Source organism: Streptomyces marinisediminis (assembly GCF_026262575.1).
Lineage (GTDB): Bacteria > Actinomycetota > Actinomycetes > Streptomycetales > Streptomycetaceae > Streptomyces > Streptomyces marinisediminis.
In genome coordinates, this window is the sequence record NZ_JAPKFL010000017.1 from 57672 (window position 1) to 113692 (window position 56021).

The window sequence follows — 56021 nt, forward strand, 5'->3', positions numbered from 1 at the left end:
GCGCGGGCAGCCCGAGCGCAACCTGCTGCTGCCCGGCGGGCGCGAGGTGCTGGTCTCCGCCACGTACGCCCGCGTCCACCCCGGCGGGCCCCTGCGGCGGCTGGTCGTGACGCTGCGCGGCACCGAGGCCCGGCGCCGCAGCGAGCGCCGCCACGCCGAGCTGATCGCCGTCGTCGCGCACGAGCTGCGCTCCCCGCTGACGTCGGTGAAGGGCTTCACCAAGACCCTGCTGGACAAGTGGGAGCGCTTCACCGACGACCAGAAGCGGCTGATGCTGGAGACCGTGGACGCCGACGCGGGCCGCATCAACCGGCTCATCGCCGAGCTGCTGGACATCTCCCGCATCGACTCCGGGCGCCTGGAGCTGCGCAAGGAGCCCGTGGACCTGCCCTCGGCCGTCTCCCGGCACATCGACGCCCACCTGTGCGCGGGCGAGCCCGCCGAGCGCTTCCGCTACCGGGTCGGGGAGCCGCTGCCCCCGCTGTGGGCCGACGCCGACAAGATCGACCAGGTGCTGGGCAACCTGCTGGAAAACGCCGTGCGCCACGGCGACGGCACCGTCACCATCGAGGTGAGCGCCGCCGAGCCCACCCGGGCCGTCCCCGAAGGAGTCACCGTCACCGTGAGCGACGAGGGTCCCGGCATCCCCGAGGAGTCGATGAGCCGCGTCTTCACCCGCTTCTGGCGGGGCAGCCGGCGCGGCGGGACGGGGCTGGGCCTGTACATCGCCAAGGGGATCGTCGAGGCGCACGGCGGGACGATCACGGTGGGCCGCTCCCCGGCGGGCGGCGCCGAGTTCCGGTTTACCCTGCCCGTGGGAGTCCCGGCCGTCCTGGCGTGACGCGCGCACCGCGCCACCGCCGCGACCGGCCGTGGAAGATCACCACGGGCTGCTCCGCGTCCCTGCCACGACGCCGCGCCCCGTAGACTCGTGGCCTGGCACTCCCGCGCCGCCCCCGGGCGTCGCCGGTGCCAGCCGCCCAGGAGCCCGCGGGCCCAGCGCACAGGCGTCAGCCAATCGGAAGTACGGGAAGAGATGTCGGCACCCAACAAGTCGTACGACCCGGTCGAGGTCGAGGCACTGAAACCGGAAGCGATCGAGCGCGCGCGGGACACGGCACTGGCCGCGATCGCCGCGGCCGACGGCCTCGACGCGCTGCGCGAGGTCAAGGCCGCCCACGCCGGCGACCGCTCCCCGCTGGCGCTGGCCAACCGCGAGATCGGCGCCCTGCCCCCGCACGCCAAGGCGGACGCGGGCAAGCGCGTGGGCGCCGCGCGCGGCGCGGTGAACAAGGCGCTCGCGGCGCGTCAGGAGGAGCTGGAGGCCGAGCGCGACGAGCGCGTTCTGGTCGAGGAGGCCGTGGACGTCACGCTGCCCTACGACCGCGTCCCCGCGGGCGCCCGGCACCCGCTGACGACCCTGATGGAGCGCATCGAGGACGTCTTCGTCGCGATGGGGTACGAGGTCGCCGAGGGCCCCGAGGTGGAGACGGAGTGGTTCAACTTCGACGCCCTCAACATCGGCCCCGACCACCCGGCGCGCTCCACCCAGGACACCTTCTTCGTCGCGGAACCCCGCGCCGCCGCTCCCGGCGGGCAGGGCGGGCGGAAGGGCGAGCCGGCCCCCGGCTCCGGCCTGGTGCTGCGCACCCACACCTCCCCGGTGCAGGCGCGCGCGCTGCTGGACCGCGAGCCGCCGGTCTACGTCGTCTGCCCGGGCCGGGTCTTCCGCTCCGACGAGCTGGACGCCACCCACACCCCGGTCTTCCACCAGGTGGAGCTCCTCGCCGTCGACGAGGGCCTGACGATGGCCGACCTCAAGGGCACGCTCGACCACATGGTGCGCGAGCTGTTCGGTGCGGACATGCGCACCCGCCTGCGGCCGAGCTACTTCCCGTTCACCGAGCCGTCCGCCGAGATGGACATGGTCTGCTACGTCTGCCGGGGCGCCTCCGTGGGCGACGCGGCCCGGCCCTGCCGCACCTGCTCCTCCGAGGGCTGGATCGAGCTGGGCGGCTGCGGCATGGTCAACCCGCGGGTGCTGACCGCCTGCGGCGTCGACCCGGACAAGTACAGCGGGTTCGCCTTCGGGTTCGGCATCGAGCGGATGCTGATGTTCCGCCACAACGTCGAGGACATGCGAGACATGGTCGAGGGTGACGTGCGCTTCACCCGGCCCTTCGGAACGGAGATCTGATGCGCGCCCCGCTTTCCTGGCTGCGGGAGTACGTCGACCTGCCCGCCGGTGAGACCGGCCGGGACGTCGCCGCCAAGCTGATCGCGGCCGGGCTGGAGGTCGAGACCGTCGACCAGCTCGGCGCCGGCCTCAGCGGCCCGCTCGTCGTCGGCAAGGTCCTCGCCATCGAGGAGCTGACCGAGTTCAAGAAGCCCATCCGCTACTGCCAGGTCGACGTCGGCCAGGCCAACGGCACCGGCGAGCCGCAGAACATCGTCTGCGGCGCGCGCAACTTCGCCGTCGGTGACAAGGTCGTCGTCGTCCTGCCCGGCGCGGTCCTCCCGGGGAACTTCGCGATCTCCGCCCGCCGCACCTACGGCAAGCTGTCCGAGGGCATGATCTGCTCGGCCGCCGAGCTGGGCATGGGCGAGGACCACGACGGCATCATCGTGCTGCCGCCCGAGTACGAGCCCGGCACCGACGCCGTCGAGCTGCTCCAGCTCGTCGACGAGGTGCTGGACATCGCCGTCACCCCCGACCGCGGCTACTGCCTGTCCCTGCGCGGCGTCGCCCGCGAGGCGGCCACCGCCTACGGGCTGCCGCTGCGCGACCCGGCGCTGCTGGACGTCACCGCCCCGGGGGAGTACGGGCCCGCCGTCGAGGTCGCCGACCGGGAGGGCTGCGACCGGTTCGTGGCCCGCGCGGTCACCGGCGTCCGCCCCGAGGCGCGCTCGCCGATCTGGCTCCAGCGGCGCCTGCAGAAAGCCGGGATGCGGCCGATCTCGCTCGCGGTGGACGTCACCAACTACGTGATGCTGGAACTCGGGCAGCCGCTGCACGCCTACGACCGGGCCCGCGTCGAGGGGGCCATCGGCGTGCGCCGGGCCGCGCCGGGGGAGAAGATCGTCACCCTGGACGGCGTCACCCGCGTGCTGGACGCCGAGGACCTGGTCATCGCCGACGACGCCGGGCCGATCGGCCTGGCCGGGGTGATGGGCGGTGCCAGCACCGAGATCGCGGACGCCGAGGCGGCCGCACCCGGGTCCGGCGCGGCCGAGGGCACCCGCGAGGTGGTCATCGAGGCGGCCCACTTCGACCCGGTCGCCATCGCCCGCACCGCGCGGCGGCACCGGCTCAGCTCCGAGGCCTCCCGCCGCTTCGAGCGCGGCGTCGACCCGGAGGCCGCCGCGGCGGCCGCGCAGCGCGCCGTGGACCTGCTGGTGCTGCTGGCGGGCGCCACCGCCGAGGCCGGGGTCACCGAGGTGCGCGGGCGGACCGCGCCGCGCACCGTCACGCTCCCCGCCGACCACCCCGACCGGGTCGCGGGCGTCTCCTACGGCCGGGAGACCGTCGTGCGCCGCCTTCAGCAGATCGGCTGCGACGTCACCGGGACCGACGAGCTGACCGTCACCGTGCCGAGCTGGCGGCCCGACCTGACCGACCCCAACGACCTCGCCGAAGAGGTCGTCCGGCTGGAGGGCTACGAGAACCTGCCCGCCACCCTGCCCCGGCCGCCCGCCGGGCGGGGCCTGACCGACCGGCAGCGGCTGCACCGCCGGGTGGGCCGCGCGCTGGCCGGAGCGGGGTTCGTCGAGGCGCCGAACTACCCGTTCGTCGGGGACGCGGTGTGGGACCGGCTGGGGCTGCCGGCCGACGACGCGCGCCGCCGCACGGCCCGGCTGCTCAACCCGCTCTCGGACGAGGAGCCCGCCCTGCGCACCACGCTGCTGCCCGGGCTGCTCGCCGCGCTGCGGCGCAACGACGGGCGCGGCAGCCAGGGCCCGCAGGGCGGCGTCGCCCTGTTCGAGACCGGCCTGGTCTTCCGGCCCACCGGGCGGGAGCGGCCCGCCGAGCGGCTCGGCGTCGACGCCCGGCCGGACGAGGCGGCGCTGGCCGCACAGGACGCCGCGCTGCCCGGGCAGCCGCGCCGCGTCGCCGCCGTGCTGGCGGGCGCGCGCGAGCAGGCCGGCTGGTGGGGCGCCGCCCGCCCGGCCCAGTGGGCGGACGCCGTCGAGGCGGCGCGCGTCGTCGCCCGCGAGGCGGGTGTGCGCCTGGAGGCCGCCGGCGACCAGTACGCGCCCTGGCACCCGGGGCGGTGCGCGGCGCTGTACGCGGACGTCGACGGCGAGCGCACGCTCGTCGGTCACGCCGGCGAGCTGCACCCGCGCGTGACCAAGGCGCTCCAGGTGCCGCCGCGCACCTGCGCGATGGAGCTGGAGCTGGACGTGCTGGAGCGCGCGGCCGGGGGCGCCGTCCAGGCGCCGCGCGTGTCGACGTTCCCGGTGGCCACGCAGGACGTCGCCCTGGTGGTGGACGCCGCCGTCCCGGCCGCCGACGTGGAGGCGGCGCTGCGCGAGGGCGCGGGGGACCTGTTGGAGTCGCTGCGGCTGTTCGACGTCTTCACCGGTGAGCAGCTCGGCGCGGGCCGCAAGTCGCTGGCCTACGCCCTGCGGTTCCGGGCTGCCGAGCGGACGCTGACCGCTGAGGAGGCCACGGCCGCGCGGGAGGCCGCGGTGGCCGCCGCCGTCTCCCGCACGGGCGCGGAGCTGCGCGGCTGACGCGAAACGGCGGCGCGGCGGACACGAGCGAAGGGGCGGCTCCCCACCGGGAGCCGCCCCTTGGCGTGCGTGCCGCGCGCGGGCGCCCTCGGGGAAGGCGCGCGGCGCGCGGGCCGTCAGTCGTACGGGTAGAACCCCGCGCCCGTCTTGCGGCCCAGGCGCCCGGCGTCGACCATCCGCTGGAGCAGCGGGGGCGAGGCGTACAGCGGCTCCTTGAACTCCTCGTACATCGAGTGGGCGACCGAGGCCACGGTGTCCAGCCCGATCAGGTCGGCGAGCTTGAGCGGGCCCATCGGGTGGGCGCACCCCATCTCCATGCCGTTGTCGATGTCCTCGCGGCTGGCCGTGCCGGACTCGAACATCCGGATCGCCGACAGCAGGTAGGGGATGAGCAGGGCGTTCACCACGAAGCCCGACCGGTCCTGGGCGCGGATCGCGTGCTTGCCCAGCACCTTGCCCACCACGTCCTCGGCCCGGGCGACGGTGGCCTCGCTCGTCGTCAGCGCCGGGATCAGCTCCACGAGCTGCTGGACGGGCGCGGGGTTGAAGAAGTGGATGCCGAGGACCTGGTCGGGGCGCGAGGTGGCCACCGCCAGCTTCACCAGCGGGATCGAGGAGGTGTTGGAGGCCAAAATCGCGTCCTGCCGGGTGACGACCTGGTCGAGCACCTGGAAGATCTCCGTCTTGACCTGCTCGTTCTCCACCACGGCCTCGATCACCAGGTCGCGGTCGGCGAACTCGCCGAGGTCCGTGGTGAAGGTGAGCCGCTCCAGGGTGGCGTCCCGCTCGGCCTCGGTGATCTTCCCGCGCCCCGCGGCCCGGTCCAGCGAGTTCACCAGCCGGGTGCGGCCGAGCTCCAGGGCCTCGCCGGTGGTCTCGGCGACCGTCACCTCCAGCCCGGCCCGCGCGCACACCTCGGCGATCCCGGCGCCCATCTGGCCGCAGCCGACCACTCCGACGCGTTCGATGTCGGTCACATCGTGCCTTTCGCTGTTCTCGTCCCGGTCCGCGGCGCGCGGCCGCGTGGGTGGAGGCCGCGGCGCCTGTGCGGTCCGACGTTACCGCCGTCGGCCACGGGAGTGAGGCCCGGGTGCCCGCTTCGCCGCACTCGGGTCGGATTCCGTGTTCGTCCCGCCCCGGGCGGGCCTGCCGGTGCATCCTGGGACGGATCACCCGCTGTGTGGCGGTGGTCACTCCTCGGCGACTTCAGGGGGCACGATGGGACGGCTGACACGACGGGCGTTCGCGGCGGTGGCGGCCGGCGCGCTCTCCGGGGCGCTGAGCACCTCCGGCGCGGCCTCGGGGGCGCCGGGCGGGGGCGCCCCGCGCCCCGGGGTGCGCGGCATGTGGATCGCCACGGTGGAGACGATCGACTGGCCGCGCACCCGGGGCGTCGCTCCCGAGGCGCAGCGGCGGGAGCTGGACGCCCTGCTGGACACGGCCGTCGAGCGGCGGCTGAACACGGTGTTCTTCCAGGTGCGGCCCACCGCCGACGCGCTGTGGCCCTCGCCCCACGAGCCGTGGTCGGCCTGGTTGACCGGCGTCCAGGGCCGCGACCCGGGCTGGGACCCGCTGGGCCACGCCGTGCGCGCGGCCCACGCCCGCGGCCTGGCCCTGCACGCCTGGTTCAACCCCTACCGGGTGGCCAACCACGGCGACGCCTCCCGGCTCGTGGCCGACCACCCGGCCCGTACGCACCCCGGGTGGCTCGTGCCCTACGGCGGAAAGCTGTACTACAACCCCGGCCTGCCCGCGGTCCGGCGGTTCGTGCAGGACGCCATGTTCGACGCCGTCGAGCGCTACGCCGTCGACGGCGTCCACTGGGACGACTACTTCTACCCCTACCCGGTGGCCGGGCAGGCGTTCGACGACGACGCCGCGTACGCCGAGCACGGCGGCGACTTCGCCGACCGCGGCGACTGGCGGCGGCACAACGTCGACCTCCTGGTCCGGGAGGCGAAGGCGCGGCTGCGGCGCGTGCGCCCGGCGGCGCGGTTCGGGGTAAGCCCGTTCGGCGTCTGGCGCAACGCCGCCACCGACCCGGCCGGCTCCGACACCCGCGCCGGCGTCCAGACCTACGACGACCTCTACGCCGACACCCGGCGCTGGGTGCGCGAGGGCTGGGTCGACTACATCGCTCCGCAGGTGTACTGGCACATCGGCTTCGCCGCGGCCGACTACGCGACGCTGGTGCCCTGGTGGGACGCGGTGTGCCGGGGCACGGGCGTGGACCTCTACGTGGGCGAGGCGCTGTACAAGGCGGGCGACCCCGCCCAGCCCGCCGCCTGGCAGGACCCGGCCGAACTCTCCCGCCACCTCGCGTTCGCCGCCGACCACCCGCGCGTCGAGGGCCACGTCTTCTACTCCGCCCGGCACGTGGCCGCCGACCCGATCGGCGCGATGAGCCGCGTCGTGCGCGACCACTACCGCTGACGGGCTCCGGGGCGGGCCGCGCCCTCAGCCCTCCCGCGGGGGGCGCACGACGGAGTCCGGCCCGGGGGAGACGACCGCCTCGTGGCCGTCCTCGAACCGGACCCGGTAGGGCGGTTCGCCGCGTGCGCCCAGCACCTCCACGATCCGGGCGGTGCGGTCGTGCTGCCCCACCACCCGGCCGTGCACCAGCAGTTCGTCACCCTTTTCCGCGTGCATGACTCACCTTTCGCCCGGTTCGTCCCTCAGTGTCGCTGAACGTCCAGTCTAGGCGCGATGCCCGCGCCCAGCGCGGTGTGCGGCGGACCGCTGGGTGACGACGATGCACGCCAGCACGGCCACCGCCGCGACGGGGGCCAGCGGGCCGGGTTCCTCGCCCAGCAGCAGCACCGCCCACACCAGCGTCAGCAGGGGCTGGGCGAGCTGGAACTGGCTCGCCCGCCCCACGCCGATGACCCCCATGCCCCGGTACCACACGATGAGCCCGAGCCACTGCGAGCCCACCACGAGCCAGGTGAGGCCGACCGCGGCGTGCCAGGTGAGCCGCGCGGGCTCCAGGGCCAGGGCCAGCGCCGCGCCCGGGACGGCCAGTGGCAGGCACAGCACCAGCGCCCAGCCGATGACGTGCGAGCCGGGCAGCTCCCGCGCCAGCCGCCCGCCCTCCGCGTACCCGGCGGCGCAGACGACGAGCGCGGCGAACAGGTAGCCGTCGGCTCCGGTGAGTCCGCCGCCCCCGTCCCGCAGGGCGAAGCCGACCGCCACCGCGGCCCCGGCCACCGCCGCCGTCCAGAACGGCCAGCGGTACCGCGCCCGCTGCCGCCAGGCGCCGTAGGCGGCCGTCGTCAGCGGCAGCAGGCCGACGACGACCGCGGCGTGCGCGGTGGTGGTGGTGCGCAGCGCCAGCGTGGTCAGCAGGGGGAACCCGACGACGACGCCGACGGCCACCACGGCCAGCCCCGGCCAGTGGCGGCGCGCGGGCAGCGGGGCCCGCCACGCCAGCAGGCAGGCCAGGGCGAGCGCCCCGGCCAGCGCGGTCCTGCTCGCGGTGACCAGCCACGGGCCCAGCCCCTCAAGCGCCCAGGCGGTGGCGGGGAAGGTCAGGGAGAACGCCGTCACGCCCAGGACGGCCAGGCCGCTGCCGCGGAGGGCGCCCGAGGGGCGCCGCGGCCTCGACGGCGGTGCGGTGCGGGGGACCGCTATCGCCGCGGTGTCGGTAGCGCTACCGTGTACTTTCATGGTCCACAGTAGCAGTGTCGCGGAAGTCGCAGGGAGTCTGCGCAAGGAGCTGGATCGCTACCCGGTGGGGGAGCGCCTGCCGTCGAGTCGGGCCCTGGTGGAGCGCTTCCGGGTCAGTCCGGTCACCGTCAGCCGCGCCCTGGCCGCCCTGGCCGCCGAGGGCCTGGTGGTCACCCGCCCCGGGGCCGGGGCCTTCCGGGCCGCGCCCCCGGCGTCCGGCCCGGCCGGAGCGCGGGGTGACACCTCCTGGCAGGAGGTGTCGCTGAGCGCCGAACCCGCCGCGGACCAGGTGCCCCGGACCGTCGACGCCACCGGGCTCCTGGCCACGCTCAGCCCGCCCGGGCCCGGGGTCATCGCCCTGCACGGCGGCTACCTGCCCGCCGCCCTGCGCCCCGACCGGGCCCTGGCCGCCGCGCTCGCCCGCGCCGGACGGCGCCCCGGCGCCTGGCGGCTCCCGCCCCTGGAGGGCATGCCGGAGCTGCGCACCTGGTTCGCCCGCGAGATCAGCGGCCCCGGCGGCACGCGCACGGGCGCCGACGTGCTGATCACCGGAGGCGGGCAGAGCGCCATCACCACCGCCCTGCGCGCCCTCGCCCCGCCCGGGGCGCCCGTGCTGGTGGAGTCGCCCACCTACCCGGGCCTGCTGGCCGTCGCCCGGGCCTCCGGGCTGCGCCCCGTGCCCGTGCCGGGCGACGCCGACGGGGTGCGCCCCGACCTGCTGGCCGACGCGTTCCACGCCAGCGGCGCCCGGGTGTTCGTGTGCCAGCCGCTGTTCCAGAACCCCACCGGGTCCGTCCTGGGCGGGCAGCGACGGGCCGCCGTGCTCGCCGCGGCCCGGGAGGCCGGCGCCTTCGTCGTCGAGGACGACTACGCCCGGCACCTGGCGCACGAGGACTGCGGCCCGCTACCGCCCGCGCTCGCCGCCGAGGACCCCGACGGGGTCGTCGTCCACCTGCGGTCGCTGACCAAGGCCGCCTCGCCCAGCCTGCGGGTGGGCGCCGTCGCCGCGCGGGGGCCGGTGCTGGAACGGCTGCGCGCCATCCAGATCGTCGACAACTTCTTCGTGCCGCGCCCGCTCCAGGAGGCCGCGCTCGAACTCGTCGGAGCCCCCGCCTGGCCGCGCCACCTACGCGCGATCGGCGCCGAGCTGCGCGCCCGCCGCACCGCCGCCCTGGCGGCCCTGGCCGAGTGGCTGCCGCACCTGGTGCCCGCGCACGTCCCGCGCGGGGGATTCCAGCTCTGGCTGCGGCTGCCGGCCGGCAGCGACGAGACGGCCGTCACGGCCGCCGCGCTCCGGGCCGGGGTCGCCGTCGCGCCCGGGCGCCCGTACTTCGCCGCCGAGCCGCCCGCCCCGTACCTGCGGCTCTCCCTGGCCGCCCCGGCGAGCGTCGCCGAGCTGACCGAGGGCATCGAGCGACTGCGCGAGGCCTGCCCGCCCCCGCCGCGGTGACCGCTTGCCGCCGCGGCCCCGGGGGTGCCACGCTGCACCGCATGCTCGACGGCTACGAGATATCCAGCGACCCCGCCCGCCTGGACACCGCGCTGGTGCACCGCTGGCTGTCCCGCGACACCTACTGGGCACTGGGCCGCAGCAGGGAGCAGCAGGAGCGGGCCATCGCCGGGTCGCTGAACTTCGGCGTCTACGCCGTCGCCGACGGGGCGCAGGTGGCCTACGCCCGCGTCATCACCGACCGCGCCACCTTCGCCTGGCTCTGCGACGTCTATGTGGCGCCGCCGGTGCGCGGGAGCGGGCTGGGCACCCGCCTGGTCGAAGCCGTCTGCGCGGAGCTGGGCCCCGACGGGCCGCGCCGCGTCATGCTCGCCACGCACGACGCGCACGGCGTCTACGCCAAGGTCGGCTTCACACCGCTGGACGCCCCCGAGCACTACATGGCGCGCGTCGCCCCTGACCCGCGGGGGTGCCCGGCGGTGGCGGACGGCCGCGGGCGCGACCCTACGACCGCGCACCGCCCACCGCGCGCCGCCCACCGCGCGCTGGTCCGGCGCCGCCCGGAGCGCTTCCCGGCTCGACGCCCGGCTCGACGACGAGACGACGGCCGGTCCCCGGTCCGACGGCGACCGGGTGCGCGACGGCACCGGCCGCCGTGCGCGCCGCCCGCCGCCCCGCCCACCCGGCGACCTCACCGGCCGCGTCGGGCACCGGCGCTCGTCGACGGGCCGGCGTTCCGGGGCGCGGCGGCGGTCTTCAACCGCGCCCTTCCGGGTACCCGCACGGGCATGAGTGCACAGGAGGAACCGCCGCTGACGCCCGACCTGCCCCCGCAGACCGAGGCACCCGATCTGGAGGAGGCGCAGCGGCTGGCGGCGGAGCAGGAGCGCCGCGAGGCCGAGGACTACGAGTCCGAGGGCGAACCGGGCGAACCCACAGACTGAACCGACCGACCACCGTGCCCCTGGGGCGGCGACCGCCGCCCCAGGGGCACGACCCGCTCCGGGCACCTGCCCGCCCGCCCCCGGGCCGCGTCCGCCGCGCGATGTCCGTGGCCTGGCCGCGCCCTGGCCCCTGGGCGCGTTCCGCGTCCGTGCCGGCGCCGCGCCGCGTGCGTGGTGAGTCCGCGCCGCGTCCGTGCGGCCTGGACCGCCTCCCCGCCGCCGTGCCCGCACGGCGTCCGGGCCGCCCGGCTCCGCCTCGCTAGGGCGACGACGCCGACGTGCCCTCCGCGCGGCGCGTCCACGCCGTTCCCGCGCCGCCTCCCGCAGCGCACCGCCGGGGCCGGCGGAAAACGGCGTTGCATAAAACTGTGTTGCTTCGTATAGTCATGCCATCGAGGAGGAGGAGCGATGGCGGTAAGCGTGGCGGTGGCCGGGGCCAGTGGGTATGCGGGCGGGGAGGTGCTCCGGCTGCTGCTCGGCCATCCCGAGGTGCGCGTGGGGGCGCTGACGGCGAACTCCAACGCCGGGCGCCCGCTGGGGGAGGTGCAGCCGCAGCTCGCGCCGCTGGCCGACCGGGTGCTGGAGCCGACCGGTGTCGAGGCGCTGGCCGGGCACGACGTGGTCTTCCTCGCGCTCCCGCACGGGCAGTCCGCCGCCGTGGCCGCGGAGCTGGGGGACGACGTGCTCGTGGTGGACTGCGGCGCCGACTTCCGCCTGGCCGACGCCGAGGCGTGGGCCCGATTCTACGCCACCCCGCACGCCGGCACCTGGCCCTACGGCCTGCCCGAGCTGCCCGGGGCCCGGGACGCGCTGCGGGGGTCCCGGCGCGTCGCGGTCCCCGGGTGTTACCCGACGGCCGTCTCGCTCGCGCTGTTCCCCGCCTACGCGGCCGGACTCGCCGAGCCGGAGGCTGTGATCGTCGCCGCCACCGGCACCTCGGGCGCGGGCCGGGCGCTCAAGCCGCACCTGCTGGGCAGCGAGGTGCTGGGCTCGATGAGCCCCTACGGCGTCGGCGGCGTGCACCGGCACACCCCGGAGATGGCGCAGAACCTCAGCGCGGTGGCCGAGGAGCCGGTCACCGTCTCCTTCACGCCCACCCTCGCCCCCATGTCCCGCGGCATCCTCGCCACCTGTTCGGCGAAGGTCCGGCCCCCGGGGGACGCCCGGGCGCTGCGCGAGGCGTACGGCAAGGCGTTCGCCGACGAGCCGTTCGTCCGCCTGCTGCCGCCCGGGCAGTGGCCCGCCACCGCCCACGTGCACGGTGCCAACACCGCGCACGTGCAGGTGGCGCTGGACGAGGACGCGGGGCGTGTCGTCGCCGTCAGCGCCATCGACAACCTCACCAAGGGCACCGCGGGCGGCGCGGTGCAGAGCATGAACATCGCCCTCGGGCTCCCCGAGGAGCTGGGGCTGCCCACCACCGGAGTGGCGCCGTGAGGCGCGCACCCGCGCGGGACGCGGCGCGGACGACGACGGCCGCGCCACGGGGCGCGGGCGCAGGAGCGAACGGAGACAGGCAGTGAGCGTGACGGCGGCGAAGGGGTTCACGGCGGCGGGTGTCGCGGCCGGGATCAAGGACGGCGGTGCGCCGGACCTGGCCCTGGTGGTCAACACCGGGCCGTGCCAGGCGGCCGCGGGGGTCTTCACCCGCAACCGGATCAAGGCGGCGCCCGTGCTGTGGTCGCAGCAGGTCCTCTCCGGGGGGCGGGTTTCCGCGGTCGTGCTCAACTCCGGCGGCGCCAACGCCTGCACCGGCCCGCTGGGCTTCCAGGACACCCACGCCACCGCGGAGCGGGCCGCCGAGGTGCTGGGGCACAGCGCGGCGGAGGTGGCCGTGGCCTCGACCGGGCTGATCGGCGTGCGGCTGCCCATGGACAGGCTGCTGCCCGGCATCGACCAGGCGGCCGGCGCGCTGTGCGCGCACGGCGGCGAGAAGGCCGCGATCGCCATCAGGACGACCGACACCGTGCACAAGACGGCGGTCGCCGAGGGCTCCGGGTACGTCGTCGGCGGCATGGCCAAGGGCGCGGGCATGCTCGCGCCGTCGCTGGCCACCATGCTGGTGGTGCTCACCACCGACGCCGACGTGCCCGCCGGGCAGCTCGACGCCGTGCTGCGCGAGGCCACCCGCACGACCTTCGAGCGGGTGGACTCCGACGGCTGCCTGTCGACCAACGACACCGTGCTGCTCCTGGCCTCGGGCGCCTCCGGCCGCACTCCGGACGCCGGGGAGTTCGCCGAGACCGTCCACGCCGTCTGCGCCGACCTGGCCCGCCAGTTGGTCCGCGACGCCGAGGGCGCGTCCAAGGACATCCGGATCGAGGTCGTGAACGCCGCGAGCGAGGACGACGCCGTGGAGGTGGGCCGCTCCATCGCCCGCAACAACCTGCTCAAGTGCGCCGTCCACGGCGAGGACGCCAACTGGGGCCGGGTGCTGTCGGCCATCGGCACGACGTCGGCGGCCTTCGCGCCCGACCAGCTCAACGTGGCCATCAACGGCGTGTGGGTGTGCAAGAACGGCTCCGTAGGCGAGGACCGCGCCCTGGTGGACATGCGCTACCGCGAGGTCCGCATCACCGCCGACCTCGCCGCGGGTCCGCACGCGGCCGTCCTGTGGACCAACGACCTGACCGCCGACTACGTCCACGAGAACAGCGCCTACTCCTCCTGAGGGTCATGACCACGCGAAAGCACACCGCTCTGCCCAAGGCGCGCACGCTGATCGAGGCGCTGCCCTGGCTCACCCGCCACCACGGCAAGACGGTCGTCATCAAGTTCGGCGGCAACGCAATGGTCGACGACGCGCTGAAGGCCGCCTTCGCGCAGGACGTCGTCTTCCTGCGGCACGCCGGGCTGCGCCCGGTCGTCGTGCACGGCGGCGGCCCGCAGATCAGTGCCCAGCTCGACCGGCTGGGGCTGGCCTCGGAGTTCAAGGCCGGGCTGCGCGTCACCACCCCGGAGACGATGGAGGTGGTGCGCATGGTGCTCGCCGGGCAGGTGCAGCGCGAACTCGTCGGGCTGCTCAACCGGCACGGCGCGCTCGCCGTCGGCCTGACCGGCGAGGACGCCCACCTCATGACGGCCACCAAGCGCTGGGCCGAGGTGGACGGCGAGCGGGTGGACATCGGCCGCGTCGGCGACGTCACCGCCATCGAGACCGGCGCGGTGCGCGCCCTGCTGGACGACGGCCGCATCCCGGTCGTCTCCTCCATCGCCCGCAGCGCCGACGACCACCACGTCTACAACGTCAACGCCGACACCGCCGCCGCCGCGCTGGCCGCCGCGCTGGGCGCCGAGACGCTGATGGTCCTCACCGACGTCGAAGGCCTGTACGCGGACTGGCCGCGCAGCGACGACGTCATCAGCCGGCTGACCGTCAGCGAACTGGAGAAGCTGCTGCCCGGCCTGGCCAGCGGCATGGTGCCCAAAATGGAGGGCTGCCTGCACGCGGTGCGCGGCGGCGTGCGCACCGCGCGCGTCATCGACGGCCGGGTGCAGCACTCCATCCTGCTGGAGATCTTCACCGACGAGGGAATCGGCACGATGGTCGTGCCGGACGAGACCGAGAGCGACGACGAGGGGGAACGGGCGTGAGCAACGAGGAACTGACCCGGCGGTGGCGGGGCGCGGTGATGGACACCTACGGCACCCCCCGGGTGCCGCTCGTCCGCGGCGAGGGCGTCCGCCTGTGGGACGCGGACGGCACGCAGTACCTGGACTTCGTCGGCGGCATCGCGGTCAACGCGCTGGGCACCGGCCACCCGGCCGTCGTGCGGGCCGTCTCCGAGCAGGTGGCCACGCTCGCGCACGTCTCCAACCTCTTCGTCGCGCAGCCCCCCGTCGCGCTCGCCGAACGGCTGCTGGAGCTGGCCGGGCGGCCGGGCGCGGTCTACTTCGGCAACTCCGGCGCGGAGGCCGTGGAGGCCGCGGTGAAGATCGGCCGCCGCACCGGGCGCACCCACATGGTCGCCACCCACGGCGGCTTCCACGGCCGCACCCTGGGAGCGCTCGCCCTCACCGGGCAGCCGAAGAAGCAGGACCCCTTCCGGCCGCTGCCGGGCGAGGTCACCCACGTGCCCTACGGCGACGTGGAGGCGCTCCGGGCGGCCGTCACCGAGCGGACGGCGCTGTTCGTCGTCGAGCCGGTGCAGGGGGAGAACGGCGTGGTCGTGGCCCCGGAGGGCTACCTCGCCGCGGCCCGCGAGATCACCCGGGCCACCGGCACGCTGCTGGTGGTCGACGAGATCCAGACCGGCATCGGGCGCACGGGCCACTGGTTCGCGTGCCGGGCACAGGGCGTCGAGCCGGACGTCATCACCCTGGCCAAGGGCCTCGGCGGCGGTCTGCCCATCGGCGCGACGCTCGCGTTCGGCCACGCGGCCGCACTGCTCACGCCGGGCCAGCACGGCTCCACCTTCGGCGGCAACCCGGTGGCCTGCGCGGCGGGCCTGGCCGTGCTGGAGACCATCGCGGCCGACGGTCTGCTCGACCACGTCCAGCGGATCGGCGCCCGGCTGCGCGACGGCCTGTGGGCGCTGGGCCATCCGCTGATCGACCGCGTCCGCGGCGCCGGACTGCTCCTGGGTATCGTGCTCACCGAACCGGTCGCCGCCCAGGTGCAGCAGGCGGCCCAGGACGCGGGTCTGCTGGTGAACGCGGTGGCCCCGGACGTCATCCGGCTGGCGCCACCGCTGGTCGTCGGCGACCCCGAGGTGGACGCCCTGCTCCGCGCGTTCCCGGCGGTCCTGGACGCGGCCGACCCCGCGGCCCCGTCCCGACGAGTCGGAGCGTGACGATGCGTGAGGAGCAGCCGAACGGGCAGTCCGTCCCGCAGACGCGGACGGCCCGGCACCGCCGGATCGTGGACATCCTGGGCCGGCAGCCGGTGCGCTCGCAGAGCCAGCTCGCCAAGCTCCTCGCGGACGACGGCCTGTCCGTCACCCAGGCCACCCTCTCCCGCGACCTCGACGAGCTGGGGGCGGTGAAGATCCGCAACACCGGAGGGGAGCTGATCTACGCCGTGCCGGGGGAGGGGGGCGACCGCACCCCGCGGGCGCCGCTGGGGGAGTCGGCGAGCGAGGCGCGCATGGCACGGCTCGCCGGCGAGCTGATGATCTCGGCGGAGGCGTCCGCGAACCTCGTCGTGCTGCGGACGCCCCCGGGGGCCGCGCAGTTCTTCGCCTCGGCCATCGACCAGGCGGGCGTGCACGAGATCATCGGCACCATCGCCGGGGACGACACGCTGCTGCTGATCAGCCGGGCGCCGGAGGGCGGCCAGGCCCTGGCCGACCACCTGATGCGCCTGGCCCAGCGCAACCGCTGACCCGCCGCCCCGGGCGGCCGGCCCCGCCCCCGTCCCCGGGTCGGCACCCCGTCGCCGTTCCCGGACTCCGCCTTGGGGCCGCCGCCTTGGGATCGCCGCCTTGGGATCGGCGCCTTGGGATCGGCGCCTTCGGGCCGCCGCCTTCGGGCCGGCGGCGGAAAACCGGGTGACCGGCGGGCCGGACGGCTGTGAGAATCGTGGCGCCATCGCCCCGACGCGCCCCTGGAGCCGCGCCATGCCCCGTCGCCTGACCGCCCCCGCGCTCTTCCCGCCCCCCGGTTACGCCCACGCGGCGGTCGTCGAAGCCGGGGAGCGGCTCGTCTTCAGCGCCGGGAGCGTGCCACTGGACCGACACGGCGACCTCGTGGGCGCCGGCGACCACGCGGCGCAGACCCGCCAGGTGCTGGCGAACCTGGACACCGCGCTGCGCGCGGCGGACAGCGGGCTGGAGCACGTCGTGACCACCGAGGTGTACGTGGTGGCCGAGCGGGACGAGGACCTGGAGGCCGTGTGGGACGAGGTGCGCGCCTCCGGGCTGTCGGTGGGGCCGCACGCCTCCACGCTGCTGGGCGTGGCCCGGCTGGGCTACCCCGGGCAACTGGTGGAGATCACCGCCGTGGCCACCGTGCCCTGACGGCCGCGCCCCGCCCCGGGCCGCCGGCCGCTCACGGGGTCGGCGGCAGCGGCAGGGGCAGGCCGGGCAGGCCGTCGAGGCTCGTTCCGACGTGCTCCTTGCCGCGGAAGTAGGCGTCCAGGCTCGCGTCGTCCTCGCGCGCGAAGCGGGACGCGTGCAGGGGCCGGTCGGCCTCGTAGGACATGAACGGCACCGCGTATCCGCAGGTGTCGCGGATCAGCTCGGCGGTGACGACGACGACCGCGCGCAGCCCGTGCCGGGAGCCGTCGATGCCGGGGAAGTGCGCCAGCAGCCCGGTGAAGCGCGCGTCGTCGCGGAACACCGGCTCGCCGCGCCCGTGCACGCGCACGATGTTCGGCGGTCCGGCGAACGCGCACCACATGAGCGTGATGCGCCCGTTCTCCCGCAGGTGGGCGATGGTCTCCGCGTTGCTGCCGGCGAAGTCCAGGTAGGCGACGGTGCGTTCGTCCAGCACGGCCAGTGAGCCGCGCAGGCCCTTGGGCGAGAGGTTGACGGTGCCGTCCGCGGCCAGCGGCGCCGTCGCGGTGAAGAAGACCGGCTGCTCCTCGATGAAGCTCCGCAGCCGACCGGTGATGCCCTCGTGTGTTTTCCCCATGCCCTCCATCATCCCCGCGGGGGCGCGCGGGGCGCTCGCGCGTCCGCACGGTGGGAACGGCGGGCCGGGTCCGGGCCGAGCGCGGCGGAGCCGCTTTGACGAACCATGCGCCGGGATGCATACTTATACCTGTCGCCGTATGGATCGTAAGGAGACCCCCGTGACCGAGCGCGTCGTACTCGCCTACTCCGGCGGCCTGGACACCTCCGTCTGCATCGGCTGGATCGCCGAGGAGACCGGGGCCGAGGTCGTCGCCGTCGCCGTGGACGTCGGCCAGGGCGGAGAGGACCTGGACGTCATCCGCAAGCGCGCGCTCGCCTGCGGTGCCGTCGAGGCCGAGGTCGCGGACGCCAAGGAGGAGTTCGCCGACGAGTACTGCCTCCCCGCGCTGAAGGCCAACGCCCTCTACATGGACCGCTACCCGCTGGTCTCCGCGCTCTCCCGGCCGGTGATCGTCAAGCACCTGGTGGCCGCCGCCCGCAAGCACGGGGCGAGCACCGTGGCGCACGGCTGCACCGGCAAGGGCAACGACCAGGTGCGGTTCGAGGCGGGCATCGCCTCCCTCGCCCCCGACCTGCGGTGCATCGCCCCCGTGCGGGACTACGCGATGACCCGGGACAAGGCCATCGCCTTCTGCGAGGAGAAGAACCTCCCGATCGCGACGACGAAGAAGTCCCCGTACTCGATCGACCAGAACGTCTTCGGGCGGGCCGTGGAGACCGGCTTCCTGGAGGACATCTGGAACGCCCCCATCGAGGACGTCTACGAGTACACCGAGAACCCGGCCACCCAGCGCGCGGCCGACGAGGTGGTCATCACCTTCAAGGAGGGCGTGCCGGTCGCCCTCGACGGCAAGCCCGTCACCGTCCTCCAGGCGATCCAGCAGCTCAACGAGCGGGCCGGGGCCCAGGGCGTCGGCCGGATCGACATGGTCGAGGACCGGCTGGTGGGCATCAAGTCCCGCGAGGTCTACGAGGCCCCGGGCGCCCTCGCGCTGATCACCGCGCACCAGGAGCTGGAGAACGTCACCGTCGAGCGGGAGCTGGCGCGCTACAAGCGGCAGGTCGAGCAGCGCTGGGGCGAGCTGGTCTACGACGGCCTGTGGTTCTCCCCGCTCAAGCGCGCCCTGGACGGCTTCGTCAACGAGGCCAACGCGCACGTCAGCGGCGACATCCGGATGACGCTGCACGGCGGCCGGGCCGTCGTCACCGGCCGGCGCTCGGAGTCCTCCCTGTACGACTTCAACCTGGCCACCTACGACAGCGGCGACACCTTCGACCAGTCGCTGTCCAAGGGCTTCATCGAGATCTTCGGCATGTCCAGCAAGATCGCCGCCAAGCGGGACCAGGCGCAGTAACCTGCGCTCGGGCCCGTCCGGGCACCACCGCCGCCGTCCCGCCCCGCTGCCGTGGGCGGGGCGGCGGTCGCACACCGCACGGCCGGAGCACCGGCCGCCGCCAGCACGCCACGCACCCGAGGAGCAGGACACAGATGAGCAACGGCGCGGAGCAGGGCGCGACCCCCGACGTGCGGCTGTGGGGCGGCCGGTTCGCCGACGGCCCCGCGGCGGCCCTGGCCCGCCTGAGCGCCTCCGTCCACTTCGACTGGCGGCTGGCCCCCTACGACATCGCCGGCTCGCGGGCCCACGCCCGGGTGCTGCACCGCGCCGGTCTGCTGACGGCCGAGGAGCTGGAACGCATGCTCGCCGGGCTCGACCGGCTCGAAGCCGACGTGGCCGGCGGCAGCTTCACCGGCACCCTCGCCGACGAGGACGTGCACACCGCGCTGGAGCGCGGCCTGCTGGAGCGGCTCGGGCCCGACCTCGGCGGCAAGCTGCGCGCCGGCCGCTCGCGCAACGACCAGGTGGCCACGCTCTTCCGGATGTACCTGCGGGACCACGCCCGCGTCATCGGCGGCCTCCTCGCCGATCTGCAGGAGGCCCTGACCGCGCTCGCCGAGGCCCACCCGGACGTCGCGATGCCCGGCCGCACCCACCTCCAGCACGCCCAGCCGGTGCTCTTCGCCCACCACGTGCTCGCCCACGTCCAGGCGCTCGGCCGGGACGCGGAGCGGCTGCGCCAGTGGGACGAGCGCACCGCCGTCTCGCCCTACGGCTCGGGCGCGCTCGCCGGCTCCTCGCTCGGCCTGGACCCGCGCGCCGTCGCCGCCGACCTCGGCTTCGAACGCGGTTCGGCCGCCAACTCCATCGACGGCACCGCCGCGCGCGACTTCGCCGCGGAGTTCGCCTTCGTCACCGCGATGATCGGCGTCGACCTCTCCCGCATCGCCGAGGAGATCATCCTGTGGAACACCAAGGAGTTCTCCTTCGTCACGCTGCACGACGCGTTCTCCACCGGCTCCTCGATCATGCCGCAGAAGAAGAACCCCGACATCGCCGAGCTGGCGCGCGGCAAGTCCGGGCGGCTCATCGGCAACCTGACGGGCCTGCTGGCCACCCTCAAGGCGCTGCCGCTCGCCTACAACCGCGATCTCCAGGAGGACAAGGAGCCGGTCTTCGACTCCTGTGACCAGCTTGAGGTCCTGCTGCCCGCGTTCACCGGGATGCTGGCGACCCTCACCGTCCACCGCGAGCGCATGGCGGAGCTGGCCCCGGCCGGGTTCTCGCTGGCCACCGACGTGGCCGAGTGGCTGGTCAAGCGGGGCGTGCCGTTCCGCGTGGCGCACGAGGTGGCGGGGGAGTGCGTCAAGGAGTGCGAGCGCACGGGGATCGAGCTGGAGGAGCTGACGGACGAGCAGTTCGCCGCCATCTCCCCGCACCTGACGCCCGAGGTGCGCGGCGTGCTGAACGTGCCCGGCGCGCTCGCGGCGCGCGACGGCCGGGGCGGCACGGCGCCCAGCGCGGTCGCGGAGCAGCTCGCCGAGGTGAAGGCCGACCTGGCGAGGCAGCGGGAGTGGGCGGACGCGAAGAGCTGAGCCACCCGGCGGCCCGGGCACGGTGGACCGCCGCCGCCCGTCCGCCGCCCGTCCGCAGCCGGCTGTCCTCGGCCCGCTGCCGGCTGTCGTCGGCCGTCGGCTGTTCGCCGCCCGCCACCCCCCGCCGTCCGGATCACCGGGCACGTGCCGCACTGTCGTGAGACATATGTGTCTCATATGAAGTACCGTCGTCTCATGACAGTGCACAGGGGCCAGGTGCTGAAGGCGGCGGCCGAACTGCTCTCGCGCAAGGCGACGGCGTCCATGGACGACATCGCGCGGGCCGCCGGGATCAGCCGGGCGACGCTGCACCGGCACTTCGCCGGGCGCGAGGCGCTGGTCTTCGCGCTCGCGGAACTGGCCGTGCGCCAGATCGAGGACGGGCTCGACGCCGCGCGGATCGAGGAGGGGGACCCGGCGCAGGCCCTGCGGCGGCTGGTGGCCCAGGCGACGCCGGTCGCCGGGTTCCTGGCGTTCCTCTACGGCGAGAACCAGCTCTACGAGCCCGGCACGCCCGACCCCGGCTGGGCCCGCATCGAGGAGCGCGTGGGCGCGCTGATCCGCCGGGGCCAGGAGCGGGGCGCCTTCCGCCGCGACCTGTCCGCCCACTGGCTGACCGACGCCCTCCACGCCCTCGTCGTCGCCTCCGGCTGGTCCGTGCAGGACGGCCGGATGGCGCCGCGGGAGGCCCCCCGCATGGTCGCCGAGGTGCTGCTCGGCGGCGTCCTGGAACGGCGGACGGCGTGAGCGCGCCCGGCGCGAGCCGCTGGGTGGCGCTCGCCGTGCTCGTCCTCGCCGTGCTCCTGGTCGGCATCGACGCCACCGTGCTGGGCCTGGCGATGCCCTTTCTCAGCGAGGACCTGGCCCCCTCCAGCACCCAGCTCCTGTGGATCGGGGACGTCTACTCCTTCGTCATCGCCGGGCTGCTGGTGTCCATGGGCAGCCTCGGGGACCGGGTGGGTCGCAAGCGGCTGCTGCTGGTCGGCGCCACCGTCTTCGGCGCCGTCTCCGTGCTCAACGCCTACGCCCACAGCGCCGAGGCGATGATCGTGTGGCGCGCGCTGCTCGGGGTGGCCGGCGCGACGCTGATGCCGGCCACGCTCGCGCTGATCCGCAACCTCTTCCACGACCCGCGCGAGCGCAGCCTGGCCGTCGGCATCTGGGGCGCGATGGCCTCGGCGGGGGCGGCCGTGGGCCCCGTGGCCGGCGGCTTCCTGCTGGAGCACTTCTGGTGGGGGTCGGTCTTCCTGATCAACCTGCCGGTGATGGCCGTGCTCGTCCTGGTCGGCGCCCGGGTGCTGCCGGAGTCGAAGAACCCGGCCCCCGGCCCGTGGGACGTGCCCAGCGTGCTGCTGTCGATGGCCGGCATCGTCGGCGTCGTCTACGCGGTGAAGGAGGCCGCCGCGCACGGGTCGCGCTGGGACGTCTACCTCGCCGGCGCCCTGGGCGCGCTGTGCCTGTCCGCGTTCGTGCGGCGGCAACTGCGCCTGCCCCACCCGCTGCTGGACATGCGGCTGTTCCGCAGCCGGGGCTTCTCCGGCGCGGTGCTGGCCGACCTGCTCACCATCCTGGGGCTGTCCGGGCTGATCTTCTTCCTCTCCCAGTTCCTCCAGATGGTGCAGGGACGCAGCCCGCTCCAGGCCGGTGTCGCGGAGCTGCCCGCGGCGATCGGCGCGGTCGCCGCCGGCCTGCTGGCCGGGACCGTCGCCCGGCGCACCTCGGTGCGCGCGTCCGTCTCCGGCGGCCTGGCCGCCGTGGGCCTGGCTCTGGGCGCCTGCCTGTGGCTCGACCAGTACACCGACTACTGGCTGCTCGGACCGGTGCTGCTCGTCGTCGGCCTCGGCGCCGGGCTCTCCTTCACCGTGACGGCCGACGTCATCCTCTCCAGCGTGCCGCGGGAACAGGCCGGGTCGGCCTCGGCCGTCTCCGAGACGGCCTACGAACTCGGGGCCGCGCTCGGCATCGCGCTGCTGGGCTCCATCGTCACCGGGATCTACCGGGGCTTCGCCGTCCCCGAGGGCGTGCCCGACGCCGTGGCCCGGGACGCCCACGCCTCGCTGGGCGGCGCCGTCGACGCGGCGGCCAGGCTCCCGGCGGAGCTGGGCGACCCGCTGCTCGCCGCGGCGCAGAGCGACTTCACCGCCGGGCTGCGCTCGGCGGCCGGGGTCGGCGCGGCCGTCCTGCTGACCGCCGCGGTGGCCGCCTGGCACCTGCTGCGCCACCAGCGCCTGTCCGACGTCCCGGAGGAGGTCTGACCCGCCCGGGGCGGCCCGCCGGGCGGGCCGCCGGTTCCGGGGCGCTCGCCCTCAGGCCGCTTCCTTGGCCTTCGTGGCGTACATGTCGACGTACTCCTGGCCCGAGAGCCGCATGACCTCGCTCATCACCTCGTCGGTCACCGCGCGCAGCACGTAGCGGTCGCGGTCCATGCCCTCGTAGCGGGAGAAGTCCAGCGGCTCACCGAACCGGACGGCGACGCGTCGGCCGCCGCCGAAGCGGGGCAGCCCCCGGCCGCCGGGCTGCACCTGGTCGGTGCCGATCATCGCGAACGGCACCACCGGCGCCCCGGTCATCAGCGCCAGCCGGGCGATGCCGGTGCGGCCCCGGTAGAGCCGCCCGTCCGGGGAGCGGGTGCCCTCGGGGTAGATGCCGAAGACCTTGCCCTCCTCCAGCACCCGGCGCCCGGTCATCAGCGCGGCGACGCCGCCGCGCCCGCCGTCCCGGGCGACCGGGATCATGCCGACGCCGGTGAAGAACCACGCCATCAGCCGCCCCTTGAGCGTCGTGCCGGTGACGTACTCGTCCTTGCCGATGAAGAACACCTGCCGGTCGGTGACGACCGGCAGCACCATCGAGTCGATGAAGGTGAGGTGGTTGCCGGCCAGGATCACCGGGCCCTCGCCGGGGATGCGGTCGGCGCCCTCGATCCGCGGCCGCAGCAGCAGGCGGAGCAGCGGGCCCAGTACGGCCTTGATGAGAAGGAAACGGCCCCTCACTGGGATTCAGCCTCCGTGGTGTGTGATCGGCGCGGCGTGCGCCGGAACCGACGATACCCGCGCTCGCGTACCCGCGTACGCGGGGGTAACCGCGTCGGCGCCCCGGGGCGGGGCGGGGCGGTGGTGTTCGCGCCGTGTTCCGCGGGCCGTCTCCCGCCGGACAGCCGGGCGCGCCTACGCTGCGGGCCGTCGATCCGTCAGGCACCGCCGCCCGCCCGCACGCGCGGGCGGCGGCAGGAGAGGAGAGGTCCATGGAGCCCATGGCACACCAGCAGCGCCCCGGACGCCGGGCCGTGCTCGGCGCGACGGTGCTGGGAGCGGCCGGCGCGATGACGCTCGGCGCGGCCGGTACCGCCCAGGCGCGGCCCGAAGCGGGGCCCGGGCGCGGCCGGGGGCCGGGGAAGCTGCCGGTCCCCGCGGTCATCGCGCACCGCGGCGCCAGCGGCTACCGGCCCGAGCACACCATGGGCGCCTACGAGCTGGCCCTCGACATGGGCGCCGACGTCATCGAACAGGACCTGGTGCCCACCCGGGACGGCCACCTGGTGTGCCGCCACGAGAACGAGATCGGCGGCACCACGGACGTCGCCGAGCACCCGGAGTTCGCCGCCCGCAGGACCACCAAGACGGTGGACGGCCGCGACATCACCGGCTGGTTCACCGAGGACTTCACCCTCGCGGAGCTGAAGCGGCTGCGGGCCGTCGAGCGCATCCCGGACCAGCGCCAGGAGAACACGCTCTACGACGGCCGCTGGCAGGTGCCCACCTTCGCCGAGGTGCTGGACTGGGCCCGTGCGGAGGGCCGCCGCCGGGGTCGGACGGTGTGGCTGCACGTGGAGACCAAGCACCCCAGCTACTTCCGCGGCCTGGGGCTGGGCCTGGAGGAGCGCCTGGCCCGCCACCTGCGCGCCCACCGCCTGCACCGCCGGAACGCGCCGGTGTTCGTGCAGTCCTTCGAACCGAGCAGCATCCAGCGCATGGCCCGCCTCGTCGACACCCCCGGCGTGGTGCTGCTGTCCTCGGCCGCCTCCCGCCCGTGGGACTTCGTGGAGTCCGGCGACCCGCGCACCGTGGCCGACCTGGTCACCCCCGCGGGTCTGGACTGGATCGCCTCCTACGCCCAGGGCATCGGGCCCACGCTCGACCTCGTCGTGCCCAAGCGCGCCGACGGCAGCCTGGGCGAGCCCACCTCGCTCGTGCGCGACGCGCACCAGCGCGGCCTGGTGCTGCACCCCTACACCCTGCGCAACGAGAACGCCTTCCTGCCGGCCGAGTTCCGGCGCGGCACCGACCCGGCCGCCTACGGGGACGCCTTCGGCGCGCTGCGCGCCTACTTCGCCACCGGTATCGACGGCATCTTCACGGACCAGCCCGACACCGCGCTGCTGGCCGCCGCCGACCACCGCGCCGGCTGAACGGGGTCCGCCTGACGACGCCTGTTCACCCGGACGGCCCCGCGCTCCGCACCGCCCACCCACCGCGGAATCGCAGGCGGGTCGGGAATCTCACAGCGGAGTTCGGGGCCGACGCGTTCCCGTCGCCTGCGATCTGTGCGCAGAATGCTGTCGGCGGAGGTTGGAATGCTGCCCCGTAGGGAAGGGTGCGTAAGACAACCGGCGTCACCAGGGCAGCCAGTCCGGCCGCGCGACCCTCACCCGCTGCCGCGCCGGACGTGAGACACCAGAAAGAGGCGTGCGCACATGGGCATGAGCGTGACCATCTCTGCGGCGACCGGGCAGGACACCGAGCAGATCCTCAAGCTCCAGTACCTGTGCTACCAGAGCGAGGCGGAGCTGTACCGGGACTGGAGCATCGAGCCGCTGACCCAGACGCTGGACGCCCTGCGCGCCGAACTCGAGGGCGGCTGCGTGCTGGTGGCCCGGCTCGGCGAGGAGGTCGTCGGCTCGGTGCGCGGCCAGGTCGACGCCGCCGGCACCGGGCACATCAACAAGCTCGTCGTCCACCCCCGGCTGCAGCGGCACGGGCTCGGCGGGCGGCTGCTGGCCGCCCTGGAGACGCGGCTGGCCCAGGAGCAGGGCGCCCAGCGGTTCCGGCTGTGCACCGGCCACCGCAGCGAGGGCAACCTGCGGCTGTACCGGCGCTGCGGCTACGTCGCCTCCGGCACCGAGCGCGTCTCGCCCAAGCTGAGCGTCATCACGCTGGAGAAGGCGGCCGTCGCCGAGGCGTACGCCCAGAGCGCGTGACGCCAGCCGCCCCGGGGGCGCCGGCCTGCCCGGCCTGCCCGGGGCGCCGGCTCAGTCCGCCGCCGGCTCCGCGCGCCGCAGCCACAGCAGGCCGACGACCGGCAGCACCAGCGGGATGAACAGGTACCCCATGCCGTAGGTGGACCACACCGTGGTGTCCGGGAAGGCCACCGGGTCGAGCACCGACCAGGTGCCCACGGCCAGCACGCCCACGAGTTCGGTGACGCAGCCGGCCAGCGCGGTGCGCCGCGCCGCCTCGCCGCCGCGCACCAGCGCGACGGTGATGCCCGCGTACACGGCCGCGGCCAGGGCGGACAGCAGGTAGGGCAGCGGGGCCTCGTCGAACCGGGTGGCGATCTGGTACGCCGAGCGGGAGGTGGCCCCGATGGTGAAGATCGCGTAGAGGGTCACCAGGAGGCGCCCGGGGCCGGTGCCGATGCCGGCCCGGGGGCGCGCCGCGTCGCTCTCGCGCGCCCAGGCCGGCCGGCCGGCGGGGGCCGCGTCGCGGCGTGTTCGCTCAGGCACCGGTGCCGCTCCAGACGTCGTGGAGCCGCACCTGGAGCACCGCCAGCACGAAGGCACCGGCGGCCACCGTGGCCGACCCCCAGCGGGTGCGCTCGGCGAGCGAGAGGAAGGCGACCGCCGGGATCGCCGCCGCGCAGCCGAGCAGGTACGAGACGAACACGAGCGTGCCCTCGTCCGCCTCCTGGCCCCCCGCCAGCGCCACCACGCCGACCACGAGCTGGACCAGCGCGAGCACGGTGACGACGGCCATCCCGATGAAGTGCCAGTCCTTGGTGGGCTGGTCCCGGTAGGCCGCGAAGCCGCACCAGGCGGCCAGCGCGAGCGCGGCCACGCCGAGCGCGACCGTCAGGGGGGTGAACATGGCAGCGACTTTACTGCGCTGCCCCGGCTCGTCCCGTTTCGGGTCCGGCTCCGCGCCCCACCGCGCGCACCGCGGGTCGTGGGGCGCGGAGCCGGACCGTCCGTCCGGCGTGGCGGGTGCCCGCGGTGCGCCGTCCGCGTGGCGCCGTGCCCGTCCGCCGCGCCGCCCCCTCCGTCCGCCCTCGTCCGCCCGCACCCCGCCCGTGTCGCCGCGTCCGTCCCGCGGCGGCACCGAGGGCCCGCCGTCGCGCTCTCCGCGCTCGTCGGCCGTGGCCTTGGCCACAGTGCGGTGTGCCGGAGCCGGCCGGCCGAGCCCCGCAGCGCCCCCGTCTGCCGCACGATTCCGCAGGTCACAGCGGTGTGCGTGGCGAAGCTTCGGGTACCGGACGCCCGTTTCAGCATGCGGACATCCGTCTCTGCGGTCGGGACGCGGCCGTGGGCGTCTGGTTCACTGGTGCCCATGACCACGACGCGCAGCCCCCTTCACGTCACCGAGGCCCTCCCGGCGCCCGGTGACCGCTGCATGCGTCGAATGTGTGACCGCTGAGGGCCCCCGCCTGAGCCGCCTCGCGCCCCGAAGCGAGGCTCCGTAGCGGCGCCGCGCCGTCGACCCCGCCCCGAGGCGGCCCGGCCGCGCCCGTGCGCCCGGCGCCCGTAAGGCGCCGCCGCCTGCCGCCCCACCACTTCACCGCGCCCGCAGCACACCCGTGCGCGCCGCCGGCCAGCCCCGGCGCGCACTCGACAGTGACGGAAACCCAGTGATCACCACCACGGATCTGACGAAGGTCTACCGCACCAAGGACCGCGAGGTCACCGCCCTGGACGGCGTCAACCTGCACGTGCGCGAAGGCGAGGTCTACGGCGTCGTCGGCCAGAGCGGCGCCGGGAAGTCCTCGCTCATCCGCTGCGTCAACCTGCTGGAGAGGCCCACCTCCGGCACCGTGACCGTCGCGGGGCAGGACCTCACCGCGCTCGCCGGGCGCGGCCCGCGGCCCTCCGCGGCGCTGCGGGCCGCGCGCAGCCGCATCGGCATGGTCTTCCAGCACTTCAACCTGCTCTCCTCGCGCACCGTCCAGGGCAACGTCGAACTGCCGCTGGAGATCCTCGGCGTCTCCCGGGCGGCCCGCCGGCGCAAGGCGCTCGACCTGCTCGACGTCGTCGGGCTGGCCGACCGCGCCCGCGCCTACCCCGCCCAGCTCTCCGGCGGGCAGAAGCAGCGCGTGGGCATCGCCCGCGCCCTGGCCGGCGACCCCAAGGTGCTGCTCTCGGACGAGGCCACCTCGGCGCTCGACCCGGAGACCACCGGCTCGGTGCTCCAGCTCCTGCGCGACCTCAACCGGCAGCTCGGGCTCACCGTCCTGCTCATCACCCACGAGATGGACGTGGTCAAGTCCGTCTGCGACTCCGCGGCCCTGATGCGCGGCGGACGGGTCGTGGAGTCGGGCACCGTGCCGAAGCTGCTGGCCACGCCCGGCTCCGAACTGGCCGCGACCCTCTTCCCGGTCGGCGGCGAGCCCACCGCGGCCGACGGCACGGTGGTCGACGTCACCTTCCAGGGTGAGGCCACCGGGCAGCCGGTCGTCGCGCGGCTCGCCCGCACCTACAACATCGACATATCGATACTCGGCGCCGCGATGGACACCGTCGGCGGACGCCAGACCGGGCGCCTGCGCATCGCGCTGCCCGGCGACTACGCCGACAACGTCGTCCCCGTCGGCTTCCTGCGCGAGCAGGGGCTGACCGTGGACGTCGTCACCGCACCCGGCGCCGACCGCGCGGGCGCGGCGCCGCGACGGGAGGGCGTGCGATGACCTGGTCCGAGATGCAGCCGCTGCTGCTCCAGGCGTGCGTCGACACCCTCTACATGGTCGGCTGGGCCACCGCCGTGGCCGCGCTCGGCGGCCTGCCCCTGGGCGTGCTGCTCGTCCTCACCGACCGCGGCGGCATGCTGCGCAACGGCCCCGTCAACCGCGTCGTGGGCGCGCTCGTCAACGTCGGCCGCTCACTGCCGTTCGTCATCCTCCTCGTCGCGCTGATCCCGTTCACCCGCCTGGTGGTGGGGACGTTCATCGGTCCGACGGCGGCGATCGTGCCACTGGCCGTGGGCGCGGTCCCCTTCTTCGCCCGGCTGGTGGAGACCGCGCTGCGCGAGGTCGACCGCGGGCTCGTCGAGGCCGCGCAGGCCATGGGCGGCGGCACCGGCACCGTGGTGTGCAAGGTGCTGCTCCCGCAGGCCCTGCCCTCCCTGGTCGCCGGACTCACCACCACCGTCATCGTGCTCATCGGCTACTCCGCGATGGCCGGCGTCGTCGGCGCGGGCGGCCTGGGCGACCTCGCCCACACCTACGGTTACCAGCGCTTCGAGACGGCGCTGATGCTCGTGACCGTCGCGATCCTGATCGCCTTGGTCACCCTCGTGCAGCTCGTCGGCGACGCCGCCGTGCGCCTGCTGGCCCGCCGCGAGCGCGGCGTCCGCTGACGCCCGCCACCCCCACAGACCACCCTCCGCACCACCGAGAAGCCCGAACTCTTCGTCGGGCAGGCACCACAGGAAAGAGAGCACTCATCGTGCGCACCCACCGCAAGATCACCGCAGCCGCGGCCACCACCGCCCTCGCCCTGGGCCTCACCGCCTGCGGCACCGCCTCCGACCCGGACACCGGCGGCTCGGGCGACGGGGCCGGGCAGGGCCCCCTCACCGTCGCGGCCTCCGCGACCCCGCACGCCGAGATCCTGGAGTACGTGCGCGACCACCTGGCCGAGCAGGAGGGCCTGGAGCTGAACGTCAAGGTCTTCAACGACTACGTGCTGCCCAACACCGCCACCGAGAGCGGCGACGTGGACGCCAACTACTTCCAGCACAAGCCGTACCTGGACGACTTCAACGCCAAGAACGGCACCCACATCGTGCCCGTCACGACCGTCCACCTCGAACCGCTCGGCCTGTACTCCCAGGACGCCGGCGACCTGTCGGACATCGCCCCCGGGCAGACCGTCGCCCTGCCCAACGACACCACCAACGGCGGCCGCGCCCTGCGGCTCCTGGACGCCCACGGGCTCATCGAGCTGACCGACGACGCCGGGCAGGACGCCACCCTGGCCGACATCGCCGACGCCAAGGGCCTCACCTTCAAGGAGCTGGAGGCCGCCACCGTCCCGCGCGCGCTGGGCGAGGTGGACGCGGCCGTCATCAACGGCAACTACGCCATCGAGGCCGACCTGAGGCCCGCCGAGGACGCCCTCGCCCTGGAGGACGCCGAGGACAACCCGTACGCCAACCTCCTCGCCGTCAGGGAGGGCGACGAGGACGACCCGCGCGTCGCCCTGCTGGCCGAGCTCCTGAACTCCGAGGAGGTCAGGACCTTCATCGAGGAGGAGTACGACGGCTCGGTGCTCCCCGCGTTCGAGGACGCCACCGCCTGAGCGGCTCCCTTCACCCCGAGCGCGGCGCCGGAGCCCCCCGCGGGCCCGGCGCCGCGCGCGGGCGGCCATGCTGCATGCTGGGGCATTCGAACCCATCGGCACGGAGCGGCGCATGACACCCTGTTTCCCGGACATCTCCATCAGTACGGAGCGGCTGGTGCTGCGCCCGTTCGAGGAAGCGGACGTCCCCGCGCTCACCGACATGATGAACGACGAGCTCGTCACCGCCTGGAGCAGCGCGCCCCACCCCTACACGCGCGCGGACGCCCGGCAGTGGGTCCACGCGGCGGCGCCCCGGGAGCGCACCAGCGGACGCGGCATCGTCTTCGCCGTCAGCGAGTTGCTCACCCAGCGCCTGGTGGGCATCACGCACCTGCGCCACACCGACTGGCGCATCCGCACCACCGAGGCCGGGTACGTCGTCGCCCCGTGGGCGCGCGGCGAGGGCTACGCGGCCGAGGCCCTGCAGGCGGTCGCGCGCTGGCTCTTCGCGGACCAGGGTTTCGAACGGCTCGAAGTGCGCACCGCGGCCGGCAACACCGCCTCCCAGCAGGTGGCGCAGAAGGTCGGCTGCATCAGCGAGGGCGTGCTGCGCAACGCCGGGATCGTCCGCACCCGCAGCGACGACTGGGCCGCCGCCCAGGGCGGAGCCGACACGGAGTGGAGCGAGATCCGCACCGACCTCATCGTGTGGGGTCTGCTGCCCGAGGACCTCGACGACGCGGGTGGCGAGCGCCCCGCCACCGTCGAGCGCACCGCCGCCCCCGACCACCGGCCGCTCGGGTAATCTCACTGGCGCCCGACCCGCGCCGACCCCAGGAGAGTCCCGCCGATGGCCGACCGTGTCACCGTGATCGGCTGGGACGGCTCGCCGGTGACGGGCACGGCCCGCGCGGCGCTCGACGCCGCCACCCTCGTCGCCGGAGCCGGCCACCACCTCGCGCTCCCGGAGGTGCCGCCGACCGCCGAACACGTCCGCCTGGGCAGCATCGCCCTCGCCGCCCGGCGCATCGCCCAGCACCGCGGCACCGCCGTCGTCCTCGCCGACGGCGACCCCGGCTTCTTCGGCGTCGTCCGCGCGCTGCGCGCCCCCGAGCACGGCCTCGAAGTGGAGGTTGTGCCCGCCGTCTCCGCCGTCGCCGCCGCGTTCGCCCGTGCCGGGATGCCGTGGGACGACGCCCAGCTCGTCGTCGCCAGCGGCCGCACCCTGCGCCGCGCCGTGAACGTCTGCCGCGCCCACCCCAAGGTCGCCGTCCTCACCTCGCCCGGGGCCGGCCCGGCCGAACTGGCCCTGCTGCTCGGCGAGGTGCACCGCACCTTCGTCATCTGCGAGGAACTGGGCACCGCGCGGGAGCGGATGACCGTGCTGACCTCCGACAAGGCCGCCGACCACGTGTGGCGCGACCCGAACGTCGTCATCGTCGTCGGCGGACACGGCGCGGGCGCGGGCACCGGTACCGGCGCCGTCCAGGGCAGCGGCTGGCTCGCCGGGCGGCCGCCGGGCTACCCCGAGGGCCCGCGCGGCTGGGCGCTCCCGCCCCTGCCCTACGGCGACACGCACGCCACCGCCACCACCGGGGAGTCCGCGCAGTTGCGCGCCGCCCAGCTCGCCCGGCTCGGCCCGCGCACCGGGGACCTGGTGTGGGACATCGGCACCGGCAGCGGCAGCCTCGCGGTGGAGGCCGCCCGCTTCGGCGCCGCCGTCATCGCCGTGGACCGCAACGCCGAGGCCTGCGCGCGCGCCACCGCGGCGGCCCGGCGCGTCGGCGCCCAACTCCAGGTCGTGCGCGGGGGAGCGCCCCAGGTGCTCGAAGACCTCCCCGAACCCGACGTGGTCCGCGTCGGCGGCGGCGGCCTGCGCACGATCGCCGCGTGTGCGGAGCGGCGCCCCGAGCGGATCGTCACCCACGCCGCCACCCGGGACGAGGCCGAGGGCGTCGGCCGGGTGCTGGCGGAGGCCGGGTACACGGTCGAGTGCGCCCTTCTGCAGACCCTCGAACTGGACACCAGACACTGGTCGGAGCGGGACCGGACCGTCGTCTTCCTGCTGTCCGGACACCGGGTGTGATCTGCGCCGGAACAACCGTGACCAACCGGGGCCAGCGGTACACCCCGGCCCGGTCGGCGGGCCCGGGGCCGGTAGGCTGAGCGACTGTTGTGCCGTCACCCAGGGTTGACGCCTTGTTCGGCTTGCCCGGCCCGGTGCGGCCGGCGGCAACGGGAGACGTGCCGCGCGCGGCGCGCGCTCGTTCTCCCTACGGGGGAGTCCCCACCCGGGACTCGCAGGAGCACTACGGATGGCGAGGGGTACGCATGACCGACACCGGCCAGGTCCCGGGCGAGGGACAGCCGGAGAACGCAGGCGCGCAGCCGGACGGGCCGGGCACGCCGGCCTCCGGTACGTACACCTACGCGGACCCCGACGCCACGCCGCCGGCCGGCGAGGACGACGACATGCTGCTCATGCCCGGGGCCCAGGGCGCGTGGAGCGAGTCGGCGCCCGCAGCGCCGCCCCGGCCACCGCACACCGGCGCGCCGGAGGCCGACGGCCGCGACCCGGGGTACGCCGAGCACGGCCCGGCCCCGGCACACACCGGCGGTCGCCCCGCCCCCCGCCGCCCGCTGCACCTCGGGCCCCCCGTCCCCGAGCACTCCGGTGCCGTGCGCTCGCTGGCCGACCGCGGCCCCACCACCCCCGGCCCCGTCCCCGCCGAGCCCGCTGCGGAGCCCGGCCCCGTTCCCGCCGAACACGCCGCCCCGCCCGTGGGGGAGTACCCGGACGGCGGGTACCCGCCCGCCGCTTCGGCGCCGACGGCACCGGGCTTCGAGCCGCCGCACGTCGCCCCCGCTCAGCCCGGCGCCTGGCACCCGGCCCCGCAGCCGCCGGACGCGGGCGCAGAAACGGTGGACCACCCGGTGCCGGTGCCGGAGGCCGTCGCGGACGAGCCCGCCACGGCCCCGCCCGTCGGCGCCCCGCAGGCCGAGGCGGGGCGGGCGTACCCCGTCGAGCCGCCGCACGCCGTCGAGCCGCGGCCCGCCGACGCCGCGCCGCCCGCCGACGGCCCGTACGCCGACGCCGAGCACCGGGCGGCGCCGGAGGCCGCGCCGCAGCCCGCTCCGGCGGCCTCCGCCGCGGACGGTGCGGTGCCCGTCGAGGGGTCCTCCGGCCCCGTGGCCCAGCCCCCGCTCCCGCAGGACGCGCCGCCGGCCGACGGCGACCAGCCGGAGGCCGGTGCGCCGCCCCACCCCGTCGCCGAGACGGACGGCACCGACACCGCGCCCCCGGCGGGCGCCCCGGAGCCGCCCGCCGCCGTGCCGCCGTCCGGTGCCGCGGAAGCGCGGCCGACCGTCGCACCCGAGCCCGCGCCGGGGACCGAACCCGCGCCGGAACCGACGGCGGCGCAGGCCCCGGAGCCGGTCGCCCCGGCGCCCGAGGCGGACGCCACGCCCGCGCCCGAACCGCACGTCACCGCGTACGCACCCGCCGCCGGGTCCCCTTCGGCCCACGAGCCGGAGTCCGGGCCCGGGCAGGGGCAGCCCGAGGAGGCGGCCGAGCCCGGCGCGGCCGACGCCGCCCCCGCTGAGCCGGTGGCCGCCGAGCCCGGCGAACCGGTGGTCGCGGGCCCCGGCACCGTGCCCGGGGCCCATGCCGCGCCGGAGTCGGAACCGGAGCCGCAGCCGGAGCCCGGCGAGGCACCGCAGACCGGACCGGAGCCGCAGGCCGGACCCGAGCCCGAGCCCGGCGAGGCGGCGCGCACCGCCCCGGAGCCGCAGGCCGCCCCGGAGCCGACGCCGCCAACCGGTCCGGAGCCGCAGGCCGCGCCCGGCCCAGAGGCTGGAGCGGAGCCGGAGCCGGAGGTGGTGCCCGGCGAGGCACCGCAGACCGGACCGGAGCCGCAGGCCGGACCCGAGCCCGAGCCCGAGCCCGAGCCCGAGCCGCGAACCGCCCAGGAGCCGCAGCCCGACGCCGAGCCGCCCGTTCCGCCCGCGCCCGCGACCCCGCCCGCACCCGGCTACCCCGACGCCGAGCGCGAGGCCCTGCACCGGGTGATGCGCGAGCGCCGCGACATCCGCAACGGCTTCCGCCCGGACCCGATCCCGCACGAGGTGCTGCTGCGCGTCCTGGAGGCCGCGCACACCGCGCCGAGCGTCGGCCACTCCCAGCCCTGGGACTTCGTCCTCATCCGGGCCGAGGAGACGCGGCGGAAGATGCACGAGCTGGCCGTGCGCCAGCGCGAGGTGTACGCCAGGTCGCTGCCGCGGGCCCGCGCCAAGCAGTTCAAGGAGCTCAAGGTCGAGGCCATCCTCGACACGCCGGTGAACATCGTGGTCACCGCCGACCCCACGCGCGGTGGCCGCCACACCCTGGGGCGGCACAGCCAGCCGCAGATGGCGCCGTACTCCTCCGCGCTCGCGGTGGAGAACCTCTGGCTCGCCGCCCGCGCGGAGGGGCTCGGCGTCGGCTGGGTCAGCTTCTTCGACGAGCGCGAGATGGTCACCGAACTGGGCCTGCCGGAGCACCTGGAGGTCGTGGCCTACCTGTGCGTCGGCTATGTCGACGCCTTCCCCGAGGAGCCGGAGCTGGCCCGTTCGGGCTGGTCCAAGCGCCGCCCGCTGGCGTGGGTGGTGCACGAGGAGGCCTACGGCCGCCGCGCCCTGCCCGGCGCCGAGCCCAGCGACCTGCTGGCCGAGGCGCTCGCCGGTATCCGCCCGCTGGACGCCAAGGCGCTCGGCGAAGCGTGGGAGCGGCAGAAGCGGATGACCAAGCCGGCCGGCGCACTGGGCATGCTGGAGATCATCTCCGCCCAGCTCAGCGGACTGGCCCGGCAGTGCCCGCCGCCCGTACCGGAACCGGCGGCCGTGGCCGTCTTCGCCGGGGACCACGGCGTGCACGCCCAGGGCGTCACGGCCTGGCCCCAGGAGGTGACGGCCCAGATGGTCGCCAACTTCCTCGGCGGCGGCGCGGTCTGCAACGCCTTCGCCAACCAGGTCGGCGCCGAGGTGTGCGTCGTGGACGTCGGCGTGGCCGGGGAGCTGCCCAGCACCCCCGGCCTGCTGCCGCGCAAGGTGCGCCCCGGCACCGCCGACATCACCACCGGCCCCGCCATGGACCGGTCCGAGGCGCTGCGCGCCATCGAGGTCGGCATCGAGACCGCCCGCGACCTGGTGACGGCGGGCAACCGCGCCCTGCTCACCGGCGAGATGGGCATCGCCAACACCACCGCGTCCGCCGCGCTCATCGCCGTCTTCACCGGGGCCGACCCGGCCGAGGTCACCGGCCGCGGGACCGGCATCAGCGACGAGACGCACGCCCGCAAGGTCGACGTGGTCCGCCGCGCGCTCCAGCTCCACCAGCCCGACGCGGCCGACCCCATCGGCGTCCTCACCGCGCTCGGCGGCCTGGAACACGCGGCGATGGTCGGCCTGATCCTGGGCGGCGCGTCGCTGCGCACCCCGGTGATCCTGGACGGCGTCAGCGCGGGCGCCGCCGCCCTGGTGGCCCGGGCCATCACCCCGGAGGCGCTGGCGGCCTGCATCGCCGGGCACCGCAGCGCCGAACCGGGGCACGTCGCGGCGCTCACCAAGCTGGGTCTGCGACCGCTGGTGGACCTCGATCTGCGGCTCGGCGAGGGCACCGGCGCCCTGCTCGCGCTGCCGATCGTGCAGAGCGCGGCCCGCGCGATGCACGAGGTCGCCACGTTCGACGCCGCGGGGGTCACCGAGAAGTCCTGATCAGCGCGGTGTCGACACCCCCGGCTACGATGCTCACCGAGCCGCGCTGACCCGTTCCCGGCCGCTGCGACGCCGCAGCGGCTTCGCACCCCCTGCCCCGAGGAGCCGCACCGCCATGTCCGAGACCGCCGCCTACCCGGTCGGCCTGCGACTCGCCGGTCGCCGCGTCGTCGTGCTCGGCGGCGGCACCGTCGCCCAGCGCCGCCTGCCCGCGCTGGTGGCCGCCGGCGCCGACATCGAGCTGATCGCGCCCACCGCCACCCCGTCGGTGGAGGCGATGGCCGAGGCGGGTGAACTGCGCTGGCGGCCGCGCGCGTACCGCGAGGGCGACTTGGCGGAGGCCTGGTACGTCCTCGTCGCCACCAGCGACCCGGCGGCCAACGCGGCCGCCTCCGCCGAGGCCGAGGCCCGCCGCGTCTGGTGCGTGCGCAGTGACGACGCCGAGGCCGCCACCGCCTGGACACCCGCGACCGGACGCAGCGAGGGGGTGACGGTCGCGGTGCTCACCGGGCGCGACCCGCGCCGCTCGGCCGCCGTGCGGGACGCGGTGGTCGAGGGGCTGCGCGACGGCACCCTGGTCGCGCCGCGGCACCGGGCCCGCACCGCCGGCGTCGCGCTGGTCGGCGGGGGCCCGGGCGACCCGGACCTCATCACCGTGCGCGGCCGGCGCCTGCTGGCCGAGGCCGACGTCGTCGTCGCCGACCGCCTCGGCCCGCGCGACCTGCTGGACGAGCTGCCCCCGCACGTCGAGGTCGTCGACGCCGCGAAGATCCCCTACGGCCGGTTCATGGCCCAGGAGGCCATCAACAACGCGCTCGTCGAGTACGCGAAGGCCGGGAAGTCCGTCGTCCGGCTCAAGGGCGGCGACCCGTTCGTCTTCGGCCGGGGCATGGAGGAGGCCATCGCGCTGACCGAGGCGGGCATCGCGGTCACCGTCGTCCCCGGCATCTCCAGCTCCATCAGCGTGCCCGGCGCCGCCGGCATCCCGGTCACCCACCGGGGGCTGGCGCAGGAGTTCACCGTGGTCAGCGGGCACGTGGCGCCCGGCGACGAGCGGTCGCTCGTGGACTGGCGGGCGCTGGCCGCGCTGCGCGGCACGCTGGTGCTGCTCATGGCGGTCGAGCGCGTCGGGGCGATCGCCGAGGCCCTCGTCGCCCACGGCCGCGATGCCGCCACGCCGGTGGCCGTCGTGCAGGAGGGCACCATGGCCGCCCAGCGCCGGGTGGACGCCACGCTCGCCACCGTCGCCGAGCGGGTGCGCGCCGAAGGCGTCCGCCCGCCCGCCGTCATCGTCGTCGGCGACGTCGTGTCGGTCGGCCCGGGGGCCGGTTCGGACGCGATCGGTCCGGGCCCGGACGGCCCGCGTGGCTGAGCCCGTCCTCGTCGACGACCCGGGGGACCCCCGGCTCGCGGACTACACCGGCCTCACCGACGTCGAGCTGCGCCGCCGCCGGGAACCGGCCGAAGGGCTCTTCATCGCGGAGGGCGACAAGGTCATCCGCCGCGCCCTGGCCGCCGGGCACCCCATGCGGTCCATGCTCCTGTCGGCCAAGTGGACGGCGGTGATGGCCGACGTCATCGCCGAGGCCACCGCACCCGTCTACGTCGTCCCACCGGACGTCGCCGAGCAGGTCACCGGCTACCACGTGCACCGCGGCGCGCTGGCCTCCCTGGGACGGCTGCCGCTGCCCGGCCCGGGCGCACTCCTGGCCCGGGCGCGCCGCGTGGCCGTGCTGGAGTCCGTCAACGACCACACCAACACCGGCGCCATCTTCCGCAGCGCGGCCGCCCTCGGCATGGACGCGGTGCTGCTGTCCCCGGACTGCGCCGACCCCCTCTACCGGCGCTCGGTCAAGGTGTCCATGGGCGCCGTCTTCGCCGTGCCCTACGCCCGCCTGGAGGACTGGCCCGGCGGCCTGCACACGCTGCGGGAGGCCGGCTTCACCCTGCTGGCGCTCACCCCCGACGCGGCGGCCGCCCCGCTGGACGAGGTGCTCGCCGCCCGCCCCGGACGGGCCGCGCTGCTGCTCGGCGCCGAGGGCTCGGGGCTCAGCGAGCGGGCCCTGCGCGCCGCCGACGTGCGCACCCGCATCCCCATGGCGCACGGCGTGGACTCGCTCAACGTCGGCGCCGCGGCGGCCGTGGCCTTCTACGCCCTGAACGCCGGACGCGCCTGACGGGTCGGCCGCGCCGCACGCCGCCCGGCCGCCCGCGCCGACCGCCCCGGCCGGCGCACACCGTCCGAGCCTGGGCGCACACCGGCCGCCGGGTCCGGCGTCACGGCGTCCCGGCGCCGCCGCCCGCGGCCGAGTGGTGCGCCGGCCGAGAGCCCAGCGCGCCGTCGTCCGGCCCCTCGCAGCCCTGCGCCGCCGCGATGCCCAGGGCCACCAGCAGCGTGACCGTCACGAACACCACGAGCCGCTGGCGCAGCAGCCGTCGGTCGTGGCGGGCGGCAGGGGCGGGACGGCGCACGGGGCGGCGGGGCCCGGCTCCGGTCGGGCGACCCGCCCCCGCCCGGGGCACGGTGCGCGCCCCGGCGGCCGCCGGCCGGGGCCGGGTGGCCCGGGGCCGGGTCGGCCTGCGCTGCCCGCCGCCGCGGGCGGCGGACCGCTCGCGCTCGGGCGCCGGACCGGTGGCCGACTGGGCCCCGGGACGCGGGCCCGCGCCGCCGGGCCGCGGCGTGGCCGGGGCCGGGCGCGGCGCCCGCTCGGTGCGCTGCCGGGCCGGCTCGGCACTCCGCCGCGGCGCCTGGCGCGGCACCGCGTCGGCGGTGTCGGGCAGCCCCCGGGCCTCGCGCGCCGCGATCTCCTTCAGCCGCAGCGACAGTTGCAGCGTGGTGGGCCGCGCCTCGGCCGACTTGGCCAGGCACGCCCGCACCAGGGGAGCGAGCGCGGGCGGCACCAGGTGGAGCTGCGGCTCCTCGTGCACCACGCGGTAGAGCATGACCTCCGAACTGCCCTGGCCGAACGGGGAGTCCCCGGTGGCCGCGTAGGCGAGCGTGGCGCCGAGCGAGAAGACGTCCGTCGCCGGCATCACGGCCGCGCCGCGCACCTGCTCGGGGGCGAGGAAGCCGGGGGAGCCCACGGCCGTGCCCACGTGGGTGAGCGTGCTCGCGCCGGTCGCCCACGCGATGCCGAAATCGATGATGCGCGGGCCCTTGGGCGACAGCAGGATGTTGGACGGCTTGAGGTCGCGGTGCACGACCCCGGCCTCGTGCACGGCCACCAGCCCCTCGGCCAGCGCCGCGCCGACCGCGGCCACCTGGGCCGGCGGCAGCGGACCGCCCTCGCCTACCTTGTCGTGCAGGGAGGGGCCGGGCACGTACTGGGTGGCGAACCAGGGCCGCTCGGCGTCCAGGTCGGCAGCGACCAGGCGGGCCGTGCAGCCGCCCCGGATGCGCCGCGCCGCCGAGACCTCGCGGGCGAAGCGCGAACGGAACTCCTGGTCCTCGGCGAGATCCGGGCGGATGACCTTGAGGGCGACGCGCTGGCCGCGCTTGTCCGAGCCGAGGTACACCACACCCATGCCGCCGGCGCCCAGCCGCCGGTGGAGCTTGAACGAGCCGACGACTCGCGGGTCCTCGCGCCGGAGCCGCATCATCGCCATGTCCTTCCCCTACCTCCGGTGGGGAGGCCCCACGTGCCCATCCTCTGACGGGTCACAGCTTACGGACTGCCGCCCCCGCGCGCCGCCAGGCCGCGCACGCGGCGCCGGACGGATTCGCGGCCGCACGGGCGCGAGGCGCCCCGCGCGCCGGGCCAACCCCGCTGCCCCGCACGTGGACTGACGCGGCGCCAGCCGCCGCGCGCACCCGTCGGGTGCTCCGCGACACGGGTGATCGACGTCACCCAACTCGGCGCGTCGCGCCGGGCCTTGGCGCCGCACCCGAAGGCGCGGCCGGTGCGCTCCGCGCGCGGCGGCCGCCCCCGGGCGACCGTCTGGTCCCCCTCGGGCGCGCGTCCCCTCCGGGGAGTCCCGGGGGGCGGCCGGACCCCCTCTCCACCCTGCGGAGTAGGGGCGGCGGGCGCGGGTCCTCCTGCGGGATGCCTCCGAGTCGGTACGCGGGCATGACGTGCCGCACCCCCGCCGGGGCCTAGCGTGGAGGGCAAGCGGCGGGTGCACGTACTCGTCCCCCGAGGTCACCCACCCGCCGCCCCGGAACCACGACAGGAGACGATCATGGCGGACACGGCAGGACGCCCGGCCGTCCGGGCACGGGGCCGGCTCGCCGGTGCGCTGAGCGCGGTGGCGGCCGGACCGGCCGACGGCGGCCGGTCGCCGCAGCCGCGGCACCCCCTGGTCGCCGCGGCCATCGTCCTGCCGCTGGCCGTGCTGCTCGCCGTGCTCTTCGGCGGAGTGGAGGCCGTGATCACCCAGGCGTCGTCCGTGGCCGGAATGCTGGGGCGCTGAGCGCTCCGGGCCCGGGAGAGCGGCCCGGGCCGGAACGTCCCGGTGTACGCACCCGTGGGGACGGGGAACGGCGGACGGCACGTGAGCCCGGGCGGCCGAAGGGCCGCCCGGGCTTCGCGCGCTCCGGGACCGCGCGGCGCGCGAGCCCGGGGAGCGCGAAGCCGCGACGCGCGTGAGCCCCCGGCCGGATTGGCGGCGGGGGGCTCACGCGGTGGTGGACGATACTGGGATTGAACCAGTGACCTCTTCCGTGTCAGGGAAGCGCTCTCCCGCTGAGCTAATCGTCCGGGAGGCGGTCCGGCCGGGGCCGGATGCGGTGCGCGATACTGGGATTGAACCAGTGACCTCTTCCGTGTCAGGGAAGCGCTCTCCCGCTGAGCTAATCGCGCGGGCGGGCCCGAAGCGGACCAGTGGACGATACTGGGATTGAACCAGTGACCTCTTCCGTGTCAGGGAAGCGCTCTCCCGCTGAGCTAATCGTCCGCAGAGGTGGAGACGGGATTTGAACCCGTGTAGACGGCTTTGCAGGCCGTTGCCTCGCCTCTCGGCCACTCCACCAGAAGTGCGGGCACAGGTGCCCCCACCGTCGAGCGGACGACGAGATTCGAACTCGCGACCCTCACCTTGGCAAGGTGATGCTCTACCAACTGAGCCACGTCCGCACGCCTCCCGGCCACTGACGCGGCCCGGCGACGTGTTGAACTCTAGCGGATTCCCCGGCCAGCTCAAATTCCGTTCACCCTGCGTGCTCGTCCTAGACTCGACAGCGTGCTCGATCTGGCCCCCTTCGCCCGCTTCGGCGGCCTCCTCGCCTCCGACCTGCGGGATGTCACCGCCGACCCCGCGGCTTTGGACTCCCGTGGGTGGTGGGCCGTCGTCGCCGACTTCGAGGGCCGGACCGTGTGCGCCCGCTTCGGCGACGTCCGCCCCGACCCGCGTCCGGGGGCGGCCGCCCGCTGGCGGGGCCCCGCCCCCCACGCCTGGACGTCCTCGCTGGACCGGGCCGCCTACACCGCAGGCGTGCGGCACATACGCTCGCGCATCGCGCGCGGCGAGGTCTACCAGGCCAACCTGTGCCGCGTGCTGAGCGCGCCGCTGCCCGACCCCGAGTGCGCCGACGTCGACGGGCTCACCGCCCGCCTCGCCCGCGGCAACCCCGCCCCGTACGCCGGGACCGTCCGGCTGCCCGCGCACGGCGTCGAAGTCGCCACCGCCTCACCGGAGCTGTACCTGCGCCGCGCCGGACGCGTGCTGCACTCCGGCCCCATCAAGGGCACCGGGCGGACCGCGGCGGACCTGCTGGAGAAGGACCACGCCGAGAACGTGATGATCGTCGACCTGGTCCGCAACGACCTGGGCCGCGTCTGCGCCCCCGGCAGCGTCACCGTCCCCGCGCTGTGCGACCTGGAGGAGCACCCCGGGCTCGTCCACCTCGTCTCCACCGTCCGCGGCGAGCTGGCCGAGGGCGCCGGGTGGGCGGAGCTGCTGGCCACCACCTTCCCGCCCGGGTCGGTCACCGGCGCGCCCAAGTCCAGCGCGCTGCGCGTCATCCGCGCCCTGGAGACGGCGCCGCGCGGCCCCTACTGCGGCGGCGTGGGCTGGGTGGACGCCGACCGGCGCACCGGCGAGCTGGCGGTGGGGATACGCACGTTCTGGCTGGACCGCACCGCGCCCGGCGGCCCGGTCGTGCGCTTCGGCACCGGCGCCGGGATCACCTGGGGCTCGGACCCGGAGCGGGAGTGGGCGGAGACCGAGCTGAAGGCCTCCCGGCTGCTCGCGGTAGCGTCGGGGACACACGCGCACGTGGCGAGCGGAAGGTAGGGCCGTGACGCTGATCTGGCTGGACGGGGAGCTGCGGGAGGCCGCCATCGCGCGGGTCTCGGTGTTCGACCACGGGCTGACCGTCGGCGACGGCGTCTTCGAGACCGTCAAGGCGGTCGCGGGACGGCCCTTCGCCCTCACCCGCCACCTGGAGCGGCTGGCCGCCTCCGCGCGCGGCCTCGGCCTGCCCGAGCCGGACGCCGACGAGGTGCGCCGCGCCTGCTCCGCCGTGCTGGAGGCCAACCCGGTGGAGCTCGGCCGGCTGCGCATCACCTACACCGGCGGCCCGTCCCCGCTCGGCTCGGACCGGGGCGAGGCCGGGCCGACCCTCGTCGTCGCCGTCGGCAGCGTGGCGCGGCGCCCGGACAGCACCGCCGTCGTCACCGTCCCGTGGACGCGCAACGAACGCGGGGTGCTGGCCGGGCTGAAGACCACCTCGTACGCGGAGAACGTCGTCGCGCTCGCCCAGGCCCGCGGCCGGGGCGCCTCCGAGGCGCTCTTCGGCAACAGCAGGGGCCGGCTGTGCGAGGGCACCGGCTCCAACGTCTTCGTCGTCCTCGACGGCGAACTGCACACCCCGCCGCCGGCCTCCGGCTGCCTGGCCGGCATCACCCGGGCCCTGGTCGTGCGGTGGAGCGGCGCGCGGGAGACCGACCTGCCGATGGACGTGCTCGACCGGGCCGAGGAGATCTTCCTCACCTCCTCCCTGCGCGACGTGCAGGCCGTCCGCCGCGTCGACGGCCGCGAGCTGCCCGCCGCGCCGGGCCCGGTCACCGCCGCGGCCATGCGCACCTTCGCCGAGCGCTCCGCCGAGGACCTCGATCCCTGAGTGCCGCGTCAGCCAGGGTCTGCCCCGTCGCGACACCCGGCACGGCGCCTCGCGGCGTCGCCGAAACGACCGAGTAGGCCCCCTACCCCCCTACGCACGCTACGCCCGCTACGCCGCCGATCCGCCGCCTCGCGGCCCACCGCACCGGACGCCGCCCCTCGACGGGCGAACCCGGCTGGCGCGGCACGAGCGGCTGTTGCCCGCAGGGCCGCAGGGGGGTAGAAAGCGGCATGACCACCACGCTGCGCCCCACCGGCCCCGAGGAGCGCGGAGCCGACGCCGCCCGCGTCCGCTCCTACGCCATCCACGTCAACGGGCGCACCGTCGGCGGCCTGCGGCTGGCCACCGTCCCCGGCCACCTGCCCGCCGGGCGCGTCGAGGACCTGCGGGTCGACCCCGCCGAGCGCGGGCGCGGCCGGGCCACCGTCGCCGCGCTGGCCGCCGAGGAGATCCTGCGCGACTGGGGCTGCCGCCACCTGCTGGCCGAGATCCCGCCCGGTGCCTTTGCCGCGCACCGCCTGGCCGACGCGCTCGGCTACACCGAGCGCAACCGCCACCTCGTCAAGGAGCTGGCCGCGCCGCCCGCGCTGCCGCCCGACAGCGTGGCCCGGCCCCTGGCGGCCGCGTCCTTCGACGCCTGGCTGGCCACCGCGCGGGCCGAGTACGTGGAGGTCTGGTCGCGCCAGGGCCTCACCCCGGCCGAGGCCGCCGCCAAGTCCGACGCCGACCACGCCGCCGCGCTCCCCGACGGCCCGGCCACCGCCCGCACGGCGCTGCGGGTGCTCGCCCACCGGGGCACCGACGTCGGCACCCTGTGGCTGCACCTGGGCGCGGCGGACGCCCCGCGCGGGTACGTCTACGCGGTGCGCGTCGACCCCGGCCACCGGGGCCACGGCCACGGACGGTCGCTGATGCTGCTGGCCGAGCGCGAGTGCCTGGCCGCCGGGGCCCGGGCGCTGCGTCTGAACGTCTTCACCGACAACGCCCCCGCGCTCGGCCTGTACGCCTCACTGGGCTACACCGCGGCCGCGCACCACTACGTCAAACCGCTGGGGTGAGAACGGGCGAGCAGCCCGTCCACCAGCGCCTCGACGCGCTCGCGCAGCCCCTCCTGGCTCTCCCCGCCGTCCAGCCGCTCACCGGCGAGCAGGTAGGTCGGGGTGCCGGTCACCCCCAGCGCCTTGGCCTCGGCCTGGTCGGCGTCGACGGCCAGCAGGTGGCGCCCGTCGATCAGGCAGCTCTCCACCTCGTCGACGTCCAGCCCGAGAGCGGCCGCGACCTCCAGCAGCACCGGCTCGCCCCGGGCCCCCAGCTCCGCGGTGCGCGCCAGCAGCGCCGCCACGTACTCCTCGCCGCGCCCCTGGGCGAACGCCTCCTCGGCGGCCTGCGCCGCCGCGTACGCGTGCGGGTGCTTCGCCAGCGGGAAGTGCCGCAGCCTGATCTCCAGCCGCTCCCCGTAGCGCTCGCGCCACGCGGCCAGGTCGTCCAGCGCCGTGTGGCAGTCGGGGCACTGGAGGTCCAGCCAGGCGTCCAGCGCGGGGCGGGGGAGGGCGTCGGGGGAGTCCGTCATGGGCCCAGTCTCGCAGCCGGGCATGACCGGGCACGCCGCGGAGGTGCACGATGGAGGCATGCTCACCGTGACCGTGTGCGCCGCGCTCACCGCGGCCGGACTCGCCATCGCCTTCCTGACGGCCTGGCGGCGCCGCTTCGTCGCCGCCACCCGCATCGCGGCCGTCGCGCTGCTGCCGCTCGGGCTCGCGCTCTCCGGCCTGCTCGCCCTCGGCGGCCAGGTCGCGCGCGCGGCCGGGTCGTGGGCCGCCGACCTGGTGCTCGACCCCCGGGTGTGGGCGGGCTTCGCCGTCCTGGCGGTGGCCGTCGTGCTCTTCGTCGCCGCCGGGTTCGCCGGGGCGCGCTCGCGCTCCCGCCGCGGAACCGCCGGGGCGGAGGCGGCCCCGGCCGGGCGGGAGCGGCCCGCCGCGACGGCCGGACCGGACCGGGGCCAGGCCGCGCCCGCCCCGAAGCGGCAGGGCGGGAGCGAGGACTTCTCCGAGATCGAGGAGATCCTCAAGAAGCACGGCATCTGAGCGGGCCGCGGGAGCGGACCGGCCGGGTAACCGGCGAACCCGGGCGGTCGCCGGGCGTGTTGACGCGCTCCCGGCGCGTGCCTGCGCGATCATCGCGCCGAGATGCCCGACACCCCCCGCCGCCGGCGCGGCTGCCTGTTCGCGCTGTCCCAGCCGCCCCTGATGGTCTTCCTGGCCGTCGTGGCCACCCTGCTCCTGGCCACCGCGCTGCACGACCTGCTCCTGCTGTGAGCGGGCGGCCGGCGGCGCCGGGCGCGTCCCGCGCCGGGCCCCGGGCGCGCGTCACCCCTGGGCGGCGTCGCGCTGCCGGGCCCGGTAGGCGGCGACGTGCAGCCGGTTCCCGCACGTGCGGCTGTCGCAGTAGCGGCGCGACCGGTTCCGCGAGAGGTCGATGAACGCCCGCCGGCAGTCCGGCGCCGCGCACCGGCGCAGGCGCTCACGCTCCCCGGCGACGACCAGGAAGCCCAGCGCCATGCCGCCGTCGGCCGCCAGGTGGTCCGCGACGGAGGCGCCGGGCGCGAAGTAGTGGACGTGCCAGTCGTGGCCGTCGTGGTCGGTGAGCTGCGGCGTCGTCCCGGCCTGCGCCACGAGTGAGTTGACCAGCTCGGCGGCGGTGCGCACGTCGGGCGCCGCGAAGATCTCCCCCAGCCGGTCCCGCACCTGGCGGACCGCCGCCACGTCGGCCTCGGTCAGCTCGCCGACGCCGCTGATGTTGTGGCGGGCCACGTACACCCGCAGGCTGGCCAGGTCGGTCAGGAGATCGGGCGCCTCGGCGTCCGGGGTGGTGTTGAGGAGGTCCACCACCACGTCGAGGGCGTACCGGGTGTCGTGGTTGATCAGCACGGTCGGTCGCTCCCCAGGCAGGTGACGTTCTGGCTTCCATGGTCCGTCATCGCCCGACGATGGCGCTGCGGAGCCGTTGCGTAGCTGCCGGGAGACTCTAGCCGAGGCCCCGCAACGCCGATGCCGCCGCCACGAGCAGTCGTGGCGGCGGCATCGGCCTGCCGCGCGGGCACCAGCCCCGTGCCGTCGCCCCGAGTCGGACGGCACGGAGTTGGTGGTCTCAGCTCTCCGCGAGGATGTGGGAGAGCTCGGTGTCGAGGTCGAAGTGGCGGTGTTCCGTGCCCGGGGGCACGGCCGCGTCCGTCCGCTTGAGGAACGACTCGAGGGCCCGCGCGGGAGCCTCGAGCAGCGCCTCGCCCTCGGGGGAACTGAGGGCGATGCAGACGACGCCCTGCCCGTGGCTTCGGGAGGGCCAGACGCGGACGTCTCCGGTGCCGGTGGGGCGGTGCAGCCCCTCGGCGAGCAGGTCGCGGGCGAACACCCACTCGACCGTTTCCTCGGCACCGGTGTGGAAGGTCGCATGCACGGCGTAGGGGTCGGCCGTGTCATACCGCAGGCCCGCGGGTACAGGCAGGGAGGACTCGCTCGATACAACGAGGCGCAGGTGCAGCTCGCAGCTGACCGTGGTGTTCATAAGCGCCAGGGCCTTTCGCTCAGTGTGCGCTCGGGGGTTCGCACGTCGGCGAAATCGACATGCCACCTACCGGCCGGTTGTAAACCCCTCTGACCGATTTGTGCGGCTTCAAGTCCTTCGTACAGCCTATCGCTCCTTGTGGCGATTGCTCCATACCGGTGAACGAGGCCGAGCGGGTCCCTGCGGCGGCCGCCGGGCCCGCCATGGTCATTCCGACCGCTGACATGGGGTAATGTTGGCGCCGCACCGCGGGCGATTAGCTCAGTGGGAGAGCGCTTCGTTCACACCGAAGAGGTCACTGGTTCGAACCCAGTATCGCCCACCGCGTGCACCGGGCCGGGAGCGTGACGCTCCCGGCCCGGTGTCGTTCTCCCGCTCGCCGCGCGCCCGGCCGCCGCGGCCCCGCGAACGGCGTACGGCGGTTTGGCGGCGCGCGGCGGCGCGCTGTATGGTTCTTCGCGTGCCGAACGGCACCGGGGGCGATTAGCTCAGTGGGAGAGCGCTTCGTTCACACCGAAGAGGTCACTGGTTCGAACCCAGTATCGCCCACCCCCGACGAAGCCGGTCCGCGTGCGACGGACCGGCTTCTCGCGTTCCGCGTCCCGGGCGCGCCGCGGCCGGTCGCCGGCCCGGTGGTCCGCGTAACCGTTTCGCGCCCGGGCGGCCGCGCTCGGTACGATTCCCCCTCGGCGCGGGCGGCCGTCCGCGCGGTCCACATGAGTCAGGAGAGATCCGGTGTCCGATGTCCGTGTGATCATCAAACGCGATTCCGAGCGGGAAGAACGCGTGGTGACCACGGGCACTACGGCCGCCGCGCTCTTCGAGGGGGAGCGGAGCGTCGTCGCCGCCCGGGTCGGCGGCGCGCTGAAGGACCTCGCCTACGCCCCGGTGGACGGCGAGGAGGTCGAGCCCGTCGAGATGTCCAGCCCGGACGGCCTGGACATCCTGCGCCACTCCGCCGCCCACGTGCTCGCCCAGGCGGTGCAGGAGCTGTTCCCGCGGGCCAAGCTCGGCATCGGTCCGCCGATCAAGGACGGCTTCTACTACGACTTCGACGTCGACGAGCCCTTCCAGCCCGAGGACCTCAAGCGCGTCGAGAAGAAGATGCAGGAGATCGTCAAGCGCGGCCAGCGCTTCTCGCGCCGCGTCACCACCGACGAGGACGCCCGCCGGGAGCTGGCCGGGGAGCCCTACAAGCTGGAACTCATCGGCCTGAAGGGCTCGGCCGCCGAAGCGGCCGAAGGCGCCTCCGCCGAGGTCGGCGCCGGCGAGCTGACCATCTACGACAACCTCGACGCCAAGACCGGCGAGCTGTGCTGGAAGGACCTCTGCCGCGGTCCGCACCTGCCCACCACCCGACTGATCCCGGCGTTCAAGCTCATGCGCTCGGCCGCCGCCTACTGGCGCGGCAGCGAGAAGAACCCGCAGCTCCAGCGCATCTACGGCACCGCCTGGCCCTCCAGGGACGAGCTGAAGGCGTACCTGGAGTTCCTGGCCGAAGCCGAGAAGCGCGACCACCGCAAGCTCGGCGCGGAGCTGGACCTGTTCTCCATCCCCGAGGAGCTGGGCTCGGGCCTGGCCGTGTTCCACCCCAAGGGCGGCATCGTCCGGCGCGTGATGGAGGACTACTCGCGCAGGCGCCACGAGGAGGCGGACTACGAGTTCGTCAACACCCCGCACATCGCCAAGGAGGGCCTGTTCGAGACCTCCGGGCACCTGCCGAACTACGCCGAGTCCATGTTCCCCCCGCTGGAGTTCGACGGGCAGGACTACCGGCTGAAGGCCATGAACTGCCCGATGCACAACCTGGTCTTCAAGGCGCGCGGACGCTCCTACCGCGAGCTGCCGCTGCGGCTGTTCGAGTTCGGCACCGTGTACCGCTACGAGAAGTCCGGCGTCGTCCACGGCCTCACCCGGGCGCGCGGCTTCACCCAGGACGACTCGCACATCTACTGCACCCCGGAGCAGATGCCCGGGGAGCTGGACAACCTGCTCACCTTCGTTTTGAACCTGCTGCGGGACTACGGTCTGCACGACTTCTACCTGGAGCTGTCCACCCGCGACGACTCCGAGAAGTTCATCGGTGAGCCCGAGGAGTGGGAAGAGGCGACGCGGGCGCTCCGGGAGGCGGCGGGCAAGCAGGGCCTGGAGCTCGTGCTGGACCCGGGTGGCGCGGCCTACTACGGCCCGAAGATCTCCGTCCAGGCGAAGGACGCCATCGGGCGCACCTGGCAGATGTCGACGATCCAGGTCGACTTCCAGCAGCCCAAGCGGTTCGGGCTGGAGTACACCGCGGCCGACGGCTCGCGCCGGCGTCCGGTGATGATCCACCGCGCGCTGTTCGGCTCCATCGAGCGGTTCTTCGCCGTGCTCCTGGAGCACTACGCCGGGGCGTTCCCGGCCTGGCTCGCGCCCGTCCAGGCGACCGGCATCCCGATCGGCGACGACCACGTGCCCTACCTGCTGGACTTCGCCGCCGAGGCGAAGCGGCGCGGCCTGCGCATGGAGGTCGACTCCTCCGCGGACCGGATGCAGAAGAAGATCCGCAACGCGCAGAAGGCCAAGGTGCCGTTCATGGTCATCGCCGGTGACGACGACGTCGCCGCCGGAGCGGTCAGCTTCCGCTACCGGGACGGGTCGCAGAAGAACGGCATCCCGCGCGAGGAGGCGCTCGCCGAGATCCGGGACGCAGTCGAGCGCCGGGTCCAGGTCTGAGCGGCCACCCGTCGCCGGAGCCCCGCACGCACCCGCGCGCGGGGCTCCGGCGCGTGCGGACCGCCCGGCGTGCCCCGCCGTCCGGCGCGTCGGCGCGCGCGGGGTGCGAGCGGCGAAACACCCCCGGCGGTGCGGCGGCTGCGCGGCGGCGCGGCGGGGGCCGCGCCTCCCGTCGAGCGGTCCCGGCGCCCCGCACGCCCCGGCCCGGCTCAGCAGGCGCCCCGGCGGCCCGCCCCTGCAGGCCGACGCCATATGCTGGCCCGCATGAGCAGTGAGCCGGAGCAGCAGATCGGGGTCGGCACGCCGGACGCGTTCCAGCGTCTGTGGACACCGCACCGGATGGCCTACATCCAGGGCGAGAACAAGCCCTCGGGCCCCGGTGCGGAGGACGGCTGCCCGTTCTGCGTGATCCCGCGGAAGGACGACGCGGACGGCCTCGTCCTGGCCCGCGGCGAGCACGTCTACGCGGTGCTCAACCTCTACCCGTACACCGGCGGCCACTGCATGGTCGTCCCCTTCCGGCACGTGGCGGACTACGCCGGGCTGACCGATCCGGAGACGGCCGAGCTGGCGCTGCTGACGAAGCGGGCGATGACGGCCCTGCGCACCGCGTCGGGCGCGCAGGGGTTCAACGTCGGCATGAACCTCGGGGCCGTCGCGGGCGCCGGCATCGCGGCGCACCTGCACCAGCACATCGTGCCCCGCTGGGGCGGGGACACCAACTTCATGCCGGTCGTCGGCCACACCCGGGTGCTGCCGCAGTTGCTGGCCGACACCCGGCGCATGCTGGCCGAGGCCTGGCCCGCCGAGGACTGAGCCAGCGGGCCCGAGCGCCCCCGGCCGCACCGCGCCCCGGCGCCGGGAGGCCGGCTCAGACGTCGTACCGGTCGGCGTTGGCGGGCGTGGGGGCCTGCACGGCGCCGCTGAGGAACGAGGAGCGGGCCTGGAACTTGTCGGTGTCCACCCCGTTGGCCGCCAGCACCTGCACGGTGGCCGTGTGCACCGCGCGGAGCACCGGGGTGGCGGCGCGCAGCGCGTCGTCGGCCATGAAGCGGTGCCGCCAGGGCTGGTTGGCCCACGTGTGGCGCAGCCCGAACGGCTCGGGCAGCGTGAGCTTGCCGCCGAGGAAGTCCAGCACGGGCGGGAACCAGGTCAGCGGGGCGCGGGCGGCCAGACGCACCACCTCGGGCGTCTCCACCAGGGGCAGCGAGACCGTCTTGGTCTCCCAGAACTTCACGTGCTTGGCCACCGACTTCTCCTTCGGTGACGGCTTGGTGGTGAACAGCGGGTGCACCGGACCGAGCGCGTGCCCGGTGACCTCCACGCGCAGCGTGTGGTGCAGCACCGTCACCGTGATCATCAGGGTCAGCACGAGCTGGCCGTCCCAGAGCACGAACTGCACGCCCAGGTAGTGCCGGTTGCCGCTGCCGAACTGCTGCTCGTTGCAGATCCGCTGGATCTCGAAGTCCTTGACCTGGAAGGACTCCACCTCCTGCCCGTCCGGCCGGGCCACCTCCTTGGCACCCTCACCGACGGGCGCGACGACCCAGTGCCGGACCGAGGGCTTGGGGAACCCCCCGGTGTGCAGCGGGCCGCGCTCCAGCAGGCGCAGCCGGTCCTCGATGGCCCGCACGACGTCCCAGCTCCGGAACGGGTTGATGTCGTCCACGCCCTCGGCCGGGGTCAGCTCCTCCGCGAGCTGCCAGCTCCCCCAGCGGGTGCCCATGCCCAGTATCCCCTTGGGCCCGGCGTAGAAGACGACGTTGCTGTGCTGCTCGGCGGCGACCCGGATCAGCGCCTGCCGCAGCTTCTCGGCCTCCTTGTCGTTCGGGTCCTGCGGCACGGCCTCGGGGATGCGCGCCCCGACGCCGCCGCCCCCCAGCAGGCTGCTCCAGTAGGCGCGCAGGTCCTTGGCGTAGCGCTCGCAGATCCGCTTGGCCACCAGCCAGCCGACGACCGGGGCGAGGAGCATCGCGATCAGGTAGAGCCCGAGGAGGCCGCCCAGGGGCAGGGCGACGGCGAGCACCAGCACGAGTCCGGCCAGCGCGGCCAGGGCCAGCACGCCGAAGACCCCGGCCCGGCGGTTCTGCGCCCCGGCGAGCGTGCGCCGGAGCTGGAACCCGACCAGCCACAGCAGGACGCCGGGCAGGAAGAACAGGCCGAAGACGACCATCACCAGCGTGAGCTTGATGTCGCGGGCCTTGCGCAGCCGGGTGGCGGCCAGGCAGTGGTCGACGACGGAGATCGGGTCGGTGCCGAAGGACTGGATGAGCGGCTTGCGGCCGCCCCCGAGCATCCGCACCCGCACCGCGCGGGAGAACGCCTCCCCGAGATTCGGTTCGAACAGGGACAGCTTAGGCTTGCTGACGGACGTCGCCTCGTTGGCGTCCACCAGCGGTGCGACCGGGCCGTCCCGGTACGCGGCCGAGGCCAGCGCCTGGGTGGCCGCCGTCTGCCCGGAGTCGCCGCCGCTCAGCGGCACCTGGGCACCGGCGCTGAAGTCCACCTCCACGGCGTGCTTGCGGTCGTCGAAGCCTGCCACTGCTGCCCCCACTCCTGTTTCCGCGCACAAGCCACTGCCCCACTCCCCGCGGGGGCGGAGCGTGAAACATCTGCCGGAGTGTCAGCGTAGCGGTGCCCAGCGCACGTTCCCCCCTCTTTGCCGCATCCGTCGCGCGGTCCGCGGCGGCCGCGGGGCACGCCGGGCGTAACTGCGGCCGCCGCGGACCGCGGCACCGGGGCGGGCGGGCGCCGGTCCGCCGCCCCGGCGGCCGGCCTCCGGCGCGTCCGGCCCCGGGCGCCGGCATCGTGGCTGCGCCTGCCGGTCTGCCCGTCCGGTGTTCGGGCCCGCCGGTCCGCCTGTCCGGTGGCCGGGTCCGCTGGTCCGCTGGTCCGTCTGTCCGGTGTCCCCGGGCCTGCTCGTGTGGCCGTCTGATGTTCGGGTCTGCTGGTGTGGTCGTGGTGTCCGGGTCCGGCTGCCCGGTGTCCGCCTGCTCACCCAGTGTCCGGGGTGGCCGTCTGCCGTCCGGCGGCCGGGCCGGCCGTCCGGGAGGGGCGACGGCGCGAGGAGGGGCCGGCCGCCGGGGCGCGCGCCGCGCCGGCGCGCTCCCCGCGCCGCCCGCAGACCGCGTGCGCCGCCGGTCCCGGCTCGCCCGCGCCCGTCCCGGCGCGCCGGGCGCGGCGCCGCCCGCACCCGTTCGTGCTACCGCTCCGTAACGCCGCCGCCGCGCTGGCTACGATGGGGCGGCCGGTGGCCGCCGAAGCGCCACCGCCCGCACCGACCCCGGGACCGCCATGCTGAACAAGTACGCGCGTGCGTTCTTCACGCGTGTCCTGACCCCGTTCGCCGCGCTGCTGCTGCGCCTGGGGGTGAGCCCGGACGCCGTCACCCTGGTCGGCACGGCCGGAGTGGTGGCCGGAGCGCTGGTGTTCTTCCCGCTCGGGGAGTTCTTCTGGGGCGTCGTGACCATCACGGTGTTCGTCTTCTCCGACCTCGTCGACGGCAACATGGCCCGGCAGTCGGGGCGCTCCAGCCGCTGGGGGGCGTTCTTGGACTCCACCCTCGACCGGGTGGCGGACGCCGCCGTCTTCGGCGGGCTCGCCCTGTGGTTCGCGGGCGCGGGCGACTCCCTCCTGCTGTGCGCGCTGGCGATCTTCTGCCTGGCCAGCGGGCAGGTCGTCTCCTACACCAAGGCCCGCGGCGAGAGCATCGGGCTCCCGGTGAACGTCAACGGCCTGGTCGAGCGGGCCGAGCGCCTGGTGATCACGCTGGTGCTGACCGGGCTGGCAGGTTTCGAGACCACGTTCGGCGTCCCGCACCTCGGCGTGCTGCTGCCGGTCGCCCTATGGGCGGTCGCCGTGGGCAGCGCCGTCACCCTGGTGCAGCGCGTGGTCACGGTGCGCCGGGAGGCCGCCGCCGCGGACGCCGCCCCCGCCGCCCCGGCGCCGGGCGGCACGGAGAAGGGGAGGGGAGGGCCCGCATGAGGGAACGGCTCACCGACGGCCTGTACGGGCTGGGCTGGGCGGGCGTGAAGCGGCTGCCGGAACCGGTCGCCGTACGGCTCGGGCAGCGCATCGCGGACGTCGCCTGGAAGCGGCGCGGGCCGGGCGTGCGGCAGTTGGAGGCGAACCTCGCCCGCGTCGTCCCCGACGCCTCCGCGCAGCGGCTCACCGAGCTGTCCCGGGCCGGGATGCGCTCCTACCTGCGCTACTGGATGGAGTCCTTCCGGCTCCCCGCCTGGGACCACGAGCGCATCGCGAACGGCATGCGGCTGCTGGACGCCCACCGGCTCACCGAGCCGCTGGAGCAGGGCCGCGGCGCCGTGCTGGCCCTGCCGCACCTGGCGAACTGGGACCTCGCCGGCGCCTGGGCCACCACGCAGCTCGGGGTGAACCTGGCCACCGTCGCCGAGCGGCTGAAGCCCGCCTCGCTCTACGACCGGTTCGTCGCCTACCGCGAGTCGCTGGGCATGGAGGTGCTGCCGCACGACGGCGGCACGCCGTTCGGGGTGCTGGCCCGCCGCCTGCGCGCGGGCCAGGTCGTCGCCCTCGTCGCGGACCGGGACCTGTCGGCCTCCGGCGTGGAAGTGTCCTTCTTCGGCGAGCCCGCGCGGATGCCCCCCGGCCCCGCGCTGCTGGCCCTGCAGACCGGCGCCCCGCTGCTGCCCGCCAGCCTGTGGTTCGACGACACCCCGGTGATGAAGGCCCGCGTCCACCCCGCGATCGAGGTGCCCGCCGAGGGCACCCGGCGGGAGAAGGCCGCGGCGATGACCCAGGCGCTGGCCGACGTCTTCGCCGAGGCGATCGCCGCCCACCCCACCGACTGGCACATGCTGCAGCGCCTGTGGCCGGCCGATCCGCCCACCCGGCCCGGCGGACCGGCGAAGAGGGAGCCGCGCCCGTGAGGATCGGCATCGTCTGCCCCTACTCCTGGGACGTGCCCGGGGGCGTGCAGTTCCACATCCGCGACTGCGCCGAACACCTGATCCGCCTCGGTCACCGGGTGTCCGTGCTGACCCCGGCCGACGACGACAAGCCGCTGCCGTCCTACGTGGTCTCCGCCGGGCGTGCCCTGCCGGTGCCCTACAACGGCTCGGTGGCCCGGCTCAGCTTCGGCGTGCTCTCCGCCGCCCGGGTGCGCCGCTGGCTGGCGGACGGCGACTTCGACGTGCTGCACGTGCACGAGCCGGCGGCGCCCTCGCTGTCCCTGCTGGCCTGCTGGGCGGCGCGCGGGCCCATCGTCGCCACCTTCCACACCTCCAACCCGCGCTCGCGGGCCATGGTCGCGGCCTACCCGATCCTCCAGCCCGCGCTGGAGAAGATCAGCGCCCGCATCGCGGTCAGCGAGTACGCGCGGCGCACGCTGGTCGAGCACCTGGGCGGGGACGCCGTCGTCATCCCCAACGGGGTCGACGTGGGCTTCTTCGCCGACGCCGAGCCCAAGGCCGAGTGGGAGGGCGGGACGATCGGCTTCATCGGCCGCATCGACGAGCCGCGCAAGGGCCTGCCGGTGCTGATGCGGGCGCTGCCGGCGATCCTGGAGCGGCGCCCGGCGGCGCGGCTGCTGGTGGCCGGCCGGGGGGACGAGAAGGAGGCCGTGGCGGGCCTGCCCGCGCACCTGCGCGACAGGGTCCAGTTCCTGGGCATGGTCAGCGACGAGGACAAGGCGCGGCTGCTGCGCAGCGTGGACGTCTACGTGGCGCCCAACACCGGGGGCGAGAGCTTCGGCATCATTCTCGTCGAGGCCATGTCGGCCGGGGCCCCGGTGCTGGCCAGCGACCTGGACGCGTTCGTCCAGGTGCTCGGCGGGGGTGAGGCGGGCGAGACCTACCCGAACGAGGACGCCGACGCGCTCGCCCGGGCGGCCGTGCGGCTGCTGGGCGACGCCGACCGGCGCGCCGAACTGCGCGCGCGGGCCTCCGCGCACGTGCGGCGCTTCGACTGGGGCACGGTCGCCGCCGACATCCTGGCGGTCTACGAGACGGTCACCGAGGGCGCCTCCACGGTGGCCGAGGACGACCGCATGCGTCCGTGGAACCGGCTGCGCCCCGGACGCGCCTGACCCGCCCGGGGCCGCTCCGGGCCCCCGGGGCACGCGGGGCGTCCGCTAACGTTGCGCCCTGTGACTGCGCTTTCCTGGGTCGTGTGGACCACCCTCGCGCTGGTGGTCGTCGGCGTCTACCTGAGCTGGACGGCCGGGCGCCTGGACCGGCTGCACGCCCGGATCGACGCCGCGCGTGCCGCGCTGGACGCCCAGCTCCTGCGGCGGGCCTCCGTCGCCCAGGAGCTGGCCACCTCCGGCGTCTTCGACCCGGCCGCCTCCATGCTGCTCTACCAGAGCGCCCACGACGCCCGGCTCGCGGCCGAGGAGAGCCGTGAGGTGGCCGAGAGCGAGCTGAGCCAGGCGCTGCGGGCCGTGCTCGGCGAGCCCGGCCAGATGGAGGCGGTGCGCGCGGTGCCCGGGGGCGAGGAGTCCGTCGGCGAGCTGGCCGAGGCGGTGCGCCGGGTGCCGATGGCGCGGCGGTTCCACAACGACGCGGTGCGCGCCGCCCGCGCGCTGCGGCGGCACCGCGCGGTGCGCTGGCTGCGGCTGGCCGGGCACGCGCCGTTCCCGCTGGCCTTCGAGATGGACGACGGGCCGCCCCCGGCCCTGGTGGACCGCTCCGGGAACGGAGCACCGGCGGGCGCCCCCGAGCCGACCGCCGCCCGCGACGCGGACCGGGCCGCGGAACACACCGCTGCCGCCGGGCGGGACGGCGGCGGGACCGGAGGCGGCGCTGCCGCCGGGGCCGGTGGCGGGGCCGGAAGCGCCGATCGGGGCACCGGAACGGGCCACTGACCGCGAATTGGACCTTTCCCGGACACCGGGCGGCCCGGTTTTATCAATGATGGCGCAGGCTCGGTCGCGAAGTGGACTTCGTGGCCGGTCCGGGTGGCGTGCCGAACGGGCCTACGATGGACCGTGTCGGCCGTCTCGCCGCCTTCACCGCTTCCGTACCGTTAGTCGTCTTTCCGCCGAGTGAGGTCAACCGTGTCCACCACGTCCCCCAGCACTTCCCCGACCCCCGAGACCGGCACCGCGCGCGTCAAGCGCGGCATGGCCGAGCAGCTCAAGGGCGGCGTGATCATGGACGTCGTCACGCCGGA

Annotated in this window: 49 protein-coding genes, 7 tRNA genes and 2 pseudogenes (2 of these 58 cut by a window edge); 41 read left to right on the forward strand and 17 right to left on the reverse strand. The window is 75.5% G+C overall.

Annotated features, from left to right (window positions below; genetic code table 11):
* The 3 genes from OSB71_RS15620 to pheT form a co-directional block, all read left to right on the forward strand.
* A protein-coding gene (locus OSB71_RS15620) for a sensor histidine kinase (protein WP_265948649.1) crosses the window boundary here: on the forward strand, positions 1-841 show its 3' portion. The gene continues 230 nt to the left of window position 1, outside the view; 841 of the gene's 1071 nt are visible here — the last part of the coding sequence; its start codon lies beyond the left edge, outside the window; the stop codon is at positions 839-841.
* Positions 842-1036: 195 nt separating this feature from the next.
* Positions 1037-2197 (forward strand): phenylalanine--tRNA ligase subunit alpha, encoded by a 1161-nt coding sequence (gene pheS, locus OSB71_RS15625; protein ID WP_265948650.1) that lies wholly within the window; start codon positions 1037-1039, stop codon positions 2195-2197.
* Positions 2197-4734 (forward strand): phenylalanine--tRNA ligase subunit beta, encoded by a 2538-nt coding sequence (gene pheT, locus OSB71_RS15630; RefSeq protein ID WP_265948651.1) that lies wholly within the window; start codon positions 2197-2199, stop codon positions 4732-4734. Before pheS ends, pheT begins: the two co-directional genes overlap by 1 nt.
* 116 nt (positions 4735-4850) lie before the next feature.
* On the opposite strand, the gene OSB71_RS15635 is transcribed toward pheT, so the two are convergent.
* Complete coding sequence (locus tag OSB71_RS15635; RefSeq protein ID WP_265948652.1) at positions 4851-5711, reverse strand: 3-hydroxybutyryl-CoA dehydrogenase; 861 nt, start codon at positions 5709-5711, stop codon at positions 4851-4853.
* A 241-nt stretch (positions 5712-5952) separates the two neighbouring features.
* Here OSB71_RS15635 and OSB71_RS15640 point away from each other — a divergent pair, with 241 nt between their 5' ends.
* Entirely contained in the window at positions 5953-7167 is a 1215-nt protein-coding gene (locus tag OSB71_RS15640) for a glycoside hydrolase family 10-like protein (protein WP_265948653.1), read from the forward strand.
* Between the two features lie 24 nt (positions 7168-7191).
* Here OSB71_RS15640 and OSB71_RS15645 read toward each other — a convergent pair whose 3' ends face one another.
* Together OSB71_RS15645 and OSB71_RS15650 are read right to left on the reverse strand one after the other, a co-directional pair.
* Positions 7192-7383 carry a DUF1918 domain-containing protein gene (locus OSB71_RS15645; protein WP_265948654.1) on the reverse strand — a complete coding sequence of 64 codons (192 nt, stop codon included), beginning with the start codon at positions 7381-7383 and terminating at the stop codon, positions 7192-7194.
* A 48-nt stretch (positions 7384-7431) separates the two neighbouring features.
* Positions 7432-8400 (reverse strand): DMT family transporter, encoded by a 969-nt coding sequence (locus OSB71_RS15650; protein ID WP_265948655.1) that lies wholly within the window; start codon positions 8398-8400, stop codon positions 7432-7434.
* Between OSB71_RS15650 and OSB71_RS15655 the strand changes: the two genes are divergently transcribed.
* From OSB71_RS15655 to OSB71_RS15690, 8 genes and pseudogenes are all read left to right on the forward strand, one after another.
* Entirely contained in the window at positions 8399-9850 is a 1452-nt protein-coding gene (locus OSB71_RS15655; protein WP_265948656.1) for an aminotransferase-like domain-containing protein, read from the forward strand. The two genes, OSB71_RS15650 and OSB71_RS15655, sit on opposite strands and share 2 nt — an antisense overlap.
* A 41-nt stretch (positions 9851-9891) precedes the next feature.
* Positions 9892-10296 (forward strand): annotated as a pseudogene (locus tag OSB71_RS15660) (GNAT family N-acetyltransferase); the annotation flags it as partial.
* 906 nt (positions 10297-11202) lie between these two features.
* A complete protein-coding gene (gene argC, locus OSB71_RS15665) occupies positions 11203-12231 on the forward strand; it encodes an N-acetyl-gamma-glutamyl-phosphate reductase (RefSeq protein ID WP_265948657.1) in 1029 nt (342 codons plus the stop codon).
* Between the two features lie 82 nt (positions 12232-12313).
* Entirely contained in the window at positions 12314-13465 is a 1152-nt protein-coding gene (gene argJ, locus OSB71_RS15670) for a bifunctional glutamate N-acetyltransferase/amino-acid acetyltransferase ArgJ (RefSeq protein ID WP_265948658.1), read from the forward strand.
* Between the two features lie 5 nt (positions 13466-13470).
* Complete coding sequence (gene argB / locus OSB71_RS15675) at positions 13471-14388, forward strand: acetylglutamate kinase (protein WP_265948659.1); 918 nt, start codon at positions 13471-13473, stop codon at positions 14386-14388.
* Entirely contained in the window at positions 14385-15587 is a 1203-nt protein-coding gene (locus OSB71_RS15680; RefSeq protein WP_265948660.1) for an acetylornithine transaminase, read from the forward strand. The genes argB and OSB71_RS15680 overlap by 4 nt, the downstream gene beginning before the upstream one ends.
* A gap of 2 nt (positions 15588-15589) precedes the next feature.
* Positions 15590-16117, forward strand: a complete 528-nt coding sequence (locus OSB71_RS15685; protein WP_265948726.1) for an arginine repressor — start codon at positions 15590-15592, stop codon at positions 16115-16117.
* A gap of 235 nt (positions 16118-16352) precedes the next feature.
* Positions 16353-16751: a RidA family protein gene (locus OSB71_RS15690; RefSeq protein WP_265948661.1), complete on the forward strand. Its 399-nt coding sequence runs from the start codon at positions 16353-16355 to the stop codon at positions 16749-16751.
* Between the two features lie 31 nt (positions 16752-16782).
* On the opposite strand, the gene OSB71_RS15695 is transcribed toward OSB71_RS15690, so the two are convergent.
* Positions 16783-17367: a pyridoxamine 5'-phosphate oxidase family protein gene (locus OSB71_RS15695; protein WP_265948662.1), complete on the reverse strand. Its 585-nt coding sequence runs from the start codon at positions 17365-17367 to the stop codon at positions 16783-16785.
* A gap of 160 nt (positions 17368-17527) precedes the next feature.
* Between OSB71_RS15695 and OSB71_RS15700 the strand changes: the two genes are divergently transcribed.
* The 4 genes from OSB71_RS15700 to OSB71_RS15715 all read left to right on the forward strand — a co-directional run bounded on the left by OSB71_RS15700 (position 17528) and on the right by OSB71_RS15715 (position 22556).
* On the forward strand, positions 17528-18724 hold the full coding sequence (locus OSB71_RS15700; RefSeq protein WP_265948663.1) for an argininosuccinate synthase: 1197 nt from the start codon (positions 17528-17530) through the stop codon (positions 18722-18724).
* Between the two features lie 134 nt (positions 18725-18858).
* Positions 18859-20301, forward strand: a complete 1443-nt coding sequence (argH, locus tag OSB71_RS15705) for an argininosuccinate lyase (protein WP_265948664.1) — start codon at positions 18859-18861, stop codon at positions 20299-20301.
* Positions 20302-20496: 195 nt separating this feature from the next.
* Positions 20497-21048 carry a TetR/AcrR family transcriptional regulator gene (locus OSB71_RS15710; protein WP_265948665.1) on the forward strand — a complete coding sequence of 184 codons (552 nt, stop codon included), beginning with the start codon at positions 20497-20499 and terminating at the stop codon, positions 21046-21048.
* On the forward strand, positions 21045-22556 hold the full coding sequence (locus tag OSB71_RS15715) for an MFS transporter (RefSeq protein ID WP_265948667.1): 1512 nt from the start codon (positions 21045-21047) through the stop codon (positions 22554-22556). Before OSB71_RS15710 ends, OSB71_RS15715 begins: the two co-directional genes overlap by 4 nt.
* A 51-nt stretch (positions 22557-22607) precedes the next feature.
* Here the strand turns inward: OSB71_RS15715 and OSB71_RS15720 are convergent, their stop codons facing one another.
* Complete coding sequence (locus OSB71_RS15720) at positions 22608-23294, reverse strand: lysophospholipid acyltransferase family protein (RefSeq protein ID WP_265948669.1); 687 nt, start codon at positions 23292-23294, stop codon at positions 22608-22610.
* Between the two features lie 260 nt (positions 23295-23554).
* On the opposite strand from OSB71_RS15720, the gene OSB71_RS15725 reads away from it, so the two are divergent.
* Both OSB71_RS15725 and OSB71_RS15735 read left to right on the forward strand, forming a co-directional pair.
* Positions 23555-24709 carry a glycerophosphodiester phosphodiesterase gene (locus OSB71_RS15725; protein WP_265948727.1) on the forward strand — a complete coding sequence of 385 codons (1155 nt, stop codon included), beginning with the start codon at positions 23555-23557 and terminating at the stop codon, positions 24707-24709.
* A gap of 285 nt (positions 24710-24994) precedes the next feature.
* A complete protein-coding gene (locus OSB71_RS15735; protein WP_265948671.1) occupies positions 24995-25498 on the forward strand; it encodes a GNAT family N-acetyltransferase in 504 nt (167 codons plus the stop codon).
* Between the two features lie 51 nt (positions 25499-25549).
* Here OSB71_RS15735 and OSB71_RS15740 read toward each other — a convergent pair whose 3' ends face one another.
* Both OSB71_RS15740 and OSB71_RS15745 read right to left on the reverse strand, forming a co-directional pair.
* A complete protein-coding gene (locus tag OSB71_RS15740; protein ID WP_416237269.1) occupies positions 25550-26023 on the reverse strand; it encodes a hypothetical protein in 474 nt (157 codons plus the stop codon).
* Entirely contained in the window at positions 26016-26384 is a 369-nt protein-coding gene (locus OSB71_RS15745) for a hypothetical protein (protein ID WP_265948673.1), read from the reverse strand. The genes OSB71_RS15740 and OSB71_RS15745 overlap by 8 nt, the downstream gene beginning before the upstream one ends.
* A gap of 757 nt (positions 26385-27141) precedes the next feature.
* On the opposite strand from OSB71_RS15745, the gene OSB71_RS15750 reads away from it, so the two are divergent.
* The 8 genes from OSB71_RS15750 (at position 27142) to OSB71_RS15785 (ending at position 37716) form a co-directional block, all read left to right on the forward strand.
* The gene (locus OSB71_RS15750; RefSeq protein ID WP_265948675.1) at positions 27142-28194 is read left to right on the forward strand and encodes a methionine ABC transporter ATP-binding protein; all 1053 of its coding nucleotides are present in this window, start codon (positions 27142-27144) and stop codon (positions 28192-28194) included.
* Positions 28191-28862 carry a methionine ABC transporter permease gene (locus tag OSB71_RS15755; RefSeq protein ID WP_265948677.1) on the forward strand — a complete coding sequence of 224 codons (672 nt, stop codon included), beginning with the start codon at positions 28191-28193 and terminating at the stop codon, positions 28860-28862. The genes OSB71_RS15750 and OSB71_RS15755 overlap by 4 nt, the downstream gene beginning before the upstream one ends.
* Positions 28863-28951: 89 nt before the next feature.
* Complete coding sequence (locus tag OSB71_RS15760) at positions 28952-29806, forward strand: MetQ/NlpA family ABC transporter substrate-binding protein (RefSeq protein WP_265948678.1); 855 nt, start codon at positions 28952-28954, stop codon at positions 29804-29806.
* Positions 29807-29918: 112 nt separating this feature from the next.
* Positions 29919-30593, forward strand: coding sequence for a GNAT family N-acetyltransferase (locus tag OSB71_RS15765; protein WP_265948680.1), 675 nt, complete (start codon positions 29919-29921; stop codon positions 30591-30593).
* A gap of 45 nt (positions 30594-30638) precedes the next feature.
* Positions 30639-31874, forward strand: coding sequence for a precorrin-6y C5,15-methyltransferase (decarboxylating) subunit CbiE (gene cbiE, locus OSB71_RS15770; protein WP_265948681.1), 1236 nt, complete (start codon positions 30639-30641; stop codon positions 31872-31874).
* A gap of 245 nt (positions 31875-32119) precedes the next feature.
* Positions 32120-35539, forward strand: a complete 3420-nt coding sequence (gene cobT, locus OSB71_RS15775; protein ID WP_265948683.1) for a nicotinate-nucleotide--dimethylbenzimidazole phosphoribosyltransferase — start codon at positions 32120-32122, stop codon at positions 35537-35539.
* A 115-nt stretch (positions 35540-35654) separates the two neighbouring features.
* On the forward strand, positions 35655-36911 hold the full coding sequence (cobA, locus tag OSB71_RS15780) for a uroporphyrinogen-III C-methyltransferase (protein WP_265948684.1): 1257 nt from the start codon (positions 35655-35657) through the stop codon (positions 36909-36911).
* Positions 36904-37716 carry a TrmH family RNA methyltransferase gene (locus OSB71_RS15785; RefSeq protein WP_265948685.1) on the forward strand — a complete coding sequence of 271 codons (813 nt, stop codon included), beginning with the start codon at positions 36904-36906 and terminating at the stop codon, positions 37714-37716. Before cobA ends, OSB71_RS15785 begins: the two co-directional genes overlap by 8 nt.
* Before the next feature lie 100 nt (positions 37717-37816).
* Here OSB71_RS15785 and OSB71_RS15790 read toward each other — a convergent pair whose 3' ends face one another.
* Positions 37817-39145 carry a serine/threonine-protein kinase gene (locus tag OSB71_RS15790; protein WP_265948687.1) on the reverse strand — a complete coding sequence of 443 codons (1329 nt, stop codon included), beginning with the start codon at positions 39143-39145 and terminating at the stop codon, positions 37817-37819.
* Positions 39146-39718: 573 nt separating this feature from the next.
* On the opposite strand from OSB71_RS15790, the gene OSB71_RS15795 reads away from it, so the two are divergent.
* A complete protein-coding gene (locus OSB71_RS15795; protein ID WP_265948688.1) occupies positions 39719-39949 on the forward strand; it encodes a hypothetical protein in 231 nt (76 codons plus the stop codon).
* Between the two features lie 212 nt (positions 39950-40161).
* On the opposite strand, the gene OSB71_RS15800 is transcribed toward OSB71_RS15795, so the two are convergent.
* The 5 genes from OSB71_RS15800 to OSB71_RS15820 all read right to left on the reverse strand — a co-directional run bounded on the left by OSB71_RS15800 (position 40162) and on the right by OSB71_RS15820 (position 40611).
* Positions 40162-40236 (reverse strand) — tRNA-Val (locus OSB71_RS15800).
* Between the two features lie 30 nt (positions 40237-40266).
* A tRNA-Val gene (locus tag OSB71_RS15805) sits at positions 40267-40338 on the reverse strand.
* Between the two features lie 22 nt (positions 40339-40360).
* Positions 40361-40432: transfer RNA gene (locus OSB71_RS15810), tRNA-Val, on the reverse strand.
* A gap of 4 nt (positions 40433-40436) precedes the next feature.
* Positions 40437-40507 (reverse strand) — tRNA-Cys (locus OSB71_RS15815).
* 31 nt (positions 40508-40538) lie between these two features.
* Positions 40539-40611: transfer RNA gene (locus OSB71_RS15820), tRNA-Gly, on the reverse strand.
* 106 nt (positions 40612-40717) lie between these two features.
* On the opposite strand from OSB71_RS15820, the gene OSB71_RS15825 reads away from it, so the two are divergent.
* The 3 genes from OSB71_RS15825 (at position 40718) to OSB71_RS15835 (ending at position 43657) form a co-directional block, all read left to right on the forward strand.
* A complete protein-coding gene (locus OSB71_RS15825) occupies positions 40718-41770 on the forward strand; it encodes a chorismate-binding protein (RefSeq protein ID WP_265948689.1) in 1053 nt (350 codons plus the stop codon).
* A 4-nt stretch (positions 41771-41774) separates the two neighbouring features.
* On the forward strand, positions 41775-42599 hold the full coding sequence (locus tag OSB71_RS15830) for an aminotransferase class IV (RefSeq protein ID WP_265948690.1): 825 nt from the start codon (positions 41775-41777) through the stop codon (positions 42597-42599).
* 230 nt (positions 42600-42829) lie between these two features.
* Complete coding sequence (locus OSB71_RS15835; RefSeq protein ID WP_265948692.1) at positions 42830-43657, forward strand: GNAT family N-acetyltransferase; 828 nt, start codon at positions 42830-42832, stop codon at positions 43655-43657.
* Here the strand turns inward: OSB71_RS15835 and OSB71_RS15840 are convergent.
* Positions 43636-44169 (reverse strand): DsbA family protein, encoded by a 534-nt coding sequence (locus tag OSB71_RS15840; RefSeq protein ID WP_265948694.1) that lies wholly within the window; start codon positions 44167-44169, stop codon positions 43636-43638. The two genes, OSB71_RS15835 and OSB71_RS15840, sit on opposite strands and share 22 nt — an antisense overlap.
* A gap of 58 nt (positions 44170-44227) precedes the next feature.
* Between OSB71_RS15840 and OSB71_RS15845 the strand changes: the two genes are divergently transcribed.
* Positions 44228-44683, forward strand: a complete 456-nt coding sequence (locus OSB71_RS15845; protein WP_265948730.1) for a hypothetical protein — start codon at positions 44228-44230, stop codon at positions 44681-44683.
* Positions 44684-44785: 102 nt separating this feature from the next.
* The gene (locus tag OSB71_RS15850; protein ID WP_265948695.1) at positions 44786-44914 is read left to right on the forward strand and encodes a hypothetical protein; all 129 of its coding nucleotides are present in this window, start codon (positions 44786-44788) and stop codon (positions 44912-44914) included.
* Between the two features lie 51 nt (positions 44915-44965).
* Here the strand turns inward: OSB71_RS15850 and OSB71_RS15855 are convergent, their stop codons facing one another.
* Entirely contained in the window at positions 44966-45526 is a 561-nt protein-coding gene (locus OSB71_RS15855) for a CGNR zinc finger domain-containing protein (RefSeq protein ID WP_265948697.1), read from the reverse strand.
* A 220-nt stretch (positions 45527-45746) separates the two neighbouring features.
* Entirely contained in the window at positions 45747-46160 is a 414-nt protein-coding gene (locus tag OSB71_RS15860; RefSeq protein WP_003959770.1) for an SsgA family sporulation/cell division regulator, read from the reverse strand.
* Between the two features lie 250 nt (positions 46161-46410).
* Between OSB71_RS15860 and OSB71_RS15865 the strand changes: the two genes are divergently transcribed.
* The 4 genes from OSB71_RS15865 (at position 46411) to OSB71_RS15880 (ending at position 49691) form a co-directional block, all read left to right on the forward strand.
* A tRNA-Val gene (locus OSB71_RS15865) sits at positions 46411-46482 on the forward strand.
* A 155-nt stretch (positions 46483-46637) separates the two neighbouring features.
* Positions 46638-46709 (forward strand) — tRNA-Val (locus OSB71_RS15870).
* Positions 46710-46895: 186 nt separating this feature from the next.
* On the forward strand, positions 46896-48875 hold the full coding sequence (thrS, locus tag OSB71_RS15875) for a threonine--tRNA ligase (protein ID WP_265948698.1): 1980 nt from the start codon (positions 46896-46898) through the stop codon (positions 48873-48875).
* 252 nt (positions 48876-49127) lie between these two features.
* The gene (locus tag OSB71_RS15880) at positions 49128-49691 is read left to right on the forward strand and encodes an HIT family protein (protein WP_265948700.1); all 564 of its coding nucleotides are present in this window, start codon (positions 49128-49130) and stop codon (positions 49689-49691) included.
* A 55-nt stretch (positions 49692-49746) separates the two neighbouring features.
* On the opposite strand, the gene OSB71_RS15885 is transcribed toward OSB71_RS15880, so the two are convergent.
* Positions 49747-51417 carry an AbeC-like domain-containing protein gene (locus OSB71_RS15885; protein ID WP_265948701.1) on the reverse strand — a complete coding sequence of 557 codons (1671 nt, stop codon included), beginning with the start codon at positions 51415-51417 and terminating at the stop codon, positions 49747-49749.
* A gap of 752 nt (positions 51418-52169) precedes the next feature.
* On the opposite strand from OSB71_RS15885, the gene pgsA reads away from it, so the two are divergent.
* The 5 genes and pseudogenes from pgsA to pdxS all read left to right on the forward strand — a co-directional run.
* A complete protein-coding gene (gene pgsA, locus OSB71_RS15890; RefSeq protein ID WP_265948703.1) occupies positions 52170-52859 on the forward strand; it encodes a phosphatidylinositol phosphate synthase in 690 nt (229 codons plus the stop codon).
* Positions 52856-53779 (forward strand): phosphatidylinositol mannoside acyltransferase, encoded by a 924-nt coding sequence (locus OSB71_RS15895; RefSeq protein ID WP_265948704.1) that lies wholly within the window; start codon positions 52856-52858, stop codon positions 53777-53779. Before pgsA ends, OSB71_RS15895 begins: the two co-directional genes overlap by 4 nt.
* The gene (locus tag OSB71_RS15900) at positions 53776-54936 is read left to right on the forward strand and encodes a glycosyltransferase family 4 protein (protein ID WP_265948706.1); all 1161 of its coding nucleotides are present in this window, start codon (positions 53776-53778) and stop codon (positions 54934-54936) included. Before OSB71_RS15895 ends, OSB71_RS15900 begins: the two co-directional genes overlap by 4 nt.
* Before the next feature lie 60 nt (positions 54937-54996).
* A pseudogene (locus OSB71_RS15905) lies at positions 54997-55539 on the forward strand (hypothetical protein); the annotation flags it as partial.
* A gap of 366 nt (positions 55540-55905) precedes the next feature.
* Positions 55906-56021 carry the 5' end (the start) of a pyridoxal 5'-phosphate synthase lyase subunit PdxS gene (pdxS, locus tag OSB71_RS15910; RefSeq protein ID WP_502362180.1) on the forward strand. Its footprint extends 799 nt past the window's final position, so only the first 116 of its 915 coding nucleotides appear in the window; the start codon lies at positions 55906-55908; its stop codon lies off the right edge, out of view.

Bases quoted from the DNA above. Each gene is read 5' to 3' on its own strand.
- pheS (WP_265948650.1), top strand. From the start codon at position 1,037: ATGTCGGCACCCAACAAGTCGTACGACCCGGTCGAGGTCGAGGCACTG.
- pheT (WP_265948651.1), top strand. From the start codon at position 2,197: ATGCGCGCCCCGCTTTCCTGGCTGCGGGAGTACGTCGACCTGCCCGCC.
- OSB71_RS15640 (WP_265948653.1), top strand. From the start codon at position 5,953: ATGGGACGGCTGACACGACGGGCGTTCGCGGCGGTGGCGGCCGGCGCG.
- OSB71_RS15645 (WP_265948654.1), bottom strand. From the start codon at position 7,383: ATGCACGCGGAAAAGGGTGACGAACTGCTGGTGCACGGCCGGGTGGTG.
- OSB71_RS15655 (WP_265948656.1), top strand. From the start codon at position 8,399: ATGGTCCACAGTAGCAGTGTCGCGGAAGTCGCAGGGAGTCTGCGCAAG.
- OSB71_RS15650 (WP_265948655.1), bottom strand. From the start codon at position 8,400: ATGAAAGTACACGGTAGCGCTACCGACACCGCGGCGATAGCGGTCCCC.
- argC (WP_265948657.1), top strand. From the start codon at position 11,203: ATGGCGGTAAGCGTGGCGGTGGCCGGGGCCAGTGGGTATGCGGGCGGG.
- argB (WP_265948659.1), top strand. From the start codon at position 13,471: ATGACCACGCGAAAGCACACCGCTCTGCCCAAGGCGCGCACGCTGATC.
- OSB71_RS15685 (WP_265948726.1), top strand. From the start codon at position 15,590: ATGCGTGAGGAGCAGCCGAACGGGCAGTCCGTCCCGCAGACGCGGACG.
- OSB71_RS15690 (WP_265948661.1), top strand. From the start codon at position 16,353: ATGCCCCGTCGCCTGACCGCCCCCGCGCTCTTCCCGCCCCCCGGTTAC.
- OSB71_RS15695 (WP_265948662.1), bottom strand. From the start codon at position 17,367: ATGGGGAAAACACACGAGGGCATCACCGGTCGGCTGCGGAGCTTCATC.
- argH (WP_265948664.1), top strand. From the start codon at position 18,859: ATGAGCAACGGCGCGGAGCAGGGCGCGACCCCCGACGTGCGGCTGTGG.
- OSB71_RS15710 (WP_265948665.1), top strand. From the start codon at position 20,497: ATGACAGTGCACAGGGGCCAGGTGCTGAAGGCGGCGGCCGAACTGCTC.
- OSB71_RS15725 (WP_265948727.1), top strand. From the start codon at position 23,555: ATGGCACACCAGCAGCGCCCCGGACGCCGGGCCGTGCTCGGCGCGACG.
- OSB71_RS15735 (WP_265948671.1), top strand. From the start codon at position 24,995: ATGGGCATGAGCGTGACCATCTCTGCGGCGACCGGGCAGGACACCGAG.
- OSB71_RS15745 (WP_265948673.1), bottom strand. From the start codon at position 26,384: ATGTTCACCCCCCTGACGGTCGCGCTCGGCGTGGCCGCGCTCGCGCTG.
- OSB71_RS15755 (WP_265948677.1), top strand. From the start codon at position 28,191: ATGACCTGGTCCGAGATGCAGCCGCTGCTGCTCCAGGCGTGCGTCGAC.
- OSB71_RS15765 (WP_265948680.1), top strand. From the start codon at position 29,919: ATGACACCCTGTTTCCCGGACATCTCCATCAGTACGGAGCGGCTGGTG.
- cbiE (WP_265948681.1), top strand. From the start codon at position 30,639: ATGGCCGACCGTGTCACCGTGATCGGCTGGGACGGCTCGCCGGTGACG.
- cobT (WP_265948683.1), top strand. From the start codon at position 32,120: ATGACCGACACCGGCCAGGTCCCGGGCGAGGGACAGCCGGAGAACGCA.
- cobA (WP_265948684.1), top strand. From the start codon at position 35,655: ATGTCCGAGACCGCCGCCTACCCGGTCGGCCTGCGACTCGCCGGTCGC.
- OSB71_RS15790 (WP_265948687.1), bottom strand. From the start codon at position 39,145: ATGGCGATGATGCGGCTCCGGCGCGAGGACCCGCGAGTCGTCGGCTCG.
- OSB71_RS15795 (WP_265948688.1), top strand. From the start codon at position 39,719: ATGGCGGACACGGCAGGACGCCCGGCCGTCCGGGCACGGGGCCGGCTC.
- OSB71_RS15835 (WP_265948692.1), top strand. From the start codon at position 42,830: ATGACCACCACGCTGCGCCCCACCGGCCCCGAGGAGCGCGGAGCCGAC.
- OSB71_RS15840 (WP_265948694.1), bottom strand. From the start codon at position 44,169: ATGACGGACTCCCCCGACGCCCTCCCCCGCCCCGCGCTGGACGCCTGG.
- OSB71_RS15845 (WP_265948730.1), top strand. From the start codon at position 44,228: ATGCTCACCGTGACCGTGTGCGCCGCGCTCACCGCGGCCGGACTCGCC.
- OSB71_RS15850 (WP_265948695.1), top strand. From the start codon at position 44,786: ATGCCCGACACCCCCCGCCGCCGGCGCGGCTGCCTGTTCGCGCTGTCC.
- OSB71_RS15860 (WP_003959770.1), bottom strand. From the start codon at position 46,160: ATGAACACCACGGTCAGCTGCGAGCTGCACCTGCGCCTCGTTGTATCG.
- OSB71_RS15880 (WP_265948700.1), top strand. From the start codon at position 49,128: ATGCTGGCCCGCATGAGCAGTGAGCCGGAGCAGCAGATCGGGGTCGGC.
- pgsA (WP_265948703.1), top strand. From the start codon at position 52,170: ATGCTGAACAAGTACGCGCGTGCGTTCTTCACGCGTGTCCTGACCCCG.
- OSB71_RS15895 (WP_265948704.1), top strand. From the start codon at position 52,856: ATGAGGGAACGGCTCACCGACGGCCTGTACGGGCTGGGCTGGGCGGGC.